At 38.5% G+C, this 57,671-nt stretch carries 53 protein-coding genes and 1 pseudogene (1 of these 54 running past the window's edge); 27 read left to right on the forward strand and 27 right to left on the reverse strand.

The genetic code is table 11. The annotated features are described in order from the left end of the window. Positions 1-78: 78 nt before the first annotated feature. Together NRL14_RS12695 and NRL14_RS12700 are read right to left on the reverse strand one after the other, a co-directional pair. Positions 79-614: pseudogene (locus NRL14_RS12695) on the reverse strand (catalase); the annotation flags it as partial. A gap of 247 nt (positions 615-861) precedes the next feature. Beyond that, complete coding sequence (locus tag NRL14_RS12700; protein ID WP_007376939.1) at positions 862-1,695, reverse strand: mechanosensitive ion channel family protein; 834 nt, start codon at positions 1,693-1,695, stop codon at positions 862-864. Positions 1,696-2,075: 380 nt separating this feature from the next. Between NRL14_RS12700 and NRL14_RS12705 the strand changes: the two genes are divergently transcribed. The 12 genes from NRL14_RS12705 (at position 2,076) to NRL14_RS12755 (ending at position 17,086) form a co-directional block, all read left to right on the forward strand. Continuing rightward, positions 2,076-2,462 (forward strand): hypothetical protein, encoded by a 387-nt coding sequence (locus tag NRL14_RS12705; RefSeq protein WP_007376940.1) that lies wholly within the window; start codon positions 2,076-2,078, stop codon positions 2,460-2,462. Between the two features lie 330 nt (positions 2,463-2,792). After that, a complete protein-coding gene (gene gss / locus NRL14_RS12710) occupies positions 2,793-4,661 on the forward strand; it encodes a bifunctional glutathionylspermidine amidase/synthase (RefSeq protein ID WP_306724804.1) in 1,869 nt (622 codons plus the stop codon). 135 nt (positions 4,662-4,796) lie between these two features. Beyond that, complete coding sequence (locus NRL14_RS12715) at positions 4,797-5,165, forward strand: DUF2237 family protein (protein ID WP_033039145.1); 369 nt, start codon at positions 4,797-4,799, stop codon at positions 5,163-5,165. A 234-nt stretch (positions 5,166-5,399) separates the two neighbouring features. Then, entirely contained in the window at positions 5,400-5,924 is a 525-nt protein-coding gene (gene dps / locus NRL14_RS12720) for a DNA starvation/stationary phase protection protein Dps (RefSeq protein WP_007376944.1), read from the forward strand. Positions 5,925-6,545: 621 nt separating this feature from the next. Next, positions 6,546-9,485 (forward strand): TonB-dependent receptor, encoded by a 2,940-nt coding sequence (locus NRL14_RS12725; protein WP_306724805.1) that lies wholly within the window; start codon positions 6,546-6,548, stop codon positions 9,483-9,485. A gap of 288 nt (positions 9,486-9,773) precedes the next feature. Continuing rightward, positions 9,774-11,492 carry a SulP family inorganic anion transporter gene (locus NRL14_RS12730; protein ID WP_306724806.1) on the forward strand — a complete coding sequence of 573 codons (1,719 nt, stop codon included), beginning with the start codon at positions 9,774-9,776 and terminating at the stop codon, positions 11,490-11,492. 693 nt (positions 11,493-12,185) lie between these two features. After that, positions 12,186-12,350 carry a hypothetical protein gene (locus tag NRL14_RS12735; RefSeq protein WP_306724807.1) on the forward strand — a complete coding sequence of 55 codons (165 nt, stop codon included), beginning with the start codon at positions 12,186-12,188 and terminating at the stop codon, positions 12,348-12,350. 182 nt (positions 12,351-12,532) lie between these two features. After that, a complete protein-coding gene (locus NRL14_RS12740) occupies positions 12,533-13,510 on the forward strand; it encodes an MvdC/MvdD family ATP grasp protein (RefSeq protein ID WP_306724808.1) in 978 nt (325 codons plus the stop codon). 2 nt (positions 13,511-13,512) lie between these two features. Beyond that, complete coding sequence (locus NRL14_RS12745; RefSeq protein ID WP_306724838.1) at positions 13,513-14,406, forward strand: hypothetical protein; 894 nt, start codon at positions 13,513-13,515, stop codon at positions 14,404-14,406. After that, positions 14,407-14,907, forward strand: coding sequence for a MauE/DoxX family redox-associated membrane protein (locus tag NRL14_RS21080; protein WP_373462532.1), 501 nt, complete (start codon positions 14,407-14,409; stop codon positions 14,905-14,907). A gap of 2 nt (positions 14,908-14,909) precedes the next feature. Further along, complete coding sequence (locus NRL14_RS12750; RefSeq protein WP_306724809.1) at positions 14,910-15,452, forward strand: hypothetical protein; 543 nt, start codon at positions 14,910-14,912, stop codon at positions 15,450-15,452. Further along, positions 15,449-17,086 (forward strand): ABC transporter ATP-binding protein, encoded by a 1,638-nt coding sequence (locus NRL14_RS12755; protein WP_306724810.1) that lies wholly within the window; start codon positions 15,449-15,451, stop codon positions 17,084-17,086. The genes NRL14_RS12750 and NRL14_RS12755 overlap by 4 nt, the downstream gene beginning before the upstream one ends. A 106-nt stretch (positions 17,087-17,192) precedes the next feature. Here NRL14_RS12755 and NRL14_RS12760 read toward each other — a convergent pair whose 3' ends face one another. Together NRL14_RS12760 and NRL14_RS12765 are read right to left on the reverse strand one after the other, a co-directional pair. Next, the gene (locus NRL14_RS12760) at positions 17,193-17,807 is read right to left on the reverse strand and encodes a DNA-binding response regulator (protein ID WP_007376950.1); all 615 of its coding nucleotides are present in this window, start codon (positions 17,805-17,807) and stop codon (positions 17,193-17,195) included. A gap of 33 nt (positions 17,808-17,840) precedes the next feature. Beyond that, positions 17,841-18,929: a sensor histidine kinase gene (locus tag NRL14_RS12765; RefSeq protein ID WP_149606483.1), complete on the reverse strand. Its 1,089-nt coding sequence runs from the start codon at positions 18,927-18,929 to the stop codon at positions 17,841-17,843. A 326-nt stretch (positions 18,930-19,255) separates the two neighbouring features. Here NRL14_RS12765 and NRL14_RS12770 point away from each other — a divergent pair, with 326 nt between their 5' ends. From NRL14_RS12770 to queG, 4 genes are all read left to right on the forward strand, one after another. After that, a complete protein-coding gene (locus tag NRL14_RS12770) occupies positions 19,256-20,122 on the forward strand; it encodes a DMT family transporter (protein WP_149606484.1) in 867 nt (288 codons plus the stop codon). Further along, positions 20,119-20,823, forward strand: a complete 705-nt coding sequence (locus NRL14_RS12775; RefSeq protein ID WP_149606485.1) for a glycerophosphodiester phosphodiesterase family protein — start codon at positions 20,119-20,121, stop codon at positions 20,821-20,823. The genes NRL14_RS12770 and NRL14_RS12775 overlap by 4 nt, the downstream gene beginning before the upstream one ends. Before the next feature lie 60 nt (positions 20,824-20,883). Next, the gene (locus NRL14_RS12780; protein WP_149606486.1) at positions 20,884-22,101 is read left to right on the forward strand and encodes a methyl-accepting chemotaxis protein; all 1,218 of its coding nucleotides are present in this window, start codon (positions 20,884-20,886) and stop codon (positions 22,099-22,101) included. Positions 22,102-22,340: 239 nt separating this feature from the next. Then, positions 22,341-23,474 (forward strand): tRNA epoxyqueuosine(34) reductase QueG, encoded by a 1,134-nt coding sequence (gene queG, locus NRL14_RS12785; protein WP_033029925.1) that lies wholly within the window; start codon positions 22,341-22,343, stop codon positions 23,472-23,474. Between the two features lie 242 nt (positions 23,475-23,716). Here queG and NRL14_RS12790 read toward each other — a convergent pair whose 3' ends face one another. From NRL14_RS12790 to NRL14_RS12800, 3 genes are all read right to left on the reverse strand, one after another. Next, positions 23,717-24,844: a PleD family two-component system response regulator gene (locus NRL14_RS12790; RefSeq protein WP_149606532.1), complete on the reverse strand. Its 1,128-nt coding sequence runs from the start codon at positions 24,842-24,844 to the stop codon at positions 23,717-23,719. A 56-nt stretch (positions 24,845-24,900) separates the two neighbouring features. Beyond that, positions 24,901-26,880, reverse strand: coding sequence for an ATP-binding protein (locus NRL14_RS12795; protein WP_149606487.1), 1,980 nt, complete (start codon positions 26,878-26,880; stop codon positions 24,901-24,903). A 120-nt stretch (positions 26,881-27,000) separates the two neighbouring features. Further along, the gene (locus NRL14_RS12800) at positions 27,001-27,489 is read right to left on the reverse strand and encodes a GNAT family N-acetyltransferase (RefSeq protein ID WP_033015403.1); all 489 of its coding nucleotides are present in this window, start codon (positions 27,487-27,489) and stop codon (positions 27,001-27,003) included. A gap of 83 nt (positions 27,490-27,572) precedes the next feature. Between NRL14_RS12800 and NRL14_RS12805 the strand changes: the two genes are divergently transcribed. The 5 genes from NRL14_RS12805 to NRL14_RS12825 all read left to right on the forward strand — a co-directional run bounded on the left by NRL14_RS12805 (position 27,573) and on the right by NRL14_RS12825 (position 33,261). Then, positions 27,573-28,145 (forward strand): glutathione peroxidase, encoded by a 573-nt coding sequence (locus NRL14_RS12805; RefSeq protein WP_149606488.1) that lies wholly within the window; start codon positions 27,573-27,575, stop codon positions 28,143-28,145. An 85-nt stretch (positions 28,146-28,230) separates the two neighbouring features. After that, positions 28,231-28,512: a peptidylprolyl isomerase gene (locus tag NRL14_RS12810; protein WP_007376961.1), complete on the forward strand. Its 282-nt coding sequence runs from the start codon at positions 28,231-28,233 to the stop codon at positions 28,510-28,512. A gap of 849 nt (positions 28,513-29,361) precedes the next feature. Next, complete coding sequence (locus tag NRL14_RS12815; protein ID WP_007376962.1) at positions 29,362-29,712, forward strand: DUF2750 domain-containing protein; 351 nt, start codon at positions 29,362-29,364, stop codon at positions 29,710-29,712. 146 nt (positions 29,713-29,858) lie between these two features. Next, positions 29,859-30,539: a hypothetical protein gene (locus tag NRL14_RS12820; protein WP_149606489.1), complete on the forward strand. Its 681-nt coding sequence runs from the start codon at positions 29,859-29,861 to the stop codon at positions 30,537-30,539. Between the two features lie 148 nt (positions 30,540-30,687). Then, the gene (locus NRL14_RS12825) at positions 30,688-33,261 is read left to right on the forward strand and encodes a M1 family metallopeptidase (protein ID WP_306724811.1); all 2,574 of its coding nucleotides are present in this window, start codon (positions 30,688-30,690) and stop codon (positions 33,259-33,261) included. Positions 33,262-33,337: 76 nt separating this feature from the next. Here NRL14_RS12825 and NRL14_RS12830 read toward each other — a convergent pair whose 3' ends face one another. Next, positions 33,338-33,703, reverse strand: a complete 366-nt coding sequence (locus NRL14_RS12830) for a hypothetical protein (protein ID WP_007376965.1) — start codon at positions 33,701-33,703, stop codon at positions 33,338-33,340. A 75-nt stretch (positions 33,704-33,778) separates the two neighbouring features. Then, positions 33,779-34,654 carry a hypothetical protein gene (locus NRL14_RS12835; RefSeq protein WP_306724812.1) on the reverse strand — a complete coding sequence of 292 codons (876 nt, stop codon included), beginning with the start codon at positions 34,652-34,654 and terminating at the stop codon, positions 33,779-33,781. A 157-nt stretch (positions 34,655-34,811) separates the two neighbouring features. Here NRL14_RS12835 and NRL14_RS12840 point away from each other — a divergent pair, with 157 nt between their 5' ends. From NRL14_RS12840 to yjjG, 3 genes are all read left to right on the forward strand, one after another. Continuing rightward, positions 34,812-35,711 (forward strand): phosphoribulokinase, encoded by a 900-nt coding sequence (locus tag NRL14_RS12840; RefSeq protein ID WP_007376967.1) that lies wholly within the window; start codon positions 34,812-34,814, stop codon positions 35,709-35,711. A gap of 64 nt (positions 35,712-35,775) precedes the next feature. After that, positions 35,776-36,321, forward strand: a complete 546-nt coding sequence (gene yjjX / locus NRL14_RS12845) for an inosine/xanthosine triphosphatase (protein WP_149614413.1) — start codon at positions 35,776-35,778, stop codon at positions 36,319-36,321. Between the two features lie 13 nt (positions 36,322-36,334). Beyond that, the gene (yjjG, locus tag NRL14_RS12850; protein ID WP_306724813.1) at positions 36,335-37,012 is read left to right on the forward strand and encodes a pyrimidine 5'-nucleotidase; all 678 of its coding nucleotides are present in this window, start codon (positions 36,335-36,337) and stop codon (positions 37,010-37,012) included. 77 nt (positions 37,013-37,089) lie between these two features. Here yjjG and lpxC read toward each other — a convergent pair whose 3' ends face one another. From lpxC to mraZ, 16 genes are all read right to left on the reverse strand, one after another. Next, entirely contained in the window at positions 37,090-38,001 is a 912-nt protein-coding gene (gene lpxC / locus NRL14_RS12855; RefSeq protein WP_007376970.1) for a UDP-3-O-acyl-N-acetylglucosamine deacetylase, read from the reverse strand. 106 nt (positions 38,002-38,107) lie between these two features. Beyond that, a complete protein-coding gene (gene ftsZ, locus NRL14_RS12860; RefSeq protein WP_007376971.1) occupies positions 38,108-39,352 on the reverse strand; it encodes a cell division protein FtsZ in 1,245 nt (414 codons plus the stop codon). A gap of 21 nt (positions 39,353-39,373) precedes the next feature. Then, on the reverse strand, positions 39,374-40,606 hold the full coding sequence (ftsA, locus tag NRL14_RS12865; RefSeq protein ID WP_033023600.1) for a cell division protein FtsA: 1,233 nt from the start codon (positions 40,604-40,606) through the stop codon (positions 39,374-39,376). Then, positions 40,603-41,382: a cell division protein FtsQ/DivIB gene (locus NRL14_RS12870; protein WP_306724814.1), complete on the reverse strand. Its 780-nt coding sequence runs from the start codon at positions 41,380-41,382 to the stop codon at positions 40,603-40,605. The genes ftsA and NRL14_RS12870 overlap by 4 nt, the downstream gene beginning before the upstream one ends. Position 41,383: 1 nt before the next feature. Then, positions 41,384-42,304 carry a D-alanine--D-alanine ligase gene (locus NRL14_RS12875; protein WP_007376974.1) on the reverse strand — a complete coding sequence of 307 codons (921 nt, stop codon included), beginning with the start codon at positions 42,302-42,304 and terminating at the stop codon, positions 41,384-41,386. Beyond that, a complete protein-coding gene (murC, locus tag NRL14_RS12880) occupies positions 42,301-43,752 on the reverse strand; it encodes a UDP-N-acetylmuramate--L-alanine ligase (protein ID WP_306724815.1) in 1,452 nt (483 codons plus the stop codon). The genes NRL14_RS12875 and murC overlap by 4 nt, the downstream gene beginning before the upstream one ends. Next, positions 43,753-44,829, reverse strand: a complete 1,077-nt coding sequence (gene murG, locus NRL14_RS12885) for an undecaprenyldiphospho-muramoylpentapeptide beta-N-acetylglucosaminyltransferase (protein ID WP_007376976.1) — start codon at positions 44,827-44,829, stop codon at positions 43,753-43,755. Further along, entirely contained in the window at positions 44,826-46,001 is a 1,176-nt protein-coding gene (gene ftsW, locus NRL14_RS12890; RefSeq protein ID WP_007376977.1) for a cell division protein FtsW, read from the reverse strand. The genes murG and ftsW overlap by 4 nt, the downstream gene beginning before the upstream one ends. Beyond that, the gene (murD, locus tag NRL14_RS12895) at positions 45,998-47,332 is read right to left on the reverse strand and encodes a UDP-N-acetylmuramoyl-L-alanine--D-glutamate ligase (RefSeq protein WP_007376978.1); all 1,335 of its coding nucleotides are present in this window, start codon (positions 47,330-47,332) and stop codon (positions 45,998-46,000) included. The genes ftsW and murD overlap by 4 nt, the downstream gene beginning before the upstream one ends. After that, positions 47,333-48,415, reverse strand: coding sequence for a phospho-N-acetylmuramoyl-pentapeptide-transferase (gene mraY, locus NRL14_RS12900; protein WP_007376979.1), 1,083 nt, complete (start codon positions 48,413-48,415; stop codon positions 47,333-47,335). Then, entirely contained in the window at positions 48,415-49,797 is a 1,383-nt protein-coding gene (murF, locus tag NRL14_RS12905; RefSeq protein WP_096792491.1) for a UDP-N-acetylmuramoyl-tripeptide--D-alanyl-D-alanine ligase, read from the reverse strand. Before murF ends, mraY begins: the two co-directional genes overlap by 1 nt. Continuing rightward, positions 49,794-51,272, reverse strand: a complete 1,479-nt coding sequence (gene murE, locus NRL14_RS12910) for a UDP-N-acetylmuramoyl-L-alanyl-D-glutamate--2,6-diaminopimelate ligase (protein WP_149606495.1) — start codon at positions 51,270-51,272, stop codon at positions 49,794-49,796. Before murE ends, murF begins: the two co-directional genes overlap by 4 nt. Continuing rightward, positions 51,265-53,082 carry a penicillin-binding transpeptidase domain-containing protein gene (locus NRL14_RS12915; protein ID WP_149606496.1) on the reverse strand — a complete coding sequence of 606 codons (1,818 nt, stop codon included), beginning with the start codon at positions 53,080-53,082 and terminating at the stop codon, positions 51,265-51,267. The genes murE and NRL14_RS12915 overlap by 8 nt, the downstream gene beginning before the upstream one ends. After that, positions 53,079-53,408: a cell division protein FtsL gene (gene ftsL, locus NRL14_RS12920; protein WP_007376983.1), complete on the reverse strand. Its 330-nt coding sequence runs from the start codon at positions 53,406-53,408 to the stop codon at positions 53,079-53,081. The genes NRL14_RS12915 and ftsL overlap by 4 nt, the downstream gene beginning before the upstream one ends. Continuing rightward, complete coding sequence (gene rsmH, locus NRL14_RS12925; RefSeq protein ID WP_007376984.1) at positions 53,405-54,343, reverse strand: 16S rRNA (cytosine(1402)-N(4))-methyltransferase RsmH; 939 nt, start codon at positions 54,341-54,343, stop codon at positions 53,405-53,407. The genes ftsL and rsmH overlap by 4 nt, the downstream gene beginning before the upstream one ends. 28 nt (positions 54,344-54,371) lie before the next feature. Beyond that, positions 54,372-54,830: a division/cell wall cluster transcriptional repressor MraZ gene (gene mraZ / locus NRL14_RS12930; RefSeq protein ID WP_007376985.1), complete on the reverse strand. Its 459-nt coding sequence runs from the start codon at positions 54,828-54,830 to the stop codon at positions 54,372-54,374. Positions 54,831-55,323: 493 nt separating this feature from the next. Here mraZ and NRL14_RS12935 point away from each other — a divergent pair, with 493 nt between their 5' ends. Genes NRL14_RS12935 through NRL14_RS12945 form a run of 3 tightly spaced genes read left to right on the forward strand, consistent with a single transcriptional unit; the run spans position 55,324 to position 56,368 of the window. Beyond that, a complete protein-coding gene (locus NRL14_RS12935; RefSeq protein WP_149606497.1) occupies positions 55,324-55,662 on the forward strand; it encodes a DUF883 domain-containing protein in 339 nt (112 codons plus the stop codon). A gap of 6 nt (positions 55,663-55,668) precedes the next feature. Next, entirely contained in the window at positions 55,669-56,124 is a 456-nt protein-coding gene (locus NRL14_RS12940; protein WP_149606498.1) for a threonine/serine exporter, read from the forward strand. 1 nt (position 56,125) lies between these two features. Continuing rightward, the gene (locus NRL14_RS12945; protein ID WP_007376988.1) at positions 56,126-56,368 is read left to right on the forward strand and encodes a hypothetical protein; all 243 of its coding nucleotides are present in this window, start codon (positions 56,126-56,128) and stop codon (positions 56,366-56,368) included. Positions 56,369-56,370: 2 nt separating this feature from the next. On the opposite strand, the gene NRL14_RS12950 is transcribed toward NRL14_RS12945, so the two are convergent. Continuing rightward, complete coding sequence (locus NRL14_RS12950) at positions 56,371-57,345, reverse strand: glutathione S-transferase family protein (protein WP_149606499.1); 975 nt, start codon at positions 57,343-57,345, stop codon at positions 56,371-56,373. 21 nt (positions 57,346-57,366) lie between these two features. Continuing rightward, positions 57,367-57,671 carry the end of a pirin family protein gene (locus tag NRL14_RS12955; RefSeq protein ID WP_008135012.1) on the reverse strand. The gene runs 538 nt beyond the window's last position, so 305 of the gene's 843 nt are visible here — the last part of the coding sequence; its start codon lies off the right edge, out of view — the gene reads right to left on this strand; its stop codon occupies positions 57,367-57,369.

A 57,671-nucleotide genomic window follows, 5' to 3' on the forward strand; every position in this document is an offset into this window, starting at 1 on the left:
ACGCCTGCAAAATTGATGCAGGATCACTTGGCGGCTAAAGCCGCCTAAACGTTATGCACTTCAGATTTGAATCCGCGGAGGAAAACCTCGGTCGGGCTCTGCTTTAGCTGAATGAACTAAGTCTGGGAATTTCATCGCATCTTGAATAAAAAACACCGGTATATTGTTACCCACTAAATCCCAATTACCTTCTTGAGTATAAAATTTAACGGCAAAACCACGTACATCACGTGCTAAATCTGGAGAGCCCTTGTTACCAGCAACCGTAGAAAAGCGTGTAAACACAGGTGTTTTTTCACCTTTGCGTTTAAAAATATCAGCACAGGTTAAATCTTCAAGCGTGTCGTAAGTTTCAAAATACCCGTGTGCCCCGTAACCACGAGCATGTACTACTCGCTCAGGAATACGCTCGTGGTCAAAATGAAAAAGCTTTTCGCGCAGTACCTGATCTTCCATTAAGCCAGGACCGCGTTTGCCTGCTTTTAACGAGTTTTGATCGTCGCTCACAGGGCAGCCTTGCGCTGTGGTCATTGTTGGGTAGCCATCAGATGCACTTTGTGGCGCAGCTCGCCGCCATTTCCTTTCTTACCTGCGTATTTAAATGATTCAGCCATGTCTAATCCTTCATTACAATTTAAGTGATTGGGGTCGTTTTTTAAAGTTTGCTTAACAGCAAAAACAGCTGAGCTAAATGCAAAATAAAGACCAAACAGTAAGAGCAATAAAAGCGCGGGATACAGAGTGAAAATGATGCTTTAATAGGTATTAAAAATAGAAAAAATTACAGAACCCTGTAAGTTTTTCAAGATCAAAAAAAGGGCACTTTAAAGTGCCCTTGCGTTTAAATCGTTATAAATTTAGTTAATCTTTACTTTCGTTAACTAAAATTACTTTACGATGAGGGAAAGGTATTTCGATGTTGTTTTCATCTAGTGCTTTTTTAATTAACTCTGGCACAGTGTAAAGAATATCGAAGTAATGCTCACCCTTACAAAAAGGTCTTACTAAAAAGTCTACTGAACTGTTGTTAAGTGTTTCTACTTCAACAAAAGGCGCTGGATCTTTTAGTATGTGTGGGTGCGCTGCAAGTACGGCATCAATAACTTTACGTACAGCCGTTGTATCTTCACCGTAAGCAACACCAAAATGCATATCAACACCACGAATTGGATGATGTGAATGGTTAATAATTTGCGCGCCCCAAATTTGACTATTTGGAATAATAACCTGTTGGTTATCGAACGTTTGTAAAATAGTAGTAAACATATCTACTTCTGTTACTTTACCAAAGCGCCCTGCAGCCTCAATAAAATCATTCACTTTATAAGGTCTAAAAACAAGTAACATAACGCCTGCTGCAAGGTTCGACATTGCACCTTGTAACGCCAAGCCTATAGCAAGTCCCGCAGCACCGAGTAAAGCAATAATAGAGGCTGTTTGTACACCAAAGCGATTTAACACAGCAATAATAACGAACGCTAATATGATGTAGCGAGCCATGCTGCCTAAAAAGCGAAAAAGCGTATCATCAAGATGAGTATATTTATGGCATAAGCCAATAATTAAATTGCGTACCTTGCCTGCTAACCATAAGCCTACAAGTAAAATTGCAATTGCCAGTAATATGTTGGTTGCCCACGTAACTGCAGCGGGTAAATATTGATTAACATCTATTTGATTTATTATATCTTCCATTTCATTTCCTGTTTATAAAATCATTAAATTACTGTATCCCATACCAAGCACAGTACTTTAACAAAAAATTAACGAACATACGAATATAGGAGTAAGTTAAAGCAGATTGAAAAATATAGATTCAATAGATATACACAACCAAAGTAAGCCTTTAATGCATAATCTCACTAGCTTTCCCCCTCACCGTTATTTTAAGTAAGTAACATAATATTCTTAACTGATTAAATTCTCGACCAATCTATAACTCTGGTTAGGGTTCGATCAAGTGCCTTTATTTTAAATTATTACTGGCACTCACCTATAAATTTACCGATAATCTCACCTAAGCGCATATATTGGCGACACAACGCAATTGGATGAAATTAAAACAAAGGATTATTATGAAAAAGTACTCAATTTTACTTACAGCGGCAGCTCTTACTGTACTTGCTGGTTGTTCAACATCTGTCGCAGTAAGAGACTTCGAACAAAACCCTATTCCGCAAACATCAACAATTACCAACAGTGAAGCTGACGTAGCAAAAGGTATTCTAAAAGCATGTATTCAGCTTGGTTGGAAGTGCACACCTATGAGTGAAGGTAAAATAAAAGGTGTGCTGGATATTCGCACACACCAATTAACAGTCGATATTACATATGATAAAACAGCATACTCAATCAACTATAAAAACTCTATTAACTTAAACTACAATGGCAAAAAAATTCACCGCCAGTATGTTAATTGGGTGTCAAACCTTATACGCCATATAGATGCTGAAATGATTTAGTAACGTGTAACCTGCTTAACAAATTATAAAAAGCACTAACTATGAATAATAAAAGTGGAGAAGCTACCTATAGCTTCTCCATTTTTTAGTTGAGATTTAAACAGTAATTATTACGTCAAAAACATTACTAATTTTCAACCAACTACAAGTTCAAATAAGCACCAAATCTAATGCTATTAATAAAGGTTCTCCCCCGCATTTTCACTCTTTAATGAATGAGTAATTTTTTACTCATTTTCCTTCGTAAAAACATATTTTATATCTTGCTATAACGCAGTTTCGCTCATATAGTCAGCAAATTATTACACCTTATTTTGAACACCTTTGTTTATGAAATCTTCTGCCCCTGCTAGTGATTTTGGTACCTTATTAGGTTATGCATCTGGTAATGTTGCTGTGTATTCATCTGATTATGATACGGCTGATGAAAGCATTTATCCTAATCGTAGCGCCTATCGTAGTCACCTAGACGGTATTTACATGGGCTATAAATGGCAATGCGTTGAGTTTGCCCGTAGATGGATGTATCTCAACCATGGTTATATTTTTGATGACATAGCCATGGCTTACGATATTTTTGAGCTGCGTTCAGTGCGCGATGTAAATAGCCAAAATAGACTGCCACTAAACGCGTTTAAAAATGGTGCTAAACATCACCCTCAAGTAGGTAGTTTACTTATATGGGAAGAAGGCGGCGAGTTTGAAGAAACAGGCCATGTTGCTGTTGTTGTTGAAGTGCATGAAGATAAAATACGCCTTGCTGAGCAAAATGTAGGACATCAAATATGGCCAACAAATCAAAACTGGTGCCGAGAACTAAAAGCAAAAGTAACTAAAGATGGCGACTATTGGATTGAGTGCTCTTACAGCGACGCCACTATTTTAGGTTGGATGACACAAACTGATGAAACAGAATATGCTGAGTCAACGCCTGAGCTAAACACTGACTTATTTACTATAGAAGCCCATAAAGCAGCAGATACAGGGCAAGCAAATAAGTCATGGTTAAATATTGCGAATGACGATGAAGCTGCTTACGTAGAAATGATGCAAGGTCATAAACTTACATCCGTAGATGAAGATCAGCATAATTACTTTGCAATATCTCAAACGGCGCAGCAAAGCATTGAGCATGCAACAAATGAGCTGCATGGCTTATTTATGCATGCAACCGATTATGTACTGCAGCACCCTGAGTTATTAAAAAAGTTTAATTTACCCGATGTTGTGCTTAATAAAATTCGCCAATCGTGGGATAACCGCTTAAACCAATTAATTACCAGCCGGTTTGACTTTGCCTTAACAGCAGCAGGTTTAAAAGTTTACGAATACAATTGCGATTCGGCATCGTGTTATATGGAAAGCGGCAAAGTTCAGGGCAAGTGGGCAAAACACTTTGGTGTTAAAGCAGGTGTAGATGCAGGTCAAAACTTATTTAAAGACCTCGTAAAAGCATGGCGTAAAAGTGAAGTGAAAGGTCTTGTTCATATTTTACAAGACGATGAACCAGAAGAACATTACCACGCATTATTTATGAAAGAAGCTATTGAAGCCGCGGGCTTTGAGTGTAAGTTAGTAATTGGCTTAAGCACACTTCGCTGGAATGAGTCAGGCAACATAGTAGATGCTGATGGCGCACAACTTAGTTACGTATGGAAAACCTGGTCGTGGGAAACCGCACTTGATCAAATTCGTGAAGAATGCGAAGCCGAGCAATCATTAGGTGATAACTTTGAACCACAATTCAAAGCTGGTGAAACGCCGCGCTTAGTCGATGTATTACTGCGTAAAAACGTGATGGTATTTGAACCACTGTGGACATTAATCCCAAGTAATAAGGCCATTTTACCAATACTTTGGAGCTTGTTCCCTAATCATAAGTATTTACTTAATACCGCGTTTGGGCTTAACGACGAGTTATTACAAACCGGTTATGTAGTTAAACCAATAGTAGGACGCTGTGGCGCTAATATTCAACTTGTTGATGAACAGCAGCAAGTTATAGAAAAAACAATGGGGCACTTTGCCGAGCAAGACCAAATATACCAACAACTATTTGCACTGCCCAAAGTAGATGACTACTTTGTACAAATATGTAGTTTTACAGCCGCCGGAAAATACTCTGGTGGTGGCGTACGTGTTGATAAAAGCATGATCATAAACGGCCATAGCGATTGTATGGCGCTGCGTATTAAATAATAAACAATACTAAGCCCGCAATTTGCTGCGGGCTTAAGTTTGTGTAGCCCTTCCCTCTTTTAAGTTTTATAGCTATCTCAAGCGAGTTACTCCTGATAGAGTAAATTTATTAAACACCACAAATTAAGGTATTTCATGGCGAATCAATTTAATGTACTCGGCACACGCTTAAAACTATGTTGCGGTAATGGTGGCTACACACGTGAAGGGTTTTGTTATGTACCAGAATCAGATCTTGGCAATCACAGTGTGTGTGCAATTATGACTGATGAGTTTTTACAATTTTCAAAATCACAAGGTAACGATTTAATAACCCCGAACCCTCTTTACGATTTCGAAGGTTTAAAAGCCGGTGATAAATGGTGCTTGTGTGCAGTAAGATGGCTTCATGCTATTTCAGCAAACGTTGCGCCACCGGTGGTACTTGAAGCCACAAATAAAAAATCATTAGAAATAGTCTCGCTCGATGCTTTAAAAGCGCACGAATATAAAGCCAACGTTTAAATACACCTAAGAGTAACTAAATTAAAGTCTGCATATTTTACAAATATATGCAGGCTTTTCAAAAATCCAATCTCCTCTTCAGCCTTAAAAACCTTAAATTAAAATATAACCCCATGTTTTTAAATTACTTTTTAAATAAATCAACTTACGGCATAGCAGTTGCTTTATTAAGCTTAAGTCACGCTCATCACGCAACATATATATGAGCAACACATTAGTTAAGTAGGAGAAATTATGAGTAACAATAACGAATCAAACAAAACAACTAAATTTACCGCGCCAGGTATGAGTGACGAATCAGCCCAAAAAACAATAGCTACCCTCGATAACCGCATGGTTGCATTGATAGACTTACAACTAACTTTAAAACATATTCATTGGAATGTAGTCGGACCTAACTTTATTGGCGTACACGAAATGATAGACCCACAGGTAGACATTGTGCGCGAAATGACAGACACCATCGCTGAGCGAATTGCGACTCTTGGTGGAGTACCAGTGGGCACTCCAAAATCAATTGTAGATCGCCGAACATGGAGCGAATACTCAATTGGTAAAGGGCTAGTGACCGAGCATTTAGCTGCACTTGATAAAGTATATAACGGCGTTAATGCCGATCACCGCAAAGCAATTGAGACTCTTTCTGAATTAGATCCTGTGTCTGAAGATATGATCACCAGCCAACTGGCTGATCTAGAACAATTTCAGTGGTTTATTCGAGCCCACTTAGAATCATCTACAGGCGAACTAAAAAGCTAATATATTTAAGCTAAGAAAGCCCAGCATTTATATGCTGGGCTTTTTTTTGCGTAAAAATCACTCTATTTATAATTACATATAGACGTGTATCAGTAAGCTCTAATACAAAATCCATATAAAAACAATAGAAAATTGGTATTACCAAAAAAAATAACCAAAATAAAATTGAATGATTTTATACTCCTCATTATTTCGCAAGTTTATAAGCCGTACTCAACCTTTAATGAACACCTCATTATTTTAACATCACTTAAAAAACAAACTAAATACATATAAAAGTGCCGCTAAAAGTTCAAAAAAAACGCTAAAAATGATATTAAATAGTACAAAAAATATAAAAATGCCCCTGGTAAACATACTTTAATAAAACTCACTCAAAATATAAAAAACAAAAGTAAACCATAAGCCGTTAAATTTATTAAATATAAAAAAATAAATAAACACTTTGTAATACATTTTGTGAATTTTTGGTAAACAAAGGTTGTAATAAAAGCTGAATTGGACTAATTTCAACCATACCACCTGTATGACACAGCGCAGGGAAAAGCAGTTAAATTGGTTAACCAAACCAAGTAACAACACACACAATGACGTTAAGTCGTACCCAAACGGGAGAGATACATGAAACTCAATCAAATTACTTCAACATTAACTAATAAACATAAAAGAAGTAGCTCTACAACAATCAGTGCCGCAGCCCTTTTATTAATGGCTTCTTCTAATATTGCAGCGCAAGAGGCTCCAACTGCTTCAGAAACCGCATCTGATGATATTGAAGTTATTGAAGTAAAAGGCATGCTAGGTAGCATGAAAGCTGCGGCAATGCTTAAACGTACTGATGGGCGTATTGTTGATGCTATTGTTGCTGAAGATATAGGTAAATTACCAGACAATAACATTGCAGAAGCACTGCAACGTATTACTGGCGTATCTATTAATACCGACTTTGGTGTGGGTGACAGTGTTTCTATTCGTGGCTTACCTCAAAACCGTGTTGAATTAAATGGCCGCTCTACAATTGGTGACTCTCGTGACGGTATTAGTTTGCAAGATTACCCATCAAGCTTCTTAAAAACAGTAGAAGTAGTTAAATCGCCTACTGCCGATATGATTGAAGGTGCATTAGGCGGAACAGTGAGTTTAAAGACAGTTCGCCCACTAGAGCTGGATAAGCTAACCGGCGCAATCTCTCTTGATGGCGAATACGCTGATAAAACAGAGAATATTGCACCTATTTTTAGCGGCTCAATTGGTAACAATTGGGACTTTGACGAAATGGGTACTTTTGGTGCCATCGCTATGTTTTCATATCAAGATCGTGAAATTCGTCAAGATGAAACATCTAGCCGAGTTAAACCTCAAGATATCGAAATTAACGGTCAAGAAGGTAATACACCTAGTGGTAATGCCATTGTTAGAGATGAGCACAGTGTTGAACAATACGTAGAAAAACGTGAACGTACTGCTGTAAATTTATCTCTTCAGTGGGCACCAACATCTGGTAACGGCATGGTGTACCTTGATTTAAGCGGTACTAAGCGCTCTGGCGAGCAAGCTGGTAATTCTATTTTAGGTGTCGTTGGCTCATTATCAACAGATGCAAACACAACTCAAGGTGCTAACGGCGTAAACAACTACACACTAACAAACGAATTTGGTATCCCAAAAACATACAGCGACTTTCGTGAAACCGACTCGTTTTCAAATGCACTTGGTGCAGAGTGGAACCTTACTGACAGCATAAAAATCTCTGGTGAAATTGCGGTAGCATCATCAGAAAGCGTAAGGCCTGATTCTGAATTTACACTTCGTCCAATCGAAAAGTCGACCTTTGAAGCTAGCGGAGGGGTTGATTTAGTAAATCATTTATATGATGGTGCATTTTCGCAAAACGGTAATAAATTACCAAGCATCATTCATTCAGATCCAAATGCATTTACCGACCCACAAAACTTAGCATTACGTACTTTTAAAAGTGAAGATAAAAGAACAAACAATGATGAAACAGCGGTTCGTTTTGATATTGAAATGTTCGAACCTCTCAGCAGCTTAAGTTGGGTATCTAAAGTAAAAGCAGGTGTACGTGTTACTAACCGTGATTACGAATACGAACAATACAAAGTAGAAATTAAAGACATTTATAAAAATGCATTTAATGACTCAGATGGTTCATTAGCTACTTTATGGGTTGATGATTTCAATGCTGCATTTCCTGATAGCTTTACTACCGTTAGCCACGACAACTCTTTTGACCAACTAGGACACTCGGGGCAAAATGACCTACTAACTTTTTTAAGCTATAACGGTTTATCTAACCCAGCAAATACTTATGCTCAACTTCAACAATTGCTTGTAGGCACTAACCTAGCTTCAACGGGCAGCCTTTCAGACAACCAAAAGTTTCAAGATAGCGCATACCGCAATGTGGTTGAAGATACAGCCGCAGTGTATGTATCTGCATATTTAGATTTTGATGATATCACCGCTATTGTAGGTGGTCGTTATGTAACTACAGATCTTGAATCAAGCGTGTTCCTCAATGGCGAAAAAGTAACTGGCGAAAACGACTACAGTGACTTTTTACCAAGCTTAAACGTTACTTATAACTACTCAGATGAAACACTATTTCGTTTTGCTGCAGCAAAAGTTATGCGCCGCGCTGACTTTAGCGAGCTAAGCCCTGCGTTTGACGTTAACAACGACATTACGGGTGCAACGCAAGGCTCTATTGATTTAGAACCATACCGAGCAACACAATACGACTTATCTGTAGAGCATTACTTTGATGAAGGAAACGTACTATCTTTCGCAGTATTTTATAAAGATGTTGAATCTTTCTTAAGCAACGAAAGTAGTTGTGTCGCTTCATCAAGCACTACTGCTGGTCAAAACGTGACTCAGTGGAACCAAGTATGTCAACTTGATGCAGCGGGTGTATCGCAAGATAACCTAGTTTATTCTGATGCAACAGACTTCCCGGTAGATGCTGACGGCTTTGATCATGTTGCAGGCTTACGCGACGCAGGACTAACGGGTATCGATACTGTTAAAAATGTAAATGGTGAAAACGGTTCAGTTCAAGGTTTTGAAGTGGGCTACCAGCAGTTCTTTACAAGCCTACCAGGTGCATTTTCTGGCTTAGGCATCAATGCAAACTACACATATGCAGATAGTGAGCAACCAAATGGCAATCCGTTATTAGATATCTCTAAAAACACTTACAACTTACAAGTATTTTGGGAGTACGAAGGGTTCTCGACTCGTATCGCTTATAACTATCGTGACAGTTTCTTAGATACTGAAAACGAAAAACGTGTAGAAAATATTAACTCTGACGGCAGTATTTCAGCAGAAGGTACTGTTTACGGTAATAACTACCGTGACGACAGAGGCCAGTTAGACTTCTCTGCAAGTTGGGACATTAACGAAAACATTACGCTTGTTGGTAATGCAACGAACTTAACAGGTGAACCTTCAATCTATCTATCTGAACTAGGTGGTGCTTGGAAGTACACTGAAGCGGATCGTCGTTACAGCTTTGGTATTCGCGCAAAATTTTAATATCCCCCTAAAGTTTAGCCTGCTCCTTATTTTTATGAGCAGGCACTTTTTAAAACTATAAAATGGCGCGCGTGTTATCACAACGCAAGCGTCATTTTTTATATCTGTAATTTAACTGTTTTTCAGCATAACAATCCCACATTAATTATCAGCTCGTGCTTTAAAGTAATTTAAAATCATTATTAATTTAAATCATCCCCATTTATTAAAATAACCCCGTGCCCGCTATACATATTTGAATATTAAATTTACTATCAAAACGTTGTAACTATTAACAGGAAAACTGAAGTGCTGTCGCGTTTATATAATTTTATGCCCGGTTTAAATACATTGCTGCACTATGAGCGACAATGGTTTGCTGATGATGTAAGGGCGGCGCTATCGGTAGCTGCAGTGGCTTTACCTGTTGCCATTGCTTACGCACAACTAACCGGTGTTAACGCCGCCGTAGGGTTATATTCTTGCATACTGCCAATGATGCTATATGCACTTTTCGGCACTTCTAAACAACTAATAGTTGGCCCTGATGCCGCAACCTGCGCCGTTATTGCAGCTGTAGTAACACCTCTTGCTGCAGGTGACAGCTTTAAGCATTGGCAACTTGTTGTCACCATGACCGCTATGACCGGCTTTTGGTGCTTTATAGCCAGTAAATTTAAGTTAGGTGTATTAGCTGACTTTTTATCTAAGCCTATTTTAATGGGCTTACTAAACGGCGTAGCCATCACTATTATTGTTGGTCAATTTTCCAAAGTATTCGGTTTTACCTTTGACGAGCGCTACTTACTTGAACGCCTAGGTGGCGTACCCACATACCTAGCGCAAACACATGTTCCCACCTTATTAATGGCCTTGTTTACACTTGCTGTTTATTTTGCCATGAAGCGGATAAAGCCCACTTGGCCTTCGTCTATGTTCGCCATTACATTCGGTGCGCTTTTGGTATGGATTTTTGATTTAAAACAATTTGATATAAAAACTATTGGCACCGTAACTGGCGGGCTTCCTGTTTTTAATGCCCCTGTTTTTGATTTAGGGATTATTCGTGAGCTGGTGGTACCCGCACTTAACTTAGCCATTGTGAGCTTTGTAAGTATGATGCTAACTGCTCGTAGCTTTGCAGCTAAAAACGGCTACGACATAGACGCCGATAAAGAATTTAGAGCGCTAGGTATTGCCAATATAGCGTCAGCTCTTTCGCAAGGTTTTGCCGTCAGTGGCGCCGATTCTCGCACCGCTGTTAACGATGCAACGGGTGGTAAAACGCAGTTAGTGTCTATAATAGCCGCTGCCATTATTACGCTCATAGCTGTATTTTTAACAGCCCCACTTGAATTTATTCCAAGTGCAGCGCTAGGTGTTGTGCTTATAATTGCCTCAGTTCATTTACTCGATTTAAAAGCGGTTTGGCAATTAAAGCGAAAAGATAAACAGGCATTTTATCTAGCCTCGGCCACCTTACTTGCGGTGTTATTTATTGGTGTTATCCCTGGCATCACGCTTGCTGTATTACTGGGACTATTTCAGTTTATCCGCACAGTAATGCGTCCAACTGACAATATACTAGGCGTAGATATAAACGGAGTTGTAAGAAGTTTAGATGCAACAGATAAAGCAAAAGCAGTGCAAGGCGTGTTTATTTATCGTTTTAATTCCCCTCTAACTTACTTTAATGCCAGCTACTTTAAACGCAGATTACTAGAGCAATACGCAAGACAAAAAGACGACACTCAGTGCGTAATAATTGATGCTGTACCCTGCTTTACTCACTTAGATTTAAGTGTAATGGCCATGCTTGCCGACTTAGACATTATATTTAAAAAGCGTGATATAAGGCTTGAATTAGCAGGTAGAAAACGCCAACTGCTTTCATGGTTTGAAATTGCAGGAATGACATCAGGTAAAGAAGGTATATACATCCACTCCGACTTATATATCGCCTTAAAAAGGAACAGCGTAAGCCAGCACTGTTTAGAAGTTAGTTTATTCGAATCAGCTCAAAACTAACGTACTACATAAATTTATTAGAAAAAAATACTGTCACCAACCGCTCCTAGACATATAAAATGAAAGGCATAAGGGAAATACATAACTATTATAGTTAGTCTGTTTTTTTGCTATAAAATAGGGCTATGTTCAGCCCTATTTTATAGCCACCCTTTACTTCGTTATTTACTAACTTTAAGACCGCCGCTTGGAAGTTTAAATACTCTTTACTGACAAGGTTCGATTTATCACTGCTCTCTCTTTATTACTTTTATGAAAATAAAAACACTAGGGCGTGTTGACCTTTGTGGGTTGAAATTCGTTCAATCTAGGGGATATTTAATCGCGGCGCGAGGTTTGTAAACTAGTGGGCTAAGTAAAACAGAGAAACAAAGAGTTAATCGTCCCTAGAAAGAACTCAAAGGGCAGCGCATGTTTGGCATTTATGTTTTTTATCAACTACTTATGGGGAATAACCACACCACATAGACTCTACCTTGCCTAAATACCAAACAGTCTGCTGTAAAATCAATCACGAAAGGTCAACACGCCCTAGCCATTAAGTATATCGCGTACCGACTGTACACAAAATCAAACACAACCCCGCATTAACAAAAAAAACAATAAAATAACATATTGACCTAAATAAGAAACGGGTGTAGTGTTTTTTTTGACCTAAATAAGGTCAATCATAACTAACAAAAGGAAATAATTATGAAAAATACAAAACCGTTTGCATTTGCTGCAGCAAATAAAAATGCTGTAAAACAGGAAAAAAAATGGCAAGCTGAAAATAAAGCAGCTACAGCAGGTTGCTCTGGACCATGGGCTCGAGCTGACGATCGCTGGCATGGGAAAGACAATGGTATCTGGTGTTAAACTAGCACTTATTTAAAACGACAATCAGCGGTTTTATTGTCGTTTCATTCAAATCGATATTAATTTATAGAACCTTTTAACTAATATATACATTATAAATCTCTATAAATAAGAATAATAATATTTAATTAACCCTCCAAAATCCTACTGCTGGTTACCTCTTAAAATGCATCGGAGTGCACATGAAATCAATATTGATTATAAGCCACAGTGAAGACTATCACGTAGAAAAAGCGATTGAAGTGCTAAAAAGTAAGAATTCAGATTACTTTGTACTCGAATTAGACCAATTTCCAAAAAACTACCTGATGAAACAAGTGATTGGTATTAACGAACTCTCAAGCACCCTTGAAAATATAAACACAAGACAAAATATCAACTTTTCAAACATAGGTTCTATTTGGTTGCGAAAACCAGCTGATTTTTCATACCTAGTCAGTGATATGGAGCAATCTATTGAGCAATTTTCTAATCAAGAAACAGAACATGCTTTATTTAGCGCTTTATACAGCATCAACTGCTTTTGGGTAAGTCACCCTAAATATTTACGTGCATCGATGTGGAAGGGAGAGCAATTACAAAGAGCCTTAACATTAGGCTTTAAGATCCCTGATACTATTATTAGCAATGATCCTAATGAAATTAGATCATTTTTCTTAAAGCACAAAAAAGTCGTATATAAAGTAATGTCAGACCCTGTAATTACAAGTCAAAAAATGCAAAGCCAAGGGGTTGCGACAACACTAATCGATGAAAATATGCTTAATGATTCTGACTCATTACGCTTACTACCTAATCAATTTCAGGCATATATTGAAAAAGCATATGAGTTAAGAGTGACTATTGTTGCTGGTCAAGTGTTCGCAGCAAAACTTGACTCACAGTTACACCCCGAAAGCCAAGTAGACTGTAGGAATTTAAATGTACAAGTGCCAATGTCAGCCTATCAACTCCCTGAAGAAATTGAACAAGCTTGTTTAGAGTTCGTAAACAGTTATCAACTTACTTACTCAGCATTAGATCTGATTGTCACCCCTCAAGGTGAATATATTTTTTTGGAAAACAATCCAAATGGACAATACCGTTTCGTAGAAGAAAATGTACCAGAGCTAAAAATAACGAAGTCATTGATTGAAGCACTAGAGGGAGCTTGTAAGTGAATATGCCTGAGTTTAGTCAAAAATTACAAGATGTCGCGTCTCCAGTAATAGAAAAATTAAGTGAGCAGCTAGGCAAAGAACAGCAAATCTTAGTAATTGCTGCATCGCACCTTGATATGGACCTTTTGCCTCAGTTATATAACCATTTAAATATATTAGGCTTTACTAACACCCTAAATATTTTACTTTATACTCGAGGCGGAGATGTTAATGCGACTCGAAGAATTGCTTTATTATTAAATAATTACTGCCACAACCTCAATATAATTGCGCCTTATTATTGCCAATCATCAGGGACTTTATTAGCGCTAAGCGCTAATGCTGTTTACTTTTCTCCCTTATCTATTTTTTCTGCTATTGATCCACATCTTCATGGTGGGCAAGGAGAGCAAAATACAGCTTTATCCAGTGCTGATATAAAACTGTTTAGTGATATGTCTAAAGATTGGTTTAATACTGAAGTTGCAGATAAAAGCAATATGCTAAGTATGCTCTGTGAACACATATTCCCACCTACTTTAACGACATTTTATCGTACAGTACTGGAAGTTAAAGAAATAGCACAAGAGCTGTTACAGCGAGCGGGTCAACACTGCAAAACCACACAAAGCAAAATAATTGATACATTAATGTTCAGTTATCACAGTCATGATTATGCGATAACTGGTACGCAATTAGCTAAACTTGATTTACCTTTTAAAACCGATCTAAGGATAAACGCAGCCACTTGGCCTTTAGTAGAATTTTTTATTTTGTACCTCGGTGGTGGAAACCGTAATGAACTAAATGAATCTTGGTGTGATTCAATCATAGTTTGCGAAAAGAGCAGCAGTAGTCGCTGGAAAGATATGTCTGGACTAAACCCCAAATGGTCTATCTATGAGGAAGATAAGTAAATGTCTTTGTTGAGTACATTCGGCGCAATATTATTAGCCCTTACTTTTTTATTTGCAGGAATTAAAAAGTCTATTATTTTTAAAGAGTTTCAGTCTACGTTAGAGCTGTCTTTTAAGGTACCTAGAGCTTTTAGTAAATTCGCCGCATTGACTATTATCACATGTGAATTAGCCATTCTCCCGACATTACTACTCCCTACTAAGCCTCTGATAATATATCAATTAATCAGTTTTATAATGCTCATTTTTGTTTTCATTCCACTATACACTTTGATGACAGGAAAAGTTATTCAGTGCAATTGTTTTGGTGAAAGCAGTGTATTAGATTGGCAAGACCTTCTTCGTAACACAATTCTATTTTTGGCAAGCTTACTATTGTGTATAGCACCGCCATTACAAATCTTTAATCTACAAATACTAACTTTATTTTTTTTAGCTTTAACCCTAGTTAATCTCATGATCAATCTTAAATCTATCAGCACTTTTTTACATTCGGAATAAACATGCAACTTACTGAAGAATGGCAATACATTATTATACTTTTAGCTTTTTTTATCTTTGTAAGTATTTCATTAAACATAGTAATGCTAAAAAAATTCGTCAAAGCTAAAGAGCAGTTAGACGCTCCCTCTTTTAATATTGAAACATTTCCATCGCTTCAAGCTATGGAGCTGCATACTAAAAATCATATTTATACAGATATTAATATACCAAGTGCATTAATTTTTCTTGCTACAAATTGTCCCAAATGTAAAAGTAAAATCACTATGCTGGAGAAGCTTGCTGTTCATGCACAATTAAATGGTGTTTCTCTTCATATTCTTTTGCATGAACAAATGGAAAACATTGGATCTTTTTTTGCCCAATCAACTTTAACTCGCTTAATTTGGCAGCTTAATTACTCTGATTATAAATCAGTTAACCCTCATGAAATTTCGCCTGCCTATTTATTTATCAATGAAAATAGTGAAGTAGAGGGTCAAGGAATGATAGATGATGAAAATTGGCGTTATTTCAAACAACAAATTTTGGGTGAAAAAAATTGAACAACCCACATTATTTACAACGAATTAAGCTTCTCGCCCCTTTTAAACTTCAAGCATTTTTTGCTTTTTTAATTATGCTAATTACAGCTTTTATCCAGCTTACATTACCTAAGCTAGTCAATTATTATGTTGATGGAAGGGCTCCATCATCGTTGTTAGAACCTTTTCACTTTTATGTATTGATTACCGTCATCCTGTTTTCATTATTAAGTGCTGTTCGTTTCTATTTATTTGAGCGCCTTGGTATCGAGGTAATTACTCATTTTAGATTAAAGTTACATCAAGTGCTGATAAAAAAAACTGCCAGTTACTATGATGTAAACAATACGGCTGAGCTCGCCAGTAGAATTAATTCAGACACCCAAAGTTTAAAAGATGTCCTCACAACTAGTGCTGCGCAAGCAATGCGCTCTATAGTTGTAGCTATAGGTTGTATTGTGATGATGTTCACTCTCTCTGCAATACTTTCTTCAGTATTATTCTTCTGCATTCCTACATTTATTATTGCAACTAAGTTGTTAAGTAAAAAGGTAGAGGCTTTATCTGATCAAGAGCAAACAGCCTTAGCTAAAACAAATAAAGTGGCATTTGACAACTTAAATGGGCATACATTAATAAAATTATATAACTGGTTTCAAGCAAGCCAAAATAGATATGCTCAAAGTAATCAACATTATGTGTCGTGTGCTAAAAAAACCGTTTCAGCTATTGCTATTTTCCAAGGTTTTTTTAATTTTTTAATCTTTAGTAGCCTAATTTTAATGCTAATTTTAGGTAGTCATCTTATTCAAAAAAATACATTAACCGTAGGTGAGCTCGCTTCATATGTGCTGTATTTGGGAATGGCATTTACAAGTTTAAATATGTTAGCTGGGTTTTGGGCGCAATGGGTTCATTCATTGGGAGCCACTCGCTATTTATTTGAACTATTAACTAATAATTCAGACGCCGAACAACAAGACGGTCAACAAGCAATTGAAATGGGAAATATTAGCTTTAATAATGTTGTTTTTTCTTATCCTAACAACCCTGAAAAGAAAGTATTTAATATGCTTAATATCCATATTAAGCAAGGAGAGAAAACAGTTATTAGAGGTCCTTCTGGTAATGGTAAATCGACCTTAGCCAAACTTTTATTAGGGTATTATTTACCAACAAGCGGGGAAATAACAATTGGGGAAAAATTGTTAAATAAGCATACTATCGCTAGTTTTCGCAGCAACATTGCTTATGTAGAACAAGAACCTATTTTATTCTCTTCATCGATAATTGAAAACCTACTCCCAGATGTAGGGGAAGAACCAACACAAGAGCAAATGAACAAAGTTATAAATGGATGTAAAAAGGCTAATGCCCATGAATTTATCGAACTTTTACCTAATGGTTATTTTACGCCAATTAGTGATCGGGGAAATCAATTATCTGGAGGTCAAAAGCAACGTATTGCCATTGCCAGAGCAATACTGCAAGAACCAGAACTGGTTATTCTAGATGAATTCACAAGTGCACTCGATTCTAAAAATCGACATTGTATAGAGCAAGCAATGGAACAGTTATTACTAAATAAAACAGTAATCATTATTACCCATAAAGAGTCGCAGTTCGAAAGGGCTGACAACTTAATTATGCTTTAGGATAAATCATAGTATTCGATTCACATGGGTAATATACTTCAGATGTTGATGAAGTATATTACTGTAATGTTCAGCTATAAAGTCGCCCAACTTAAAAAGTTATTCTCTATAGCCATCCTTTTTGTTTCGCTATACGTGCTGCATCTATTCGGTTTGTGGCATTTAATTTAGCTATAGCATCCGAGAGATAATTACGTGTAGTTCCCTCGCTTATAAACAACTGCTTGGCTATTTCACTCGTTTTAAGACCGTCACTTGCAAGTTTAAGTGCTTTGCGCTCTTTATCTGTAAGTGGATCTGAGTCATCCAATGCATTAATAGCAAGTTCTGGGTCTATCACCTTTTGCCCCAACATTACTTTTTTAAGTGCATTAACCAAATCTTCACTTGGTGCTTCTTTTAAAATAAAGCCTTTAACACCCGCCGAAAGTGAACGTCTGATGTAACCCGCGCGGGAAAACGTAGTCATTATTACTACTTTAATTGATGGGTGTTTTGCAGCTATTTGTTCACTTAGTTCAATGCCATTTATATTTGGCATTTCAATATCGCTAAGTACAATATCTGGTAGTAATACGTTTGATAAACTAGATAGATGATCAAGTGCAGCTTGTCCGTCGCACGCCTGGCCTATTACTTCTATATTAAAGTCGAGACTTAGTAATGCCGATATAGCATCGCGAACTAACCCTTGGTCTTCTACTAAAAATACTTTGATCATACTTTTTCCTTTACTTGGTATTTTTAACTTTGCTTATGGCAAAGGAATGTGTGCTGTCAGTTTAAATCCATTTTGAATTTCAAATTTCACTTGGCCATTTAACTTTTCTACGCGCTGTTTAATACCCGTTAAACCATTGCCAGGAGTGATATTTTCACAATCACCGTTATTAAATAAATTTAGCGTTATGCTTTGTTTAGTTGATGTGAGATTAATATCGCATTGATTGGCTTTACTATGACGTAAAATATTCGTCACGCTTTCTTTAATAATTAAACACAGTTCGCTTTCTATTACTGCAGGTAACACCGGTAAATTAAGCGTTACATTAGTGATAATGTTTTGCTCCTCTAAGCGCTGCTTTAGTTGCTCAACTTGCCCTGTCAGTTGCTGCTGTTTTAAATCGGTTACAGCGTGACGAACATCTGATAAAAGCGCACGGGCTAAATCGGCTACTTGGGTAATTTCATTTCCAGCTTGTTCAAACCGCTCAGCGTTATGTAATTTGTTGGCAAGCTCGGCTTTTAGAGCTATTGATGAAAGTGAATGGCCTAAAATATCATGTAAATCACGAGCTATTCGCTCTCGCTCTGCAATTGCTGCTAATTGCTCTAGTTGGTTTGCATTTTCTTGTTCACGCTTTTTATATTGACGCTCCCTTCTTGCTGCAATGCCGTAGCTAAATAACGCAGCGCATAAAATTAAAGCAATCGCTAAAAAGTACTGAACCTTTCCTATATCACCAATATATGCGCTTAATAAAACCGAGAATATAATCGCTAGTGCAGCATAAACTCTTTGATGCTTGCTGTATGCATAGCCTGCTATATAGGCTACAAAGCCAAACAAAGTAGGAGTGCCAGTGCTGTAAAAAGTAGCACTGAAGCAAATTAATAGCATTGCTACAAATAACTTAGTTACACCAGTACCTTTACAATTTATTGCTTTTACATATAAAAGAATAAAAGCAATATAAAAAGCTAAAGAAATAACGATTTGCTCACTCGTGAAATGAGCAAAATCGATTATCATCGGTAGTAAGTAAAAGCCAGTAAAAATTAGATGTCCATATTTCCAAAAACCTTTATCGCTTTGCTTAGAAAAGACACTAAGTGAACTCATGCTAATACCTCTGGTATATTATTTTTATTTATAATTTTGTTTTTATTACTAAATATAAATAACACGAAAATACATATCAGCATAAAGCAATATGCGTCACTAATAGTAAAATTTAATGTTTCTAGCGCTTCACTAAGAGTCAAACTAAATAAAATTAAGGAATTCATAACTACCTCCAATTAAGTAGAGTAATTATGCCAGTGTGCAAAAATAATGTGAGTGTGGAATGTCATTAACTTTACTGACATTTGTCATGTATTAAAAAAATCATCTCAAGAATTTTTAACCGATGCTAATATGCTAAAAAAGCATAACAAGGAAACTCAATGCAACCCCAACAGCAAAGCCTGCTTTATTTACATATTGCCGTATTACTTTTTGGCGGAACCGCTCTATTTGCAAAGCTCATTGGCTTAAATGCACTTGATATAACCGTCTATAGAACCGCAGTTGCTGGCATTGCGATTTGGTTTTTGCTAAGTATGCAAAAAAAACCTATTAAGCTTAATAAACCTAAAGATTATTTAATGGCTATATTGCTCGGTGTGGCGGTAGGTATACATTGGGTTACCTACTTTGCTGGTATGCAAATGGCGGGTATAACAATTGGGATGCTCGCATTTTTTAGTTATCCAGTAATTACTGTATTTTTAGAGCCTTTATTTAATAAGAGTAAACCCAAAGCTAAAGATATACTTAGTGCAGCGGTGGTTATATTAGGTATTTACCTTCTTGTCCCTACTGCCAGTTTAGGTGACGACGTAACTCTTGGAGTGATAACAGGCGTAGTGTCAGCATTCTTTTTTTCAATAAGAAACATCACTCACAAACGTTACTTTAGCCAATACGGTGGCCCACAAACTATGTTTTATCAAACCTTGGTTGCAAGCCTTATGCTATGTGCATTTATAAAAGTACCTGTGTATGAAATAAGTAACCATGATTTGTTATTAATTTTGATTGCAGGGGTAATATTTACAGCTACGCCTCATTCACTATTTGCAGCCAGTTTAAAACATTTATCTGCTGCTACTGCTGGGCTCATTTCTTGCCTTCAACCTCTTTATGGCACACTATTAGCGATTATTATAATACATGAACGCCCATCAGCAATGACACTAATAGGTGGCACATTAATTGTTAGCGCCGCCTGCTTTGAAACTTGGTCAATCACAAAAAAGGCACGTAAATGAAAGTATTTGCACACAGAGGCGCAAGCGGACATTTCCCAGAAAACACCAAAAGTGCTATTTTAGAAGCGCTAAAAATAGGTGTAGATGGCATTGAAGTAGATATACAAAGTGCTATTGATGATTACATGTTAATCCACGATTCATGGCTTGATAGAACGACTAATGGCACAGGTAAGGTCAATGAATTTGACGCTGTAACAATAGCCAAGCTTGACGCGGGAAATGGTGAGTATGTACCTAACTTACAGCAGTTATTAGATTGGAATAACGATAAAACATTACTCAACCTAGAGCTTAAGCATACTTTTGAACTTGAAAAACTTGCGATTCAACTTGAATACAATATAAGTATGGGAAAAATATCACGTACCAATATTTTAGTATCATCGTTTGATCACCATCAATTACTGTGGCTTAAAAACCGTTTACCATGGTTAAAAATAGGCGTACTAACGTCTTCTATACCTATAAGCTATGCAAAATTTGCTGAAGATTTAAATGCCTATAGTGTGCATGTAGATAAAAATTTTGTTAATAAAGCATTTGCTAATGATGCAAAGCAACGCGGACTAAAAATTTATGCCTACACGGTAGACAAAGAGCAAGATATAGCACTAATGCTCGAATATGGTTTAGATGGGATTTTTACCAACTACCCCGCACAAACTAAAGCATACTTACAATCGTTAGATCATAGTTAAACACATCTATACTCCTTACATAGAACGTAAGAGCACTAATACCATAAAGGTTTCAGTAAAATGAGTAGCTACATGAAAATTTATAATTACATCGAGCAGACCTTCTTTTTCACATTAACACGTAAAATTGTAGGCAATCTAAGTTTTGTATTCCTATTTCAAGCCATCACTCTGTTTTGGTTGTACCAAAGCCTTAGCGAACAACAAAGTACAGAGCTATTTTGGCTTTTAACACTTGTAATTGTTATGGGGTTTGGTTTTACACTTTCGTATATGCGTTTTTTAATCGTGCGTCCTATTACCGCGATGTGCGATACACTAATAAAAATAAACCAACAAGATGCTAATTTAGCCGCAAAACTTCCGCATTTTTCGTATGATGAATTTAGAGATTTAAGTACCCAATACAATACTTTCACCACTCACTTAGGCGAACTACTAAATACAACTTACAGTAGCGCTGAAGCCAGTGCCAATAGTAATAAAGCCGTTACCGAGTCAATGAAAAATACGGATAACTCAAGCGAGCAACAAATACATTTAAGCCACAGTATAATTAATGCGAGTATGCAAATAACGCAAAGCTTACAAAACATAGTCATTAATACCGACAGTGTCCATAACGTTAATAATGAACATCTAAACTTTGTAAAACTCTCAGCTAAAGAGCTTTCAGCGCTTGTCGAACAAGTTAAATTAATCACTAATATGCTAGGTAGTTTTTCAAGTACGGTCGCAGGTTTAAAAGAAAACAGTGAAAATATACGTAGTATTTTAAAAATGGTTGAAGAGTTTTCAGATCAAACCAACTTATTAGCACTCAACGCTGCAATAGAAGCAGCCCGAGCAGGTGAAGCTGGACGAGGCTTTGCTGTAGTTGCCGATGAAGTCCGTACGCTTTCTATAAAAGTAAGTGGCGCAACAAGACAAATTAGTGATTTTATTACCCAAATGAATGAACTAGTGAACGAAACAAATAAAGAGTCAGAGCAACTGATCACCCACTCTAATAGTGCACAAAGTGCAATTAGTGCAACGTCTGACGGGTTTAGCAAGATGCTTAATGAATTTGAGCAAAATCAGCAACAATTGAAACAAATAGCCAGTGCCGTGCATCTGCTTGAGCAAACACAAACTCAAACTCACCAGTCTGTTGAGCAAATTGTAGAGCTAGGTGAGCAAGCTAAGCAATTAATCGACACTGCTGTGGCCGATAGCGAAAACTCTCAGCAGCTAAGCTTACAAACTCAACAACAGTTAAAACGTTTTGTACTGTAGCAAAACGTTTTAACTTATTAGAGCCTGTTGGCCTTTTAGGATTAAAATTTTTTCTACCTAAAGACAGCGCATGACAGGCATCTATGCAGCGTTATCGACTATTTATGGGGAACAACCATACAACACAGCTTTGCCTTACTTAAAAACCAAACTCACTGCTTTAAATTCAACCCGAAAGATAAACAAGCCCTAGTAAATATGGTAAATTACGCAGCTATTAATTTAAGTGTGTAAAGTGTGTGAGCAACCCAACCCCAGACTATGAAAAATTAGCCCTGCAAATAAAAACCTGGGGACAAGAGCTTGGCTTTAGCGAAGTGGGTATTACCGATATTGACCTAAGTAAGCACGAGGCTCAGCTGCAACGTTGGCTTGATGCTGGCTTTCATGGTTCAATGGACTACATGGCTTCACACGGCATGAAACGCGCTCGCCCAGCTGAATTAGTACCTGGCACACAACGTGTAATATCAGTAAAAATGAATTACCTCCCACCCGATGCTGGCTTTGCAAAAACCTTAAAAAATAAAGAAAAAGCATATATAAGCCGCTACGCACTGGGTCGTGATTATCATAAATTAATGCGTAATCGATTAAAAAAACTCGGCCAAAAAATAGAACAAGAAATTGGTGAATATGGCTTTAGACCCTTTGTAGATTCAGCCCCAGTACTTGAACGTCAACTCGCCGAAAAAGCGGGGTTAGGTTGGCGTGGTAAGCATTCTTTATTAATTAATCAAGAAGCAGGATCGTGGTTTTTTTTAGGCGAGCTATTTATTGATTTACCACTGCCAATAGACGCCGAAAACACCTTTGAAGGTTGCGGTAAATGCGTTGCCTGCATCACTCTTTGCCCAACAGGCGCAATTGTAGAGCCTTATGTCGTTGACGCACGTAAATGCATATCGTACTTAACAATAGAGCACCAAGGGCCCATTCCTGAGCAATACAGGACTCTATTGGGTAATAGAATTTATGGCTGCGATGATTGTCAGTTAGTATGCCCTTGGAATCGTTATGGCCAAATTACTGACGAAAACGATTTTCACCCGCGAACTCAATTAAAAGACAAAGATTTACTTGAGTTGTTTGCTTGGGATGAAGCTACTTTTTTAAAAAATACCGAAGGCAGTCCTATTCGCCGTATTGGTCACGAACGTTGGTTACGTAACTTAGCAATAGGGTTAGGTAATGCACAATTTAGTCCCGCTATTATTTATGCCTTAGAAGACAAAAGCCAAATATGCAGTGAACTTGTTTTAGAGCATATTGAATGGGCACTTTCCCAACAAAATGATAAACAACGAGTAGCGCTTCGTAAAACAGCTAGGTTAATCAGAATTGTAGAAAAAGGCTTACCCAGAGATGCATAATGCAGTTGATGTAAGCCTTTAAAGTAACATTATTTAGTTAAATATATTTAGCCTGAACTCTGGTTAAGAGATTCACTAACATTTGAATAATAACTATATTTAAACTTATTCCCTCTAGCCAGAGACTTCCAGTAAAACAGGCGAACTTGCATGTCAATCGCGGGCCTATTGCAAGAAAATTCAACGCAGTCAGTGCTGAACAAACTGCTTGAGATAGATTTATTATCCAGTCTTCAGGTTACTTAGCTCTTTAAAAGTAATGACAGGTCTTGTTCAATCTCAGCAAAAGAGGCTTTAACTTCTTGAACTGACTCCTCTCTTGCAATTGAATTTTGAATTGTTTCATCTACTTTTTTGTAAATAAAAACCTCTTGGTCCTCATCTAATCCCATTGTTGGTATTCGCACTTCAAGATTTTCTTGTAGTTGCTTAAAAACTCTTTCGTTATTTTTACGATTATCGTTAAGTAAGCCAATTAAACTATGAAATTTACTATGTACGGAATTTGCGACCGTATTTAGTCGTTCTTGCTGGGATACAAGTATTCTTTTGGTCATTATTGCTCGTAATTGCTGCTCTGTAACACTGACAATAAAACATACGTGGTCACGAATTCGTCCATGCTTATCTGGATCATGATCCGGCATATTTAAAACCAGCAAGCTTATGTATTCGTAGTTAACCAAAATTCGATGTGAAAATTCGTGCAACCGACCTTTACTTTTAAGCATTTCAAATAGTTCAATAACAATCGGTGAACAAACCCCATGTAACGCAAAATGCTCTATAACATTCGCATATCGAAACTCTACGTTACTTTGCAAATTAAAAGACTGTAGACAATCTATGAGCGCTTTTCCTAAACTTTGGGGATCATTTATAAAACCAATATTTTCAACATAATTAACTATTTGCCCCATTTCACTACTGTTAGCCATCGCATTAAATGCTGTAGAAGTTGCATCTTCAACTTGTTTTTCAAGACTCTCTTTCTCTACCAACACTTGATTCAAATTATTTAATTTAGACTTGAGTTCGTCATGTCCAAACGGTTTAACAATATAATCTTCTGCACCAACAGAGTAACCTTCCATACGTTCCTCAACCGTCCCCCTTGCTGATACAAACATCACAATTATATGCGCGGTATTTGGGTTGGATTTAAGGCTCTTACAGACTTCGTAACCATTCATTTGTGGCATACTCACATCCAGCAATATAACCTGAGGCATATAGTCCTCTACCATACTCAAGCACTCTGGACCGCTAACGGCTACCTTTAATTCAAAATCGAGGTCCTCCAGAATCTCTTCTATAATTTCAAGATTAAAGGGTTCGTCATCCACTGCGAGTATTTTTGTTAAAGCCATCGTTTCATCATCCATTTAAATTCTAAATATGCTACTTCAAACACTTGTTTAAAAAATTAACTGCTTTGCAGTGCTAAGTGTTCGTCTAGGTTTATTTTAAGTGGTATTTGTATACAAATAGTAGCGCCGCCATTAGTGTTATTTAAGGCTGTAATATTACCTTGATGCAAAGAAACAAACTCCCTACATAATGCAAGGCCTAACCCTGTTCCACCAGCTCCGCTATTGGTTTTACTGCTTTGTACAAATTTAGTGAAAATGTCTTCAAGTTCATCCTCAGGTATACCAATACCATTATCGATAACGGCTATTACTGCAAACTCGTTCTCAGATGCCAATTCCACTTTAATTTTACTTTTTGGCTCACTAAACTTTAATGCGTTACCTAATAAATTACACATTAATTGATTAATTTGTTCCTCATCACACAGAGCGACTACCGGGTTAGACTGCACTGAAAAAATGATTTCAATCTCTTTTTCCATTGCAGTTCCAGCGACATCATCAATACTCGTTCTAATGATATTAGCTAAATTATGTGTTCTAGGATTGAAAGGAAATTTACCCACATCAAGCTTGGATAGATCCAGTAAATTATTAAGTAACGAAAGTAACCGCTCTCCACTAGATTCTATTCGAGACAAGTACTTAAATAATTTTTCTTCCGCAAAATCACCAACCTCTAATTTATTTAAGCCAAAACGAGAAAAGCTTAAAATTGAATGCATTGGTGTGCGAAGTTCGTGAGACATGTTTGCTAAAAATTCTGATTTACTTAAATTGGCGGCTTCAGCCACATTTTTAGCATGCTCTAACTGTGAGGTACGCGCTCTAACTTGTTCTTCTAAAATATCTTTTGCTTCAAGTAGCAACTCTTCTTTTTGTTTTAAGTGCGTTACATTTTTAAAAATAACTGCCAGCGCAATTTCACCATGGTGATCTATTTCATTAAAAGATCCCACAAGAGGTATATAACCCCCTAGTGTTTTTGTTAAACGTAAATCGCAACTAAACTGTCGATTACTATTTAAAGTCAAAATTTTATCTTTAATCCCTGCGCTTGAATCAACATCTAAAAAATCAAAAAGAGACTTACTTTCTAATTCATTAAATGGTAAATCAAATAGCTTTAAGCAAGCATCATTCGCTTCAATAACTTTACCGCCGCGCTCAAATAACATAATTGCATCGGGTGTATGCTTATAAATAACTTGTAATAAGCTATCCTTTTCAATAAGCGCATCTACGGTGTCTTGAAGCCTTTCTACTAACTCTGCATTATGTCGTTTCAATAATTCGGTTTGCCATAGCTTATGGACCGACTGCAAAAGAATACTATCGTTAAGAGGTTTAATGAGTACATCTTCAACTCCCTCACGAATAGCCTCAATCATGGACACTTGATCAGGGCGTGACGTAAAAAGTAAACACCTACAATGTGGCTGCTTTAATTTTAGGCTAGAAAATATACCTAACCCAGTTACATCACCAAAACTAAAATCACTAATTAATATATCAATTTTAGTATCAACGGATATTGCCAATACTTCATCTAAATTTGTCGCGGTGTGGGTGTTTATATGAGCGCCTACTAAGCTGCTTTTCATTTTTTCAAGACGCTCAGGTATATGATCAACCAGTAAAATAGTGGGTAATTGAAGAATATGGTTAGAGCCAAGCTCTAATAAACTCTCAAGTAGAGAAGTTATCTCCTTATTAGAAAAAAATGGGTAAACTACAGTTGCATTAGCAACAGCATGATTAAGCTCACTAAATGCGTTTAGTTGTTCACCATTTTCAGCTTTTGGAGCAAGCAACATAAACCGTGATTGTGAGACCTTAGCAATCAACGGTTCAATAGAAATAACAGGTACTCCATGCGCCACTATAATTAAATCATACGCATCAACATTTATATGCATATCGAGCATAGAAAAATGAATTAATTCAACCTCACATCCAATTAACTCTAAAAGTACTTTTACTCGCATTGCGATAATAGTGCTGCTGTCTACTATTAATATTTTCCGAATCATCAAGCTACACTTTAAAAATAATTAACTTAATATATTAATAGCGTAGCCTATTATTGTTTAGTTAGCATAGGTTCTTAGCGTTATTTCATAAGAATTTTTTACCTAAAAGAGATACGAACTTTATTCTACATGTTTTCCGAAAATAGTAAGGCTATAAAGCTTACTATCCATCATAGCGACATTGGGTAACTCTCCCCAAACATCGAAGCCAAAATGTTTAAATAGATTTACACTTGGTAAGTTGTGGCTAAAAATAAATCCTAGCAATACGCGTATATTTAGTTGTTTAGCTTGGATTTGTGCAAATTCCATCAACTTTTTGCCAAGCCCTTTACCTTGTGCTTTTGCGGTAATATATATGCTCATTTCAACAGTGCCATCGTAAGCTGGGCGACCATAAAATGATTTATAACTAAGCCATGCGAGTATTTTGTTATTCTCACAGTAAACATAAATAGGTCTTTTTTGTGTATGGCTATTAAACCACTCACGCTTTTCTTCAACGGTGACTTCTTCAGTGTCAGCAGTCACCATTCGACCAGCAATAGTCTCGTTGTAAATTGCTACGATTTCGCTAAGATCATTTATAGTTGCTAAACGGGTTGTCATAATAGATTGCATGGTTGATCAATTTTCTCCATATTAGCGTATGATCATCCACTCAAACAATCGTAAAGTTTAGGTCGTTAGCTATGCTAAAAAAAATATTACTCGGGTTAGGGGTTTTATTAATAAATACACCACTTCATGCTCAAACAGAATCAATTGATAAGCACGTGGCCACAACATGCCAAGATTTTACTAACGTCAATATACGTAAGTTACGTTCTAAAGAGTCAATCAACTTATGTCAGTTTAAAAATAAGCCTTTATTGATCGTCAATACAGCCAGTAACTGCGGTTTCACACCTCAATTTAAAGGCTTAGAAGCACTTTATAAACAATATAAAAGTCAGGGATTAGTTGTCTTAGGGTTTCCTTCTGACGATTTCTTTCAAGAAGAAAATGATGAAAAAGCGACAGCTAAAGTCTGCTTTATTAATTATGGGGTTACTTTTCCTATGTTTGCTACCAGTGAAGTACGAGGCAGTGATGCCAATCCTATTTTTAAACACCTAAATGAGCAAACTAGTTCCCCTAATTGGAATTTTTATAAATACCTAGTATCTGCAGATCGCAAAACAATTTTACGATTTAACAGCAAAGTGTCACCTGACTCAGAAAAGATGATTACGGCAATTGAAAATACACTTTCTAATAATTAAGTTTATACTGGTACAATTAGTTGAAACTAACTAGAATGACATTTCATTAGGTTAAAAAAACACCACATAATAAGCGGGAGATTTTATGACAGTGGCAAGCGCACGACACATATTAGTAGATAGCGAAGCACAATGCTTAGACTTAAAAACAAAAATTGAACAAGGTGAAGATTTTGCTGAATTAGCAAAAAACCACTCTAACTGTCCTTCAGGTCAAGATGGCGGCGCCCTTGGCGAGTTTGGACCTGGCATGATGGTACCAGAATTTGATAAAGTGGTGTTTTCTGCGCCTATTAACCAAGTACAAGGCCCAGTACAAACACAATTTGGTTATCATTTACTTGAAGTTACTAGCCGTTCAGAATAAATTTTTGTATTGTAAGTAAAACTTCTAAAAGCCGCTTTTGCGGCTTTTTTAATGAGCAATTAATACCAACTTTCTTATACCAATCCGCAATAATACTTAATCAATCTGAGATATCAAATCTGACGCTAGCTACGTTAAAAACTTCTGATATAGAACAAATAACGAAATTTTTCCTTGTTATCGACACGATTTTCTTACTTCAAAATAGATTATTTAATTAAGCGAATTGGTATTATATATTGAGTCTATTTAACGATAAGAAAACTGCGCTAGAACTAGGCAAAAATTTTTACTAATATATTGAACCATAATGGTATTTAAATTTATTGTTCTCTAAGAGCTATTTAATCGCGGCGTGAGTTTTATAACCTAGTGGGCTAAGTAAAAAAACCGAGCAACAAAGAGTAAATAGCTCTAGACAGAACCTTACGGGCAGCTCATGTTTAACCTCGAAAGATAAACAGGTCCTAGCCAGAGGTTTTCAGTGAAAACAAGGCAAGTTTACGCGCCAATAGTGGGCCAATTACAAGTAAGTTCAACGCAGTTAGCGTTAAAAATAACTGACTAGGGTAAGTTTATTATCCAGAATTCAGATTACTTACGCTTTAATTTCATAAAATGAACATATTGTTGAAACATTAAACTATTTAACTGCCCATTTAACTGGTGATGAATTTAAAGGCTGTGAATGCTTCAACATCAGTTTATACTGCCCGCTTGATTGGATTTGCTTTCGTTTGTTGACTCATTTTTGACAACATTCGTAATTTATTGCTTTTCATAAGTAATATAACCAACGCCAAGCAGCTATAGATACTAATCCTAGTCACTAATTAAAAAGGTAAACACATGAGCGATATCGAAATTGAATCACAACTAGTTAACTTTGTAGAAAAAGTACGTGTTAGCGAAGTAATTTGGGCGCTAGGTGCAGAAGATAATGGCTTTGTAGTATGTGATTCAAATCAATTTGACGAAACTGACGTATTACTACTTTGGGAAAGCGAAGAAGCTGCCAAGGCACAATGTAAAGAAGAATGGAAAGACTACAGCCCTGTAGAAATTAATCTTGACGAGTTTTTAGATGCTTGGGTTGAAGATTTAAGCGAAGATAACGCACTAGTTGGTATTAATTGGAATGATGACCAAGTATGTGTGGAAATTGAACCTGTTGGTCTAGCTCGCGCATTAAGCGAATAAACAGATAGCGTAGCTTATTATAAAGTTACTAAAACCCAACAAGTCCGCTGCTCGTTGGGTTTAATTGATTTTAATCTCAACGACACTCGCATCTTACTGTGGTTTGAGTATAAAATATAACACGTCTTTATTTTCAAGGTATTGCGTTGAAAACCCATCTTGGCCGTCGTCCTTTTTCAGCTATGGAGCTGCATACACTTTATAATGGATATATATACGGTGATGTTAAAGTTATGCGCGAGCAACCAAAACATTGGCACTTTTGGCTGCCCTTAATTTCATATTATAGTGGTGCTTACAGTGACGAAATTGGTTACTTAACACTTGATGATCTAATCTTTAAACAAAATATTTTATGTTTTAGTTTTCATACTCACGGAAAAATAAAGCCCCGCTTAGTCCCTGTACACAAAGTGCTTATAAATTATGGTCTTAATGAATATATAGCGTTTATTAAATCGCAAAATCAACACCGATTGATGTTCGACTTGCCCGCAAAAACTGGCAGGTACAGTGAAAAAGTGCGTATTTGGTTTTCAGGTGAAGGTGAGCGAGCCGGCTATTTACAAAAGTGTGATATACCAAATGTTGATCAACTCGGCATGAAAACAGCAATAAGCAGCTTACGCCTCAACTTTGAGCAACAAGTTCGTATACATGCTCTGCAGGCTAACTCGAAAGACGCCTTTAATTACCTCATGGGATTTAACGAATATTCACATAATGAATTTAACAACGTGCTTTTATTAAATAACGTGATCCAAAAAATACGTGTTATTAACTCACACCTGCATTGGCAACGTTTTATAACACGTGAAAGTCACTGACAAACTTTGTTACTATTTCCCCTTAAAGTCACTGTTATAATCAATTACTCTATTTAAAAAAGCTGTTAGGATATCCACATCCCTAATTATATACGCATAAAAAAGCCTATTTAGGGTAATTTCTAACAACAACAATCTAGGGATCATTATGTTTCTCAAAAGCCTCTTAACTGTGAGCGTTGCGCTGGCAATGAATGCTGCAAACGCTAACGAATTTGTTATCGAAAAACTCGCAAAACCAAGCTCGCAAAAAGTATCGCTAACACTCGACCCAAGCCAAGATACATTCACAGGGATGACAGAGATTTCCCTAGAAGTACTAAAACCAACAAAATACATTGAGCTAAATGGCGTTGCTTACGCTGTTAAAATGGCGCAACTGCTTGGCGACGAAAGCTGTGATTTAAACAACGAAATGCTTAAAACAGGCAAAGTTAAATTTAGTTGTGATGAGCAAATTCAACCAGGTAAATACACGCTTAAAGTTGATTTTTCAGCGCCATATAATCGCCAAAGCGTAGGCTTGTACAAAACGCTAGACCAAGGTACGCCTTATTTATTTACTCAGTTTGAAATGAGCGACGCGCGTCGTGCGTTTCCTGTTTTTGACGAACCTAGCTATAAAATTCCATTTCAGTTAACGATTACTGCGCCTACATCACAAAAAGTATATTCAAATACGCCTGAGCTTAAAGCAATCGTTAATGGTGATATGACCACACACTACTTTGATAAAACGCCGCCAATTCCTTCATACTTAGTCGCTATGGCTGTTGGCCCGTTTGAAGAATTAGAAATAAAAGGTATGCCAATTCCTGGTCGTGTAATTACCCCACAAGGTAAAATCCACTTAGCCCAATACGCTAAAGAAAACATGCCAAAAGTACTAGGCGCACTTGAAGCCTATTTTGGTATTCCTTACGTTTACAAAAAATTAGACTCAGTAGCGGTACCAGAGTTTCCATTTGGCGCAATGGAAAACTCCGGCTTAGTAACCTACCGAGAAGATATTTTATTAGTTGATTTAGCTGCAGCAACACGCAGTAAAAAACAGCGTAATGTATCAATTATATCTCACGAACTTGCTCACCAATGGTACGGTAACTTAGTAACCATGAAGTGGTGGAACGACTTATGGTTAAACGAAGCGTTTGCTAGCTGGATGGCTGCAAAAATTACTAAGCAGCTTAACCCTGAGTTTGAATCGCACTTAGACCTGCCACAAAACAACGTAATGGCACTTGATGCACGCCTAAGCACTAAGCCTATTCGTAAGCCAATTAAAACTGAAGCCGACATTATGGACGGTTTAGGTCTTGCTTACAGTAAAGGCAGCTCAGTACTTGCCATGGTTGAAAACTGGATTGGCGAAGATGCATTTCAAAAAGGTATTCAAAGTTACTTAAAAGAGTTTTCATTTAAAAATGCTGAAGCAGCCGATTTGTGGGAAGCACTTGGTAAAGCTTCAAATAAAGATGTAGCGGGTGTTTTAAAATCGTTTATTGAGCAATCTTCTTTTCCGCTGGTTGAAGTAACTCAACAAGGTAGCAAAATAACTATTTCACAAAGCCGCTTTGTAAACGCAGGCGTTGATGCGCAAGAGCAGTTATGGAATGTACCGGTGGCAATTAAATATGGCGCTGGCGATAAAGTAAAAACAGCAAACGTATTACTTAATAAACAAAGCCAAACGCTAGACTTAGACTTTGAACCAGAGTGGATTTATCCTGACCAAGGAGCACTAGGCTACTACCGCTGGGTAATGGATGACGCACAATTTAGCGCACTTGTTAAAAAGGCGCCAAGCGTATTGAGTGACCGTGAACGCTTAGCGCTGTTATCGGCTACTGACGCGCTACTTGATGCTGGTGTTATATCTGCTGCTAAGTTAATGCAAACACTTGAAGTGTTCGTAAGCGATAGCCACCCTCGCGTAGCAAATACCGCACTAGGTTACTTAGTATCGCAACAGCGCACTTTTAAAGACGATAGCAATAAAAACCTATGGCCTGAATTTATTCGCGGTGCAGTAACGCCTGCTGCTAAAAAGTATGGTTTAGAAGCAAAAGCGGGTGAAGATGGTGCTATTGCACAACTTCGTGCAGCCGTTGTATCACGCTTAGGTTTTGATGGTGAAGATCAAAACGTCATCAATAAAGCCAAAGAACAAACGCAAGTTTATTTAAATGATCCACAAAAAGTAGACCCATACTTAGCGGGTACGTACTTAACTCTTGCTGCTTTTCATGGTGACAAAGCGCTGCTTGATCAATTCATGACAACGTTCAAAACAACTAAAGATCCGCAAGTGCGCACAAACATGCTTGCAGCTATGGGCTTTTTTGGTAAACCTGAGTTACAAAAAACAGTATTAGCTTATAGCTTAACGGATGAAGTAACGGCATCTGACATGCGTACTATTTTGTCAGGTCAAAGTTACACAGATGAGCGCCAAGCGTTATTTATTGACTGGGTTTACAGTAACTACGATAAAGTAACAGCAAGCTTACCGCCTTTCTTTATTCCTAACTTGCCGTACTTTACAACGGCGAGTTGTAATGCAGAAAGCTTAGCGACAACAAAAACCTTCTTTAACGAAAAAGTAGCTGATGTAGCAGGCTACGCGCGCACATTAAGTAAGCTTGAAGAAAGCACAAACGATTGTATTGCGCTTAAAACACGCGAACTTGAATCGGTTAATAGCTTCTTAAAAAGTAAGTAATTATTAGGTTTATTGAGCTATAAAAATACAAAAGCCGCTGAATATAAATTCAGCGGCTTTTTACATTTATGTTTTATTAATTACCAATAATCATAGTTAGCTTGGCTATAAAGTCTTTTGCTGCTTGCTCAGAGTTTATTTTAAACGCAACACCGTAGTGAATAGGTTGAGCGCTTTTAAAAATGCGCGTAGGAAAGCGTGTCATCTCACTGCTATGGAAGTACCCTTGCGCACGTGTTACGCCATCTATATCATTAAAATCATCGCTAAATACTTCAAATGCTGGGCGAATTACTATTTTACCCTTGCCGCTTTCGCTGTGGGTATAAAATGCTTCTTTAGAGTTTACTAACATGTACTCTGCAATATTTTTAATCTTAAAATTACTTCTGCACTGTAATTTAATGAGCTGTTCTGTCAGCTCGTCTGCACTATAAGCCACGTGTAATCCCTATTAGTTAATTTGCGTATTAGATTAACGCATACACACAATAAAATCTGAATTTATTTGTCTATTTTACTTTGTTATATCACATACAAAAGCGAGCTTTTCATTGTTGTAACTCATTCTCGTTATATTTTTTTCGCAGTAGGTGCTTAAATTAAGCCATTGCGATACTTCATCACTTCCATCAAGTTTACGCTGATAAACGCGGTTTTTAATAGCATAAGCAATGGTCGTATTATCTTTTAAAATAAAATCTTGAACTTGAGCCGGTAACCTTAATAGGTCTTCAACTTGTTTATCTTGTTGATTAAAACTCGCTAAAATGTGTTGCTCGTTTTTAGTGTAACTAAATAAAAATGCAGCCATTGAGTTGTTATAAATAAGCGTTCGCCCAATATTACTGGCAGCTATTTTTCCCTTCGCTTGTGCAACTGAAGTATATTGAAGAGTATGAGGCTTTCCTAAAATGAACATCACTAAATCATTTTGAACACCCCATGCATGGTACCCAACAGGTTCAATCCAATCAAAAATACGACTTGGCGCATCTTCATTTTTGAGTGGGTATTGCCACAATTTTTGCTTACCGTCAGCTTCTACAACAATCGCTGATATTGCATCACCACTTGCCATAACCGTTGGTGAATATTCGCTTACTGGAGAATTAGTTATATTGCTGATTTGTTTTGATGTTAAGTCATAATAAGCAATATCGGTTTGGCTTTGCTCATCAGTAATTACTTCACGAGTAAAGTATAAACCTGTATTTGTTAAATGTGGCTGGTTGTTATAACTGTTTTTATCACTCACAATACTAACTTGTAAGCCATAAGGCGTATTTAAATCAGCAAGTAATACTTGGCTTTTTGGCATGCTAGCCTGCACCACAATTGGGCTAAGCGCTGCTATAGAAAATAATCCAAGTAATGGTTTAATAAGTTTCATGCTTTCTCTCGTTTTAATTTTAAGCACCTCATGATAACGTTATTTGCTGATGGCGTCACTTGAGCTAAGTCAGTCAACTCTTAAGATACCCAAACGACTTAAAATAATGTTAAGTTTAGTCTGGTTATAAAATCGGCTCCTAAAAAAGAGAATTAACATGTCAGCTAAAAATCCTATTATTGCGATTACGGGTTCGTCTGGTGCAGGCACAACCACCACAACCAATGCAATTAAACATATTTTTCGTAGCCTTAATATTGAAGCGGCTTTTATCGAAGGGGATAGCTTTCATCGTTACACTCGCCCTGAAATGGATAAAAAAGTACGCGAAGCACAGCAAGAAGGTAAGCACATAAGTTACTTTGGCCGAGAAGCCAATGACTTTGGTGCCCTCGAAACTTTATTTAATCATTATGGTGAAACTGGGCAAGGTAAATTACGCCGCTATTTACATACATTTGATGAAGCGGTTCCGTACAATCAGCTACCGGGCACCTTTACTCCTTGGCAAGAGCTTGAGCATAATACTGATATTTTATTTTATGAAGGTTTACACGGTGGTGTAGTCGATCAAGATGTAGACGTTGCTAAGCATGTTGATTTATTAATAGGCATGGTGCCTATTATTAACCTTGAGTGGATTCAAAAACTGATACGCGATACCTCTGAGAGAGGTCATTCACGTGAGGCTGTTATGGACTCAATTGTCCGTAGTATGGATGATTACATTAATCACATCACGCCACAGTTTTCTCGAACTCATATAAATTTCCAACGAGTGCCGACCGTTGATACTTCAAATCCATTTAGCGCTAAAGATATTCCATCGCTTGATGAAAGCTTTGTAGTTATTCGCTTTAGAGGTATTGATGATGTTGATTTTCCATATTATTTACGCATGATCGAAGGCAGTTTTATGTCTCGTATAAATACGCTTGTAGTACCTGGTGGCAAAATGGGCTTAGCAATGGAGCTGGTGCTTACTCCACTAATTAAAGATATTATTTTGAAAAAGCGTGCACTGGAAAACTTAGCACCTCTGGATATACCTATTTAACTCCTCTTCTAAGGTTGAGCTCTCTCACGTACACTGCTGATTTTTAGTAACAATAAGGGACATTGTGTTGTACTCATTAAAAATTATTGTGGGTTCTAAAAACCCTGTAAAAATTAACGCGGCTAAATATATTTTTGCAATGTATTTCCCTGATCATGAAATTGATTGCCAAGGTGTTGATGCCCCATCCAATGTGCCAGATCAACCTATTGGCGAAGACGAAACACGCATTGGCGCGCAAAACCGCGTTGATTACTGCAAAGAACATTACCAAGCTCACTATTACGTGGCAATGGAAGGCGGTGCAGAGCAGTTTAGCTATGGCCCAGCAACCTTTGCCTATGTAGTTATTGATAATGCCTTAAATCAAATTATAGGGCGCAGCAGTAACCTCCCCTTACCTCAAGTACTTTATAATGCATTACTTAAAGGTGAAGAGCTTGGCGATGTAATGGACAAGGCATTCAATACCACCAATATTAAGCAAAAAGGGGGCGCTATTGGACTACTTACAAACAATCATGCCACGCGTGAAAGTACGTATACACAAGCACTCACTTTAGCTATGGCGCCATTTTTACACTCTGAGCTATACAGCCAAACAAATTAATTTAGGAAGTTTAATGAAATACAGCTATGTATTGTTTGACGCAGACGAAACCTTATTTAGGTTTGATATTTTAGCGGGCATGACTCGCATGTTTAAAGCTTACAACGTAGATTTTAGCCAAGACGATTATATTCATTATCAAAAAACCAATAAGCAGCTGTGGATTGATTATCAAAACGGTTCTATAACTGCTGATTACTTACAAGTAACTCGCTTTAATGAATGGGCTGCAAAGCTAAATGTGCCAGCAAAAGAGCTAAACGATGCTTTTTTAGATGCTATGGCGCAAATTTGCGAGCCATTACCTGGCGCTATAGAACTTTTAAATAAGCTTAAGCCAAATGCTCGACTAGGTATTATTACTAACGGATTTGCCCGCCTACAAACAGTACGTTTAGAACACACTGGTTTAAAAGATATGTTTGAATGGTTGGTTATATCTGAGCTTGTTGGCATAGCAAAACCGAATAAAGCGATTTTTGAACACACATTTGAGCTAATGGGTAACCCAGATAAAAGCGAGATACTTATGGTCGGTGACACCGCAGCAAGTGACATACTTGGCGGCAACAATGCAGGTATTGATACTTGCTGGTTACAACACCCTGGTGAGCAATTACCCGACGGAATAAAACCAACCTATACCGTAACTCATTTAAATCAGTTACAAGCTATTTTAGAATTGCAATAAAGTAAATTTTACGCAAAAAAATGACGCTAATTAGCGTCATTTTTTATAACTGTTTGCGAACTGTACTTTTATTGCTTTTAGGCTGGAGCTAACTCAAGACCGGGTGCAGGCATCGTCACAGGCGTTTCAAATGTTGCCCACTCCCATGCTGACTCTGTAGCCATAATTTTACGAAGTAATTTATTATTTAAATCATGACCCGATTTAAATGCGGTTACTTTACCTAAAAGGTTATGACCTGTCATAAACATGTCACCAACACAGTCTAATATCTTGTGCTTAACAAACTCGTCGCTATAACGTAAACCATTAGGATTTAAAACTTTGAATTCATCAAGTACCACAGCACTATCCATACTACCACCTAGTGCTAGGTTGTTTGCATGCATGTATTCAATATCTTTCATAAATCCAAAAGTACGCGCACGGCTAATTTCTTCAATAAAGCTTTGCGTTGTTATATCTAACCCTATACGTTGGCGACTTTCGTTGATAGCTGGGTGGTTAAACGCAATCTCAAAGTCGATATGAAAACCATCATAAGGTTCAACTTCAGCCCATTTATCACCTTCTTCAATACGTACTTTTTCTTTAATACGAATAAAGCGTTTAGCAACATTTTGCTCTTCAATTCCGCCTTTTTGTAACAGATATATGAATGGTAATGCACTACCATCCATAATCGGCACTTCTGAGCTGTCTAATTCTACAATTAGATTATCAATGCCCATTGCAGCAACGGCTGCAATGAGGTGCTCAGTAGTCGATAAGCGAACGCCATCTTTGTTAATTAAACAAGTACACAATTGCGTATCACCAACGGCTTCAGGTGTTGTTTCAAAATCAACAACCGGATCAAGGTCGACACGACGAAATACAATCCCAGTATTTGCGCTCGCAGGTCGGAGAGTTATTGTGACCTTCTCACCTTTATGAAGTCCAATTCCTATGGCTTTGACTATTTCTGCAATCGTACGCTGTTTAATCATAGGTTCGCTCACTTTTAAATCAGTTACAGTTAGACGGCGGAGTTTAACATAAATCCTTTTGCCTTTCAATATTTGTACATATTTCAAACAAAAGTATTATTAAATGTTAATCTGCCTGCTTACGTAAAAAAGCTGGAATATCAAAATAATCACCGCCTTCTGATTTATCCGCTTTTTTACCGCTTTGCGCTGAAGAGCTCGAACTACTTGAACTCGTTGAAGGCGCTTTTTCTTTGCTTTGCGTTTGTGCTTTAGCAGCATTTTCTTCAGTGTTTGTGTCTTGGCTTGCAAAGCTTGGTACGTACATACTACTTGCTTGGTTTGATGTGCTTGCAACATCAGATCCTGATGCCTTTTTAAAGCCATTATCAACAATACCAAACTGTGGACGACGATCACCGCCTAAACCTGTTGCAACAACCGTTACACGTAGCTCATCAGTCATTTCTGGGTCGATTACCGCACCAACAACAACCGTTGCGTTTTCTGACGCAAGTGCTTTAACGTGATTGCCAACAATTTCAAATTCTTCAATCGCAATGTCCATACCGGCGGTAATATTAACCAAGATGCCTTTAGCACCTGTTAAATCAACGTCTTCTAGTAGTGGGCTTGAGATAGCCGCTTCTGCAGCCTCCTGTGCACGATCAGGACCTGACGCAGACGCCGTTCCCATCATTGCAGTACCCATTGCAGACATTACTGTACGTACATCGGCGAAATCCACGTTAATTAAACCAGAACGTGTAATTAGCTCTGCTATACCCTGTACCGCACCAAATAATACGTCATTAGCTTTAGCGAAGGCATCTAGAAGAGTAGTCCCTTTTCCTAAAACCTTAAGTAATTTATTGTTCGGAATTGTAATAAGCGAATCTACAATTTCTGACAATTCATTAATGCCTTGATCGGCGGCTGCTGCACGTTTTTTACCTTCAAAATCAAAAGGACGTGTTACAACTGCAACTGTTAAAATACCAAGCTCTTTAGCAATTTTAGCAACAACCGGTGCTGCACCAGTACCTGTACCACCGCCCATACCTGCAGCTATGAATACCATGTCGGCGCCTTCAAGGCTGGCACGAATTGTATCGGCGTCTTCTTCAGCCGATTTACGGCCTACTTCAGGATTTGCGCCCGCACCTAACCCTGAGGTTATTTGCGTGCCTAATTGAACTGTAATATCGGCAGCAGAGTTACGTAATGCCTGTGCATCCGTATTAGCAGCAATAAAGCGTACGCCTTCAATCTGTTGTTTTACCATGTGCTCAACAGCGTTACCGCCGCCGCCGCCCACGCCTATCACTTTTATGACAGCTTCTTCGCTGTGTTGTTCCATTATATCAAACATATTTACTCTCCGACTTGAGCATTAAAACTCGCCTTGAAACCATTTTGTAACACGGTTCCATAAATTATTGTTCCCTTCTGCTTTCGACTTTTGTGCATTCATCGATTGCATTGTACGTCCGTATTGTAACAAACCAACAGCAGTTGCGTACGAGGGATCATCTACATAGTCTGTCAAACCAACTATCCCAATTGGTTTTCCTATTCTAACTGGCATTTGGAAAATGTCTTCTGCCACTTCCATTGCACCAGTCATTTTAGCAGTACCACCAGTAACAACGAGGCCTGCAGCAATTTGATCTTCTAAACCAGAACGACGAATCTCTTCCATCGCAAGCTCAAATAATTCTCTAAAACGAGGTTCTACTACCTCTGACAATGTATGGCGTGACATCAATCTTGCTGGTCGTCCGCCAACACTTGGTACTTCAATTGTGTCTTCGCTACTTGCCATTTGGCTACTAGCACATGCGTATTGTACTTTGAGTGACTCTGCATGTGATATAGGTGTACGAAATATTTTTGCAATATCACCTGTAACCTGATTACCAGCAACAGGAATAACGGCAGAATGGCGAAGTGCACCATTAATATAAATAGTGATATCCATAGTACCGCCACCAATATCAAGTACTGCAACACCTAGCTCTTTTTCGTCATCTGTTAATACAGAATAACATGATGCTAGTGCGGTAAAGATAAGTTGATCGACTTCAAGGCCACAACGTTCTACACATTTTTCAATGTTTTTTGCCATATCGTTTGAGCAAGTAATGATATGTGCTCGCGCTTCCATACGAACACCACTCATACCAAGTGGGTTTTTAATGCCCTCTTGCATATCAATACTGTATTCTTGCGGCAATGCATGCAGCATTTTACGCTCTGCCGAGATAGGCACAGAACGTGCAATATGGATGACATTTTCAATATCTTCATCGGTCACTTCAGTGTTGTTAATAGCAACCACACCACTCTCGTTCTGGCACTGAATATGCTTACCAGAGATACCAAGGTACACAGAACTAATACGACAATCAGCCATTAACTCAGCTTCGTCTATAGCTCGTCGAATAGACTCAGATACCAAGTTTAAATCGTTAACGCCGCCTTTATCCATACCACGAGACACTTGGCTGCCCACACCAACAATACTGAGTTTGTTATCTGCGGTGATTTCACCTACCGTGGCAACCACTTTCGAGGTACCAACATCTAATCCAATCACGAGGTTTCTTTCTGCTGACTTAGTCATGCCTTACTCTTATTTTGTAATTGTTCTTCTTGCATTGGCTTAAAGCTTACTGCAAGGCCGGTATCATACCGTAAATCGATTGTATCTATCTGTGCATTTTCAGGATGTTCCATTCTCGGGTAAACATCTATAAAGCGCTGAACTCGCTTGGCTTTATCTTTACGCCCTAAATTTAAACGTACACCATTATCTAACCACAGTTGCCATGAAAAACGCTCAGACAACGCTAAACTATTTAATGTTAACGCATTTACTTTAAGCATTTCATCAAACTGTTTAAAAGCTAACCATGCTTCTTGTTCACTGCCTTCTGGCCCGAATAACTGCGGTAAATCTACATTTAGTTTATCGCTACTAGCCTGAAAAGCTTCACCTTTTTGATTTAGTAATAAATCACTATTCCAATGTGCCACAGCATTATGCTCAACAACATATACTTGCAAAGTATCTGGCCATTGTTTACGTACTGATACTGTCGCAACCCAAGGTAAATCTTGCACCAGTTGTTGCACATGTTTTACATCAAGTTCAAAAAAACTACTTAAATCGGCTCTTTTTATTGCTTTTATTATTGCCGTTTCATCAGTGTACTTAGGATGCCCTTGCACTGTTAAATGCTTAATTTGAGCATCTTTATTTTCAACTAACCAATGCGAAACCCCCGCCGTGATCTGTATCAAGCCAATCACAACAATTAGAAAAAAGCTCACACCAAAAATGAGCGACCAATTTAGTTGCTGTTTGATTTTCTGAGCTTTTTCTAAAAGGGGGTGCATATTAAAGTGTTTGCTCCAAAATGCGAACAACTAATTGCTCAAAACTTGCCCCATTCGCTTTTGCAGCCATTGGTACTAGTGATTTTTCAGTCATGCCAGGCACTGTATTTACCTCTAGTAGGTAAAAGTGTCCTTGCTCATCTTGCATTGCATCCACACGTCCCCAGCCACTTGCACCTACAAGGTCAAATGCATCAAGTGAAATTTCTTGTAAGTGCTCTGTATCGTGCTTTGATAAATTTGCAGGGCAATGATATTGCGTCGTGCTTGATTGATACTTAGCTTGGTAATCGTAAAAACCATTAGGCGTGGTCATCTCAATTACAGGCTGTACTTCATCACCCAATACAGTAACCGTGAACTCTCGTCCTGTAATCCACTGTTCGACAAGTACTTGGCTATCAAACTTAAATGCATTAGCGAGTGCTTCTTCTAACTCTTGCGCATTACTTGCTTGTGCCATACCTATGCTTGAGCCTTCGTGCGATGGCTTAACCATTACCTTTTTAAACTCATCCATAATGGCAACTGCATCAAAGCCTTTTTTAGCATCGACAACCGCATAAGGAGCCGTACTTAGACCCGCCGATTTAAACAAGTGTTTACAGCGAATTTTATCCATAGCGAGGGCTGAGCCCAATACATTACTACCTGTGTAAGGCAGGTTCATAAATTCAAGCGCACCTTGTACAGTGCCATCTTCACCACCACGACCATGTAACGCAATAAAAACGCGCTCTACATTTAATTCTTTTAATTCCCACAAAGAACGACTTTGTGGGTCAAATGCAATTGCATCAATGCCACTACTTTGCAGTGCATTTAAAACAGCTTGACCAGATTTTAATGACACTTCACGCTCTGCTGAATTGCCACCTAACAGCACCGCTACTTTACCAAATTGTGTGTTTACCTGGGTCATACTTCACCTTGCTTAAGTTTTTCTATCGACATACCCGTTGCAGCTAAGGTTTTTACTAATTGGCCTATATTACCTGCGCCTTGGGTTAATACTAAATCGTTATTTTTTAGGCATTCACCGAGGACACCTGCAAGCTCTGAACTTGAAGCAACATGAAGTGGCTCTTTGCCACGTTGGCGTAAACTTCTACAGAGGCTTTTACTATCAGCACCGACTATAGGGTCTTCACCTGCGCTATACACATCAAGTAATAGTAACTGATCTACATCAGCAAGTACTTTTACAAAATCTTCGTACAAGTCGCGTGTACGAGAAAATCTATGTGGTTGATATACCATAACTAAGCGCTTATCAGGCCAACCTTCACGCACTGCAGCAATTGTTGCTGCAACTTCTGAAGGGTGATGCCCATAATCATCAACTAACATCACATTGCCACGCTCGTTTTCAAATTCACCATAGTGTTGAAAACGACGACCAATGCCTTCAAACTTCTGCAGCGCTTCTAAAATTGCATGGTTAGCAATGTTTTGATCTTTTGCTACAGCAATCGCTGCGGTTGCATTAAGTGCGTTGTGTCTACCTGGCATATTCAACGTGGCAGTTAAACACTCACCTTGTTTGTTAGTTACTGTAAATGTGCACGTATTAGCTGATTGGCTAAAGTCGCTCATGTGGTAATCAGCATCCTTCGATTCGCCATACGTGATAACTGGGCGACCAAATCGCGGGATAAGTTCAGCAGCAACTTCAGAATCAATACATACAACAGCTAAACCATAAAACGGTAAGTTATGAATGAAATCTACATATGTGTCTTTCATTTTTTCGAGACTGCCGCCGTAAGTATCCATGTGATCTTCTTCAATATTTGTGATCACCGAAACCATTGGCTGCAAGTGTAAAAACGACGCGTCGCTTTCATCAGCTTCTGCTATTAAAAAATCACTTTTTCCTACTTTTGCGTTACTACCTGCGCTATTTAACAAGCCACCAATAATAAAAGTTGGATCAAGCCCCGCCTGTCCATAAATACTCGCAATTAGGCTTGTTGTCGTTGTTTTACCATGCGTCCCCGCAATCGCTATACCATGGCGAAAACGCATTAGCTCCGCGAGCATTTCTGCGCGGCGCACAACCGGAACTCTTGCTGCTTTTGCTGCAACAATCTCAGGGTTTGTTTCATCAATAGCACTTGAAACAACGACTACGTTAGCATCTTTTACGTTATTTTCGTGATGACCAATAAATACCTCAGCACCGGCTTTAATTAAGCGATCTGTCATAGCGCTATGAGCAATGTCAGAACCTGTAATACGGTAGCCTTCAAATGCGAGTACTTCAGCAATACCGCCCATACCGGCACCACCAATGCCAATAAAATGGATAGTATCAATTCGACGCATTGCAGGTCGTGTGTGTTTTTCTTGTACTGATGCTTCTTTCACTTACACTCTCTTATTTGTTACTTGCTCACAGTGTGCTGCAACGCTTACTGTGGCATCTAAAATGGCTTGCTTTTGAGCATTTGCTGCCATTTGTTTAATTAATATAGGCTTAGCTAAATAAGGATTTAAAAGCTCAACAATTGAATGTTGATTAAACTGTGCTTGAGGCATTAACAAAGCCCCATTTGCCATTACTAAATACTGTGCATTCGCTGTTTGATGGTCGTCCACTGCATGAGGAAACGGAACAAATATAGCCATTTTTCCAGCCGCAGCAATTTCACTAACCGTTAACGCACCCGCGCGGCAAATGACAATATCAGCCCAAGCATAAGCCGTATCCATATCATCAATAAATTCAGCAACGTTTAAGTTATTACTATCAAAACTGTGTGCTTTATAAGCCTCTTTAACGCTGTGTAAATGGCCTTTACCTGTTTGATGCCACACACTAATTGCGGTGGTATTACTCAATACTTTAAATGCTTCAGGTAATGTTTGGTTAAGTACTTGTGCCCCAAGTGAACCACCCACTACCAACATATTTATTGGGCTTGATACATCACGCTTTGGTATATCAATAACACTTTGACGTACCGGATTGCCAACAAGTTCAGCTTGGCCATGCGCAAATGCACTTGGAAATGCCGCTAATACACGATTAGCACACTTAGCTAGCAATTTGTTACTCATGCCCGCTACCGCATTTTGCTCATGAATAACCAGCGGAATACCTAAACTTTTGGCAGCAATACCTGTTGGTCCAGTTACATACCCGCCCATAGCAAGTACGACATCTGGACGCTGTTTTTTTAAAACTTTACGTGCTTGCAATATGGCGTTAAACACCATAAATGGCGCTTTAACAAGACGTTTTATACCGTTACCACGAACACCCTTAACATCAATAAAATCAATGTCTATGTTATGCTTTGGAACAACGTCAGCTTCCATTCTATCAGGTGTTCCTATCCAGCTAACTTGCCAGCCTTGTTGTTTTAAATAGTCAGCTACAGCGATACCAGGGAAAATATGCCCGCCAGTTCCACCAGCTACAACGACTAATTTTTTACTCATCGCTTACCTCCGCGTGAAGTGGCTTGTTTTGTTGCCATCTTAGTCTCAAAATCTACGCGTAATAAAATGCCTGTGGCTATCGTCATAATCATTAAGCTTGATCCACCGTAAGAAATAAACGGCAGTGTTAACCCTTTTGTCGGTAAAATCCCCGCACTCGCACCTACATTAACCATGGTTTGAAACGCAAACCAAATACCAATAGCAAACGAAAAATAGCCTTCATATTCTTTGCCACACTTTAATGCTTGCTGACCAATTAATAGCGCTCTAAATACCAAGGTAGCTAATACCATTAAAATACTTACAACGCCGATTAAACCAAGTTCTTCACCTATAACAGCAAAAATAAAATCGTTATGCGCTTCAGGTAAATATTGTAGCTTTTGTACACTGTTGCCTAGGCCTTGGCCAAACCAACCACCTTGGCTATATGCCATTAGCGATTGCACCAACTGATAACCTTTACCAAAAGGATCATCCCAGGGATCTAAAAAGCCAACAACACGTGCCATACGATATGGCTCAACAATTATAAGTAAAACAACGAGGCCAACCCCCGTTAAAATAAGTACAAAAAACTGCCATAACTTAGCACCGGCTAAAAATAGCAGACCAACCGTAGTTACAAACATAACAACTACGGTGCCCAAATCGGGTTGCAGCAAAATAAGCAGAGCATATACCGCAAATACAGCAATAGGCTTTGCAAAGCCTTTAATATTTTCTTGTACCTCTTCGCGTTTTCTTACTAAATAGCCCGCAATATAACTAAAAAAATACAGCTTTGCAGCCTCAGCCACCTGAAAACCAACCGGGCCAATAGGGATCCATCGCCTAGCTCCATTCACTTCACGACCAATAATTAATACGGCTATTAACAGCACCATGCCTAGTATTAATAAATAAGGGTTTGATCTTTTCCACCAATCCATTGGTACACAAACCGTTATCCAAAAAAGAACAAAAGCCATAGCTAAAAACATACTGTGACGAATAGTAATATGATACGAGTTATCAAATAATCGTTCAGCGGTCGGCATTGATGCGCTGGTTACCATGATAAAACCAACACCTATCAGCATTATTACGCAGTACAATAGCGGTACATCGTATAACTGCGCCGAAGGCTTAGGTGTTAATGCGTCTTTTATATCGGCAAAGGCAATCATACTTTCTCCGCCATAACGCACTCAACAAAGTCATCACCGCGTTGCATATAGTTGTTATACATATCAATACTGGCACACGCAGGGGCTAACAAAACAATATTGCCAGCACGACTAAGTACTTTGGCCAAAGCAACGGCTTCTTCCATATTGTTAGTTAAATAGCTCTTATTGGTAATCGCAGCTAAGTCACTTGCATCTTTGCCGAAACAAATTAATGCTTTAACATGCCGTTGAATATAAGGTTTAAGGGCATTTAAATCAGCGCCTTTGGCATCACCACCTGCAATAACAATCAGGTTTTCACCATCACTAGCTAAGCTATCTATTGCTGCAATAGTTGCCCCAACATTAGTCGCCTTTGAATCGTTAAAATATTTTACACCATTAAATTCAGCTACAAATTGGCAGCGATGCGCCAACCCATTAAATTGGCTCAACGCGTTTACATACTGCTCTTTGCTTACTTCAAACAGACTTAAAAGCGCCATTACAGCAAGTGTGTTTAAATAATTGTGTTTACCCACTACAGCAAGCGTACTCACTGGTAAAAAGGCATCGCCTTTAACCATAAAGTGAGTTTCGTTATTGTATTGCGCTAAATGGTAATCACCTTGTTGAACACCAAAGCTAATTTGGGGGGTTGTACTGCGCTCAACTGGATGCGTTTGACTATCGTCAGTATTAACTACAATAAGCTCTGCACCGTCATAAATACTTAGCTTTGAGTCTATATAAGCTTGGTAACTGTCGTAGCGGTCAAGGTGATCTTCTGACACATTTAATACCGTTGCACTTATTGGCTTTAAGCTCTTTGTGGTGTCTAGCTGAAAACTAGATAGCTCAAGTACATACACATCAAAATCATCATTGAGTAAATCCAGCACCGCAGTGCCAATATTCCCACCCAAAGCAACTTTATAGCCGGCTTCTTTTAATACTTCATAAGCGAGCGTAACCACGGTTGATTTACCGTTGGAGCCAGTTACTGCAACAACCGGTTTTGTATTAATACGTGCAAATAACTCAACGTCGCCAATCACTTCAACACCTGCGTTAATTGCATCTGCAACAGCTGGTATTTTTAAGCTAAGCCCTGGACTTATAATAATTATATCGCTTGAACGAAGCTCTGCGTCATCCAAATTACCAAAGTGTGTATCTAGATTTGGTGCATGCTCTTTAAGCCAATCAATCCCTGGAGGGTTTGTACGGCTATCAACAACTTTTGGCATAAGGCTATGAGATAATAAAAAACGCACAATGCCCAGACCGGTAACACCGAGTCCGAGCACTGTTATTTGTTTATTTTTTATCTCGTTTAAATACTGCATTTATCGAATCTTTAATGTCGCTAGACCAGCGAGGACTAGCACAATAGAAATAATCCAAAAGCGTACGATAACACGTGGCTCCGGCCAACCTTTTAATTCGTAATGATGATGAATTGGCGCCATTCTAAAAATGCGTTGCCCACGTAATTTATACGATCCCACTTGTAATATGACCGAGAGTGCTTCCATAACAAATACGCCGCCCATAATAATAAGCAGTAATTCTTGGCGTACTAAAACAGCAATAATACCTAATGCACCACCAAGTGCTAATGAGCCTACATCACCCATAAATACTTGTGCTGGGTAAGTGTTAAACCACAAAAAGCCAAGCCCTGCACCCACAATGGCAGTACACACAACCACAAGCTCACTTGCTAGCGGTAAATGCGGAATATGTAAGTAAGCCGAAAAGTTAATATTACCTGTTAAGTAAGCAATAATTGCCAATGCTGCGGCGACTAAAATAGTGGGTACGATGGCTAAGCCATCAAGCCCGTCGGTCAGGTTTACTGCATTTGATGTCCCTACTATTGCAAAATACGTAAGCACAATATAAAACAAGCCAAGTTGCGGCAATACATCTTTAAAAAATGGAACAACAAGTGATGTTTCAGAAGCTTGTGCACTGGTAAAATACAATGCTGTCGCTACCACTAACGCAATTACTGACTGCCAAAAATATTTCCATTTAGCAATTAAACCTTTTGGATCTTTACGGATAACTTTACGGTAGTCATCAACAAAGCCAACAATACCTAATGAGCCAATTACAAACAGCGTTGCCCATACATACTTATTCGATAAATCAGCCCATAGTAGCGTACTGGTAAAAATAGCCGCTAAAATAAGTAAGCCACCCATAGTCGGCGTACCCGACTTAGATAGATGCGATTGCGGACCATCGTCTCGAACCGTTTGACCTATCTGCATACGTTGCAAACCACGAATTAACTTAGGTCCTAAATAAAGAGACATAATTAGCGCAGTTAAAATACCTAAAATGGCACGTAGCGTTAAATACGAAAAAACATGAAAACCACTAAAATACTGGGTTAAATACTCTGCCAGCCAAACTAACATTATGATACTCCATTGATGGCTTGTTGCTGGCCATTAACTAAATCGGTTACTAATAATTCCATGCGAGAACTGCGCGATCCTTTCACTACTATTGTTGTTTTTGTATTCACTTTATTAATACTTTCTTGAATTTTTTGCTGCATTTGTTCACGGCTCGAAAAGTGGCGATTAGGGAGTTCAAACACATCACTTGCGCATTTACTTAATACACCTAATGTAAATAACTCATCAATCCCTTGCTCAAGTGCATACTCACCAACTTCTTGGTGATATTTACGTGCATCTTCACCTAGCTCCCCCATGTCTCCCAGCGCTAAAATGCGGTGACCTTGCATATCACTTAACAAGTCAATCGCAGCCTTTACCGACTTAACATTGGCATTATAGGTATCATCAACCACGGTGAGTAAATCAGACACTTCAATTAGATTAACGCGCCCTTTTACATCACCCATAGTGGCAAGTGCATTGGCTATTTCTTCAAGAGTTACATCAAATTCACTAGTAAGTGCAGCCGCAATAAGTGCGTTACTAATATTGTGCTTGCCAGGTAGCGCCAAAGTAACAGGGACTTGCTTGTCTTTAGTACAAAGCGTAAAGCTTGCACGCGCATTGGCATCAAGCGTGATATTCTCTGCCCAAATGTCGAGTTTTTCGGTTGTAGAAAAACGTTTAACATTACGCCCTTCAAGTTTATCTAACCAATACTGGCTAAATTCACTATCGCAATTAACAATGGCAACGCCGTCATCTTTTAGGCCATCAAAAATCTCACCTTTAGCTTTTGCAACCCCCATTAAGCTACCAAAACCTTCTAAGTGAGCGGCTGCAACATTACATACAACGGCTACATCTGGTTTGGTCATTGCAGTTGTGTAGGCAATTTCACCTAAGTGATTTGCACCTAGTTCAATTACTGCAAAACGATGTTGAGGCTCTAAGCGCAATAACGTAAGTGGGACGCCAATATCGTTATTAAAATTACCTTTAGTAGCTAATACATCACCGTGAACCGACAAAATTGCTGCACACATTTCTTTTACGGTGGTTTTACCTACACTCCCTGTAATTGCAATTGTTTTAGGCGCCACTTGCGCCATAACAGCAGTGCCAATTGCACCTAGTGCAATACGTGTATCGCTTACTATAAATTGTGGAATATCTACATCTACTTTGTGCTGAACAATAACGCCAATAGCGCCTTTTTGTTTAGCTTCTGCTATAAATTTATGGCCATCAAAATTGGGCCCTTTAAGTGCTAAAAACACTTCGCCATCGCACACTGTACGAGTATCAGTATTTATATTAAGCACTTGTTGATTATCACCTTGATAATCGGTTGTTAGTACATTGGCTAACCAATCAAAATCCATTGGGATCATTGTGTTATCCCTCTTACTGCTTTTTTTAGTTGTTCTTGTACATAACGGCGATCGCAAAAGTCGATGCGCTTATCGCCTATAATTTGATAATCTTCGTGGCCTTTACCTGCAATTAAAATAACATCATCAGCTGTAGCATTTTCTATAGCAAAACGAATTGCAGTTGCTCTATCAGCCTCTAAATGTGCGTCTTGAGGGTTCACTAAACCGCCAGCCACATCAGCAATAATGTCATCAGGATTTTCAGATCGCGGGTTATCGCTGGTAATAATAACTTTATTAGCATTTTGCTCAGCTGCTTGCGCCATTAATACTCGCTTACCTTTATCTCTGTCACCACCGCAACCAAATACACAACTCACACCACCTGGTACATGCTGTTGCAATGCTTGCAATGCAAGTGCAAGTGCATCGGGCGTATGTGCATAATCAACAACACACGTTGGCATGCCTGCTTGACTAAATGCTTGCATTCGCCCAGCGACTGGCTGTAACTGCGCACAACCTGTAATTAATTGCTCAAGCGGATAACCAAGCCCTAGCAATGTAGCGAGCGCTGCCGTTAAGTTATATAAATTAAATTCGCCAAACAGAGGCGATTTAATTGATATATCACCCCAACTCGTCGATAACTGCGCCGAAATACCTACACTTGAATATTCAACATCAGAAAAATAGACGTATCGAGTATTCTTAGGAGCTAAGTTTTTGCGGCCATAACAAATTAGATTATTAAAATCATACTTTTCAAGCCATTGCTCCGCTTGAAAATCATCTTGATTAAGCACCACAACTTGCGGTTCAAAATCACGAAAAAGCATTAATTTTGCATCACCGTAACTTGCCATATCACCATGATAATCTAAGTGATCACGCGAAAGATTAGTAAACACAGCTGCTTTAAATTCACATTTAGCAACACGCTGTTGCACTAACCCATGCGATGACACTTCCATGGCGACTAGCTTTTTATGCTGTAAATTTAAATCGCTTAAAATATGCTGTAAATCAACCGTTGAAGGCGTAGTATTCATCAGTGGAGTTAAGTTATTAGGATGTCCATAACCTAGCGTGCCAATAATCGCTGACTCAGTACTACAAAATTGCGCTAAGTGGGCAATCATTGCTGTGGTGGTTGATTTACCATTTGTGCCAGTCACACCAATTAAATCCAAAGCCTGACTTGGTTGGTTATAAAAGCGACTTGCTAATTCTGGAAGCTTTTTATCAAGCTCTGAAACTAAATATAGTGGTTCGAAACTTGTTTCAAATTCGCATAATCTGTCAGCAATAATCGCTGTTGCGCCATTTTCAATTGCTTTAGCAATAAATTGTCCGCCATCAAGTGAATGGCCTTTAATAGCAACAAATACATCACCTGGTGTTACCTCACGACTATCAATGCGTAAATGTTTTACCAGTTGCGAGGGCGCATCAATTTCGATGTATTTTAAAGTATCTCTTAAATCACGCATCGTTCTTTTTACCTTCCACGTAGGCAACATCTTCCTTGTCCGGTGCTACATTTAATATTCTTAATGAATTCGAAATTATTTCAGCAAATGCAGGCCCAGCGGTGGCCCCTCCGTAGTACACATCCCCGCCGGGTTCATTAATCATAACAACAACGGCTAATCGAGGATTACTTGCAGGTGCGACACCTGCAAAATAGCCAACATATTCGTCACCATAACCACCAACAGCTGCTTTTTTAGATGTACCTGTTTTACCTGCTGCCCGATAGCCATCAACTTTAACGCGACTGGCTGTGCCGCCCTCTTCAAATATACTTTCCATCATATGGACTACGGCTTCTACGTCTTTTTGTTTAAAAATACGTTCGCCTTCTGGTACATTATCTTGTTTTAAAATCGTTAATGGACGGTTGACTCCCCCAGCGCCTAACATGGCATAAAATCGTGCCATTTGGGCTGTACTTACTGCAATATTGTAACCAAATGAAAGCGCAGCAATTTCATGATCCGACCAACGGCGATTAGGGTAAAACAAACCACTGCTTTCCCCCACCATACCGGTGCCTGAATCTGAGCCAAACCCTACCTTTTGAAACAATCCCACTAAATAATCTTTAGGTACTAACTGCGTTACTTTCGTAACTCCCATATTTGAAGAGTATTTTAAAATTTCGCGCAGTGTCATCTCACCATGATTGCGAGTATCTTGAACTAAGCTACCGCCTAAACGCATCCAACCAGGGTAAGTATCAATTTTGTCATCTGCTTTAATTGCGCCGTAGTCTAGCCCAGCTAAAATGGCTAGAGGCTTAACAGTTGAGCCTGGTTCAAACAAATCGGTAATTGCGCGGTTACGGCGCTTATGCGGGGCTGCATCGCTTAAGTTGTTTGGATTAAACGAAGGGCTATTAACCATCGCTAATACTTCGCCTGTTTTTATATCAACAACCATCGCTGAACCCGATGTCGCTTTATAAGTAAGTACAGCAGATTTAATCGCTTTATAAGCGATGCCTTGAATACGTTGATCAATACTTAATTGAATACTTTCAGGTTCTACGCGTTCGCGCTCATCAAGCACTTCTACTTCGCGTCCTTGTGCATCTTTGCGTATAGTACGACGGCCTTCTTCGCCCGTTAATGCATTCTCATACAGCTTTTCAATACCTTCAATACCTTTGCCATCTATATTGGTGAAACCAATAATATGTGCAGTTACTTCACCGGCAGGGTAATAACGCTTAGATTCATCTAATAAATGAATGCCAGGCAAACGTAAGTCGCCAATATAATTTGCAACGGCAGGAGTTACTTGGCGTTTTAAGTAAACAAAGCGACGAGAAGGATCGTTAAGAAGGCGTGAATTAATTTTTTTCGGATCGATACGCAGAACGTCAGCTAGTTCACGCCAGCGCATATCATTTTTGTAATACTGCACTGTACGTTTATCAAGTTCGAACGCATTGTCTGCAAGTGATTGTTGATCCTCGCCATTTTTACGCGCTTGCTTAATCACTTTAGAAACAAGTGATTTGTGAAGTGCTTTAGGATCTGCATACACACTCACTACCGGTACACTCACCGCGAGCTCTTTGCCATTACGATCAAAAATCATCCCACGCTGGACGTGAAGTTTTTCGACACGTACGGTACGTTTATCACTTTCAGAACGGGCTTTGTCAGGTTCAATTACTTGTAAATAAGCAGCACGAGATACCAGTGTTACAAACACCATAAACACAACGCCACACACCAGCATAAAGCGCCATGTAATTAAGTTATTTACTGGTTTTTTGCCTCGATTTCTCATTGCAGTATTATTACCTGTTCATCTTGACTCGTTGGTCGTTTCATTTTCAGCTGTGATTTCGCAATTTCTTCGATACGTGCATGCTGTGAATAAAATTCCTCTTCAACTAATAAATAACGCCATTCTAAATCAAGTTCATCACGCTCTTGGAGTAACGAATCTTGTTCAATAAGTTGCCCTCGAGCAAGATGTGTTACTTGTACGACAGTTAAACTTGACGCGAATATCACAACCAACAAGGCCGAGGTAAGCTTATTAGCTCCTAGGCCTTTAACAATTTCAAAAAATAAATTAGGTGGTTGACGATGATTCGCTTTTATATTCATTCCAGCCTCTGAGCAATCCTAAGTACAGAGCTACGAGAACGCGGATTACGCTCAACTTCAGCGGCACTTGGCTTAATCGCTTTACCCACTGCCTTTAACGTCAGATTTTTATTTATTTGTGCGTCAGTTAAAGGCAGACCTCTGGGTAATACTTCTCCCCGACTCTGTTTTCTAATAAACTGTTTTACAATACGATCTTCTAATGAATGAAACGAAATAACAACCAAACGACCACCGGGTTTAAGGACCTTAATTGCAGACTGCAATGCCGTTTGAATCTCTTCAAGTTCGCTATTAATATAAATACGAATAGCCTGAAAAGTACGAGTAGCAGGGTGTTTAAACTTATCTTTTACAGGTACTGCTTCATCGACTAAATCAGCTAACTGCTTAGTCGTAGTAATTGGCGTGTGCTCTCTAATCTCAAGTATTTTATGCGCAATACGCTTACCAAATTTCTCTTCACCCAGCTTTTTAATTACATGGGTAATATCATCCAATTCAGCTTCAGCTAACCATTGGGCTGCACTGCGACCACTTGTTGGATCCATACGCATATCTAGTGGGCCGTCTTTCATGAAACTAAAACCACGCCCAGCATCATCTAACTGTGGCGACGACACACCTATATCTAATAAAATCCCGTCGACTTTACCAATGAGATCGTTTTGCTCTGCTACTTCGTAAAGTTTTGAAAAGCGAGTATGTGCAATTGCAAATCGCGGATCATCAGCAAACTTTTCAGCTGATTGTATTGCCTGCGGATCTTGGTCAATCGCTTGCAAACGACCTTCATTACCAAGGCGTGCTAATATTTGCCCTGAATGACCGCCACGTCCAAAAGTGCCGTCCATGTATATGCCGTCTGGCTTAATTGCAAGGGCATCTATGGTTTCGTCCATTAAAACGGATACGTGTTCAAATTGCGCTGTCATTAGCTATTATTTGCCTTTTATTGTGCTGTTAGAGAGTGAAATTATCTAAATCAGGGTGAGGTTCAAAATCACCAAGCCTCTCAAGCTCAGTATCTTGGCGCATTTGTTCGTTCCAACGCGCCTCATCCCAAATTTCAAACTTATTCATCAAACCAACCAACATTATTTTTTTGCCTAGATCTGCATGTGCACGCAATGAAGGCGCTAACAAAATCCGACCATTTTTATCAAGTTGATATTCTGTGGCATTCCCTAGCAACATACGCTGCATACGTCGAGCTCGTGGATTCATATTTGAAATTTTAGCTAAACGATTTTCTATTTCTTGCCACTCAGCAAGCGGATATAACCATAAGCACGGCTCATTTAGCGCAACAGTACAAATAACAGTTCCTTGGTCTTCAGATAGCAGAGATTCTCGGTACTTGGTTGGTACCGCAAAGCGTCCTTTATCATCCAAACTCAGTGAACTTGCGCCACGAAACATAAACAGCCTGCTTTAAATTATTTTAATCGCCTAGCGATTACTTTGATCCAGTTTGATCCACTAAAAACCACTTTTTACCACAGTCCTCCAGTTTAGGGCTTGACAAGCCTTTTTGTCAAGTAAGCTGACCAGCTTTAACGAGTCTCAAAGCTAGAAAAAATAAGGGTTCAAGCAAAGCGATTGAATTACGTGGGAAAAAGTGGAATAACAGCGAAAAAAAAATTTACTTAGTTTTAATATGCTTATTTCTACATGTTCTGCTTACTGAATAAACAATGAATATTTACAGTTTTTTAAGCATTTTCACCTTATTTGTAAAATTTACCTAACCGTGTAGTAATAGTTACTGTTTTTTTAAATTACCAACCTTGACAAAACCAGGGCAAACAAAAAAACAAATAAAATTCAACAAGTTAAAACAAAAGTTAAATTTGGTTTAATCATTGCATCATCTAAATCACTACTTAAATTTTTAACTTATTAAGGATTGATTATGGCTACTGCAACAAGTACGAAACCAAACACAACTTCAGATGTTAAGCCTGACGTTAAACTAAAAAATACTGACTCGCCACTTACAGAGAAAGCCACATCAGCGGCGCACGATGCTGTAGATGCACTTTCTAGCAAAGCAGCAACAGCTGAAAGCAGTGTTCGTAAAGGCGCTTCTAGTTCAGCAGAAGCACTGAGCGAAAAACAACTTATTGCACGCGAAAAGCTGAGCGAATGCACTGCAAAAACGCGTGCTTTCGCTTCTGAAAATCCATTAGCAACTGCGGGCATTGCTTTTGCTGCTGGTATGTTAATTACATCATTATTTCGTCGTAAGTAATCAGTGATGAATAACCCACAAACAACCGCAACCAAGGATGGTAACGCGCAAAACCAAGCTACTGAGCAGCCAAACCAAAAGGACGATTGGCAAGATCATATTGCAAAGCTTTTAGAGTACTCTAAGCAACTCAAGGATGATTACCAGACCCAAGGAGAGATCACCCATCAGCTTGCTAAAGCTGAATGGCGGTTGTCGCTTAGATCGCTTGCATTGATCACTATATTTTTAGGCTGTTTTGCCAGTGGCTTGGTTTTGTTGTGGGCAGGATTTCTAGGTGCTGTTGGATACGGTGTATATGATCTCTTTGGGTCGGTATGGCTGAGTATTGCAACAGCTACTTCACTGCAAGTTGCTTGTTTGGTATGGCTTTGGAAAAACACAGTTTACCTAAGCAATAAAATTGGTTTTAGTAAAACACTTAAAAGCTTAAAGCAGCTATTAAATTTACATGGGAATTAGTATGTTAGTAGATAATTTGATTAAGGCCCCAAACAAAAACGTTCAAGCTCTTAGTAAGCAAATGGATATGCGCAGTGAATTAAAACGCCAACACCATGCGGCGTTTCAATATCGGTTAAAACGTTTTGCAGCAACTAAAGTAGGATTAACAAGTGCTTTTTTAGCCGGTGCTGCTGTACAAGCAGGGAAAAGCGAAACCAGCTTGGTTAGAAAATATGGCTGGCTTGTTAGGCTACTCGCTTAAAGCTAAATACCTCTACCGTGATCAGATAAGTAATCAATACTTGGACCACTTGGCACAACTTGTGTCGGGTTGATCATTGTATGGCTAAAATAGTAATGACGTTTAATATGATAAAAATCAACTGTTTCAGCCACACCTCTAACTTGATATAGCTCTCTAAGATATCCGCTCAGTGCAGGGTAGCTTTCAATTGTGCGTAAATTACATTTAAAGTGACCAACGTACACACTATCAAACCGAATCAGCGTAGTGAATAAGCGCCAATCAGCCTCGGTGAGTTTGTTTGTGGCTAAATAACGCTGCTTGCTCAGAATCCCCTCTACTGTATCGAGTGCTTTAAATAAATCGTTAAACGCCTCTTCATACGCATCCTGAGTTGTTGCGAAACCCGTACGATAAACACCATTATTTATATTTGGATAAATCAACGCGTTTAATTCGTCAATTTTTGGTTGCAATTCTTCAGGATAAAAGTCATCGGTATTGCCAGTCAATTCATTAAATGCACTATTAAACATACGTATAATATCGGCAGACTCATTGCTGACAATTTTATTTAGCTTTTTATCCCACAATACGGGAACGGTTACCCGCCCGGAGTACTTTAGGTTATTTTTTGTATACACTTGATGTAAGTAGTTACTATTAAATAAAGCATCACCAGTACTGTGGTTTTGCGTATCAAAAGCCCAACCACTATCAAGCATATCAGGGCTAACAACCGACACAGTAATTAAATTTTCCAACCCTTTTAACGCTCTAAATATAAGCGTTCGATGCGCCCAAGGGCACGCAAGTGATACATATAAATGATACCTGTTCGCTTGTGCTTTAAAACCGGCCTCGCCCGTTATTCCAGCGCTACCATCAGCAGTTATCCAATGACGTAACTGCGCAGCTTCACGCTCAAACTTTCCGTTACTTGAATCGGTGTCGTACCACTTATCTTGCCATTGACCATCAACTAATAATCCCATGAAACTCTCCTAAAAATAGGGTTAAATTTTGCCGAACTCGCCGTTTTGATAATCACGCACTGCTTGCTGTACTTCAGCCTGCGTCGTCATTACAAACGGCCCCATGTGAGCAATCGGTTGATTAAGTGGATCGCCTGCTAAAACCAAAACACCAGCGCCTTGCTCTGAGGTAATATTAATATTACTGTCTGGCTCTAAAATAAGTAACTTACCAGCTGGGATTGTTTGATCGTCGCTTGTTATTATTGAGCCGCTATGAATATAGATCATTACTTTTTGTTGGCTAAGAGGCTCCAAATGAACGCTTTTACCGGCGGGTAATGTAA

This window comes from Pseudoalteromonas sp. 20-92 (assembly GCF_030847595.1).
In the GTDB taxonomy this organism is placed as follows: Bacteria; Pseudomonadota; Gammaproteobacteria; order Enterobacterales; family Alteromonadaceae; genus Pseudoalteromonas; species Pseudoalteromonas fuliginea.

Coding starts and splice junctions, on each gene's coding strand:
- NRL14_RS12700 (WP_007376939.1), bottom strand. CDS start 1,695: ATGGAAGATATAATAAATCAAATAGATGTTAATCAATATTTACCCGCT.
- NRL14_RS12705 (WP_007376940.1), top strand. CDS start 2,076: ATGAAAAAGTACTCAATTTTACTTACAGCGGCAGCTCTTACTGTACTT.
- gss (WP_306724804.1), top strand. CDS start 2,793: ATGAAATCTTCTGCCCCTGCTAGTGATTTTGGTACCTTATTAGGTTAT.
- NRL14_RS12715 (WP_033039145.1), top strand. CDS start 4,797: ATGGCGAATCAATTTAATGTACTCGGCACACGCTTAAAACTATGTTGC.
- dps (WP_007376944.1), top strand. CDS start 5,400: ATGAGTAACAATAACGAATCAAACAAAACAACTAAATTTACCGCGCCA.
- NRL14_RS12725 (WP_306724805.1), top strand. CDS start 6,546: ATGAAACTCAATCAAATTACTTCAACATTAACTAATAAACATAAAAGA.
- NRL14_RS12735 (WP_306724807.1), top strand. CDS start 12,186: ATGAAAAATACAAAACCGTTTGCATTTGCTGCAGCAAATAAAAATGCT.
- NRL14_RS12740 (WP_306724808.1), top strand. CDS start 12,533: ATGAAATCAATATTGATTATAAGCCACAGTGAAGACTATCACGTAGAA.
- NRL14_RS12745 (WP_306724838.1), top strand. CDS start 13,513: ATGCCTGAGTTTAGTCAAAAATTACAAGATGTCGCGTCTCCAGTAATA.
- NRL14_RS21080 (WP_373462532.1), top strand. CDS start 14,407: ATGTCTTTGTTGAGTACATTCGGCGCAATATTATTAGCCCTTACTTTT.
- NRL14_RS12750 (WP_306724809.1), top strand. CDS start 14,910: ATGCAACTTACTGAAGAATGGCAATACATTATTATACTTTTAGCTTTT.
- NRL14_RS12760 (WP_007376950.1), bottom strand. CDS start 17,807: ATGATCAAAGTATTTTTAGTAGAAGACCAAGGGTTAGTTCGCGATGCT.
- NRL14_RS12765 (WP_149606483.1), bottom strand. CDS start 18,929: ATGAGTTCACTTAGTGTCTTTTCTAAGCAAAGCGATAAAGGTTTTTGG.
- NRL14_RS12770 (WP_149606484.1), top strand. CDS start 19,256: ATGCAACCCCAACAGCAAAGCCTGCTTTATTTACATATTGCCGTATTA.
- NRL14_RS12775 (WP_149606485.1), top strand. CDS start 20,119: ATGAAAGTATTTGCACACAGAGGCGCAAGCGGACATTTCCCAGAAAAC.
- NRL14_RS12780 (WP_149606486.1), top strand. CDS start 20,884: ATGAGTAGCTACATGAAAATTTATAATTACATCGAGCAGACCTTCTTT.
- NRL14_RS12790 (WP_149606532.1), bottom strand. CDS start 24,844: ATGGCTTTAACAAAAATACTCGCAGTGGATGACGAACCCTTTAATCTT.
- NRL14_RS12795 (WP_149606487.1), bottom strand. CDS start 26,880: ATGATTCGGAAAATATTAATAGTAGACAGCAGCACTATTATCGCAATG.
- NRL14_RS12800 (WP_033015403.1), bottom strand. CDS start 27,489: ATGACAACCCGTTTAGCAACTATAAATGATCTTAGCGAAATCGTAGCA.
- NRL14_RS12805 (WP_149606488.1), top strand. CDS start 27,573: ATGCTAAAAAAAATATTACTCGGGTTAGGGGTTTTATTAATAAATACA.
- NRL14_RS12810 (WP_007376961.1), top strand. CDS start 28,231: ATGACAGTGGCAAGCGCACGACACATATTAGTAGATAGCGAAGCACAA.
- NRL14_RS12815 (WP_007376962.1), top strand. CDS start 29,362: ATGAGCGATATCGAAATTGAATCACAACTAGTTAACTTTGTAGAAAAA.
- NRL14_RS12825 (WP_306724811.1), top strand. CDS start 30,688: ATGTTTCTCAAAAGCCTCTTAACTGTGAGCGTTGCGCTGGCAATGAAT.
- NRL14_RS12835 (WP_306724812.1), bottom strand. CDS start 34,654: ATGAAACTTATTAAACCATTACTTGGATTATTTTCTATAGCAGCGCTT.
- NRL14_RS12840 (WP_007376967.1), top strand. CDS start 34,812: ATGTCAGCTAAAAATCCTATTATTGCGATTACGGGTTCGTCTGGTGCA.
- yjjG (WP_306724813.1), top strand. CDS start 36,335: ATGAAATACAGCTATGTATTGTTTGACGCAGACGAAACCTTATTTAGG.
- lpxC (WP_007376970.1), bottom strand. CDS start 38,001: ATGATTAAACAGCGTACGATTGCAGAAATAGTCAAAGCCATAGGAATT.
- ftsZ (WP_007376971.1), bottom strand. CDS start 39,352: ATGTTTGATATAATGGAACAACACAGCGAAGAAGCTGTCATAAAAGTG.
- ftsA (WP_033023600.1), bottom strand. CDS start 40,606: ATGACTAAGTCAGCAGAAAGAAACCTCGTGATTGGATTAGATGTTGGT.
- NRL14_RS12870 (WP_306724814.1), bottom strand. CDS start 41,382: ATGCACCCCCTTTTAGAAAAAGCTCAGAAAATCAAACAGCAACTAAAT.
- NRL14_RS12875 (WP_007376974.1), bottom strand. CDS start 42,304: ATGACCCAGGTAAACACACAATTTGGTAAAGTAGCGGTGCTGTTAGGT.
- murG (WP_007376976.1), bottom strand. CDS start 44,829: ATGAGTAAAAAATTAGTCGTTGTAGCTGGTGGAACTGGCGGGCATATT.
- ftsW (WP_007376977.1), bottom strand. CDS start 46,001: ATGATTGCCTTTGCCGATATAAAAGACGCATTAACACCTAAGCCTTCG.
- murD (WP_007376978.1), bottom strand. CDS start 47,332: ATGCAGTATTTAAACGAGATAAAAAATAAACAAATAACAGTGCTCGGA.
- mraY (WP_007376979.1), bottom strand. CDS start 48,415: ATGTTAGTTTGGCTGGCAGAGTATTTAACCCAGTATTTTAGTGGTTTT.
- murF (WP_096792491.1), bottom strand. CDS start 49,797: ATGATCCCAATGGATTTTGATTGGTTAGCCAATGTACTAACAACCGAT.
- murE (WP_149606495.1), bottom strand. CDS start 51,272: ATGCGTGATTTAAGAGATACTTTAAAATACATCGAAATTGATGCGCCC.
- NRL14_RS12915 (WP_149606496.1), bottom strand. CDS start 53,082: ATGAGAAATCGAGGCAAAAAACCAGTAAATAACTTAATTACATGGCGC.
- ftsL (WP_007376983.1), bottom strand. CDS start 53,408: ATGAATATAAAAGCGAATCATCGTCAACCACCTAATTTATTTTTTGAA.
- rsmH (WP_007376984.1), bottom strand. CDS start 54,343: ATGACAGCGCAATTTGAACACGTATCCGTTTTAATGGACGAAACCATA.
- mraZ (WP_007376985.1), bottom strand. CDS start 54,830: ATGTTTCGTGGCGCAAGTTCACTGAGTTTGGATGATAAAGGACGCTTT.
- NRL14_RS12935 (WP_149606497.1), top strand. CDS start 55,324: ATGGCTACTGCAACAAGTACGAAACCAAACACAACTTCAGATGTTAAG.
- NRL14_RS12940 (WP_149606498.1), top strand. CDS start 55,669: ATGAATAACCCACAAACAACCGCAACCAAGGATGGTAACGCGCAAAAC.
- NRL14_RS12945 (WP_007376988.1), top strand. CDS start 56,126: ATGTTAGTAGATAATTTGATTAAGGCCCCAAACAAAAACGTTCAAGCT.
- NRL14_RS12950 (WP_149606499.1), bottom strand. CDS start 57,345: ATGGGATTATTAGTTGATGGTCAATGGCAAGATAAGTGGTACGACACC.